The organism is Microbacterium sp. bgisy203 (assembly GCF_965345155.1).
Taxonomy (GTDB): domain Bacteria; phylum Actinomycetota; class Actinomycetes; order Actinomycetales; family Microbacteriaceae; genus Microbacterium.
On the sequence record NZ_CBDRLZ010000007.1, the window covers coordinates 56,335 to 111,552 of the forward strand.

Below are 55,218 nucleotides of genomic sequence, written 5' to 3' on the forward strand. Positions count from 1 at the left end.
TGCCGAGCTCGATGAACCAGTCCCAGCAGGCTTTCACCCAGTGCTCGAACCACTCCTGGGCCTCCTCCGGAGGCGTGAAGTACTCGATCTCCATCTGCTCGAACTCGCGCGTGCGGAAGATGAAGTTGCCGGGCGTGATCTCGTTGCGGAACGCCTTGCCCACCTGGCCGATGCCGAACGGCGGCTTCTTGCGCGACGCGGTGAGGACGTTCGAGAAGTTCACGAAGATGCCCTGTGCGGTCTCGGGGCGCAGGAAGTGCAGGCCCGACTCGTCATCGACGACGCCCAGATACGTCTTGACGAGACCCGAGAACGCCTTCGGCTCGGTGTACTGCCCCTTCGTACCGCAGTTCGGGCAGGGAATGTCGGCGAGGCCGTTCTCGGCGGCGCGACCCTTGCGCGCCTCGAAGTCCTCGATGAGGTTGTCGGCGCGGAAGCGCTTGTGGCAGTGCAGACACTCCACGAGCGGGTCGGTGAAGGTCGCGACATGGCCGGATGCCTCCCACACGCGCTTCGGGAGGATCACCGACGAGTCGAGGCCCACCATGTCGCCGCGACCACGGACGAAGGTCTGCCACCACTGCCGACGGATGTTCTCCTTGAGCTCGGTGCCGAGGGGACCGTAGTCCCAGGCGGAACGCGAGCCGCCGTAGATCTCACCGGCCTGGAACACGAACCCGCGGTGACGGGCGAGGGCGATGACTTTGTCGAGGCGGGAGGGCTCGGCCACAGGTGGCTCCAAATGGTCGTGTGCGCGAAAGCGCGAGAAGGCGGATGCCGGGGGCGCCGGGGGTGCACCGGCATCCCTCGATTCTACCGACGTCGGCGCCGCGCTCCGCGGCGGGTCCCAGATGACGGGGTGCCAGATCAGGGGATGCGGTGCCCCGCGGCGCGGAAGAGCTCGTACCACTCCGGGCGGGTGAGCGGGAGGTCCGACCCCGCGGCCGCTTCTGTGACCCGTTCGGGGGTCGTGGTTCCGAGCACCACCTGCATGCCCGCGGGATGCCGGGTGATCCAGGCGGTCGCGATCGCGAGGGGCGTCACGGCGTATTGCGCCGCCAGGCGGTCGATGACGGCGTTCAGGTCGGCGTAGGCCGGCGAACCGAGGAACACCCCGGCATCCGTCCCCGACTGCAGCGGCGACCACGCCTGGATCGTGATGCTGTTCACGCGGCAGTAGTCGACGATGCCGCCGCCGTCCTCGGTGACCGCCTGCGCGAACCCGGACATGTTCGCCGCTACGCCCTGCGCGATGATCGGCGAGTGCGGGATCGACAGCTGCAGCTGGTTCGCGACGATCGGCTGGCGCACCGCCGTCCGCAGCAGATCGATCTGGCGCGGCGTGTGGTTGGAGACGCCGAAGGCGCGTACCTTGCCGCTCTGTTCGAGGTCGTCGAACGCGCGCGCGACCTCGTCGGGCTCGATGAGCGGATCGGGCCGGTGCAGCAGCAGGATGTCGAGGTAGTCGGTGTCGAGCGCCTGAAGCGAGCCCTGGACGGAGCGCACGATGTGGTCGTACGAGAAGTCGTAGTACGGGCCGTCCTTGACGATGCCGGTCTTCGACTGGATCGTGATCTCGGCACGCTCGGACGGGCTCAGCCGCATTGCTTCGGCGAACCGGCGCTCGCACGCGTGCAGCTGCGGCCCGTAGATGTCGGCGTGGTCGAAGAAGTCGATGCCGGCGTCGCGCGCGGCGCCGACGAGCGTGCGCACCTCGTCGTCGCTCGACTCGGCGATGCGCATGAGCCCGAGGACGACGTTCGGGACGGTGGAGGCGGTGGGGCCGAGGGGGACGGTGGTGACGGCAGGCATCCGTCGACTCTAATCGCGCGCGCCGGTGCGGTCGAGGCCCCTCGCGGTCCGGGCGCCCCCGTGTCAGGGTGAAGGGCATGGATGCACGTGAGGTTCGCTGGCCCGCCGCCCCCGTCGCCGACTGGGAGGACACGCGCGACACGCTGCAGTTGTGGACGCAGATGGTCGGCAAGCTCCGACTGGAGCTCACCCCGAAGGTCAACCACTGGTGGAACGTGCCGCTGTACGTGGATGCCCGGGGTCTGACCACCTCGCTCATGCCGTGCGGCGCCCACGGGCTCGAGGTGCGCTTCGACTTCTCCGGTCGCACGGAGTCGGGCGGCCACGAGCTCGTCTTCGAGCGCACCGACGGCGCGACGCGCACCATCGCCCTGCGCCCCCGCACGGTCGCCGACTTCTACGGGGAGTTCGTGGAGGCGCTCGCCGCGCTCGAGGTGCCCGCGACCATCTACCCCGTGCCGGTCGAACTCGCCGTGGCGATCCCGTTCGCCGACGACGAGACCCACGCCTCCTACGATCCCGCGGCGGTGACGCGGTTCTGGCGGACGCTGATCACGGCATCCGAGGTCATGAACGACTTCCGCGCCGAGTGGGACGGCAAGGGCAGCCCCGTCCACTTCTTCTGGGGCGCGTTCGACCTCGCGGTCTCGCGCTTCAGCGGCCGCCCCGCGCCGCAGCACCCGGGCGGCGTCCCGAACTGCCCCGACTGGGTCATGTACGAGGCGTACGACGCCGAGGTCTCCAGCGCCGGCTACTGGCCGGGCGGCGCCGACGAGGGCGCGTTCTACTCGTACACCTACCCCGAGCCCGAGGGCTTCCGCGAGCGCGATCTCGGGGTCGAGGGAGCGTACTTCGACACCGCGCTCGGCGAGTTCGTCCTCCCCTATCGCGCGGTGCGCGAGGCGGACGACCCCGACGCGCTACTCCTGGCGTTCCTCGAGGCGACGTACCGGGCGGGCGCCGAGACGGCGGGCTGGCCGCAGGCGACGGATGCCGCGACAGGTGCCGAGGGGCCCGGCGTCAGCTGACGAACGTGATGGTCGCGGGGTAGCGGTACCACTCGCCCTTGTTGGCTTTCAGCGCCGCGATGATCGAGAAGACGATGTTGAGCACCCAGATCGCGGCGAGCAGGAAGAATCCGATGACGACGATCGTCAGGATGCCTGCCACGATGCTGGCGATGAGCAGCGTGAGCTGGAAGTTGAGCGCCGTCGCGGTGTGTGCGCGCACGAACGGACCGCGGTCCTTGAAGACGAGGTAGCCGATCAGCGCCGACCAGAAGCCGAGGAAGATGCCGCCGACGTGCACGAGTGTCGCCCACATCCGCTCGTCGGCGGGATTCATCGGCTGCGGCCCCGGGGCTGCGCCGTACGGAGGCTGCGGAGGATACGGCGGGTTGGTCATGGCACCCAGCCTACGGGGATGCGGGGGCACCGGCCGGGCGCGTGTCGGGGAACCTCGATAGGGTCGAAGGACAGCTCGATCCCCCTCGACACAGCTCGACCCCTCGACAAAGCTCGACCCCTCGACAAAGCTCGACCCCTCGACAAAGGAGCCCCGTGGACGTCTTCGCCGCCGGGGGCACCATCGTGATCGTCTCGATCGCCGTGGTCGCCGCCATCATCCTGCTGATCTTCCTGCTCATCATGGTGCGGGCCTGGTACAAGGTGGCCAAGGCCGACCAGGCGCTCGTCGTCGTCGGTCGCAACCAGAAGAACGCCTCGGGAGAGTCCTCGCGCATCTCCGTCATCACCGGGGGCGGCGCCCTCGTCAACCCGCTGACGCAGCGCGCCGAGATGATCTCGCTGCGCGCGCGGCAGATCAAGATGGAGCCGACGGCCCAGGCATCCAACGGCGTCACGGTGAACGTGTCGGGCGTCGCGCTCGTGAAGATCGGCTCCGACCCCGAGTTCGTCCGTCGCGCGGCCGAGCGCTTCCTGTCGCAGGACGGTGCGATCGAGCAGTTCACGACCGAACAGCTCGAGGGCGCGCTGCGCGGCGTCGTCGCGACCCTGACCGTCGAGCAGCTCATGAAGGACCGGCAGAAGCTGTCGGACCAGATCGCCGAGGGCATCAAGAGCGACCTGCTTGCGCAGGGCCTCATCCTCGACTCGTTCCAGATCCAGGGCATCACCGACAAGAACGGCTACATCGACGCGCTGGGCGCGACCGAGGTCGAGCGGGTGCGCCGCGAGGCCGACGTCGCCCGCATCAACGCGGCCCGCGAGGTGCGCGCCCGCCAGATCGCGACCGACGAGCAGAACCTCGTCGAGCAGACCGCGTTCGACAAGAACTCCGCCGCAGCCGCCGCCGAGGTCGGTCGCGCCCGCGCCGAGGCCGAGCAGGCCGAAGCGCTCGCCCGCGCCGAGCGCGAGCAGGCCGTTCTGCTCCAGGGCGCCGAGAACAAGCAGGCTCAGCTCGACGCCGACATCAAGAAGGTCGCCGACGCGTCGCTCTACGAGCGGCAGCGGGCGGCGGATGCCGCGGCCTACAGCGAGGTCAAGGCGGCCGAGGCGCGCGCCCAGATCGCGGCGCAGGAGGCCGAGGCCACCCGCCTGCGCGCGCAGGCCGAAGCCGAGTCGGTGCGCCTCGTCGGTGAGGCGCGGGCCGCGGCGATCGAGGCCGAGGCCGAGGCGCTCTCGCGCAACCAGGAAGCTCTCCTCGCGCAGCGCGCGCTCGAGGCGCTCGTGCCGATGATGACCGAGTTCGCGCGTGGCTTCGACAAGGTCGGCTCGATCACCGTCCTCGGCGGCGAGGGCGCGTCGTCGCACATGGCGGCCGAGTCGGCGTCGAGCATGCGCGCGTCGTTCGACGCGATCGAGGCGGCGACGGGCATCGACCTGCGCCAGGTCATCCAGGGTCAGGCGACGGGGCGCGGAATCGCGCAGGGCATCCGCGAGGATGCCGCCGGCTCCGCGGCGCGAGGCGATGCGGGTGACGCGCAGGCGACCGACGCCGCCGACGCGTTCGCGGCGGCAGCCGAGCGACCGACCACTCCGCCGCCGAGCGCCTGACGACACCTCACCCGTACCCGCACCACGCCGTCACCCACGTCAGCAACCGGGCCTTCAGGTCGGGCGGTGCCGCGAGCGTCACCTGACCTGGCGTCCCGTCGACGGTGACGTCGAGGGTGAAGACGGTGCCGCGCTTGTCCTCTGCACGGCGTGCGGATCGCACCGCGCCGGCACGAGCGGCAGCGTGACCGTGGCCGCCGGGCGGGCATCGCCGGCGATGTCGATATCGAGCGCCAGGAGCCCGGCATCCACCCCGATGAAGCTCAAGAGGTTCGTCTCGCGGATGCCGGTGACCTCGAGCGCGCCCTCCTCTGATCGGGGGACGACGGAGAGCTGGAGCTCGGCGGGCTGACCCGCGGCAGACGGGGTGAAGGCGCCGAACCCGACGTCCGCCATCTCAGCGACCCGGGCCGCGGCACAGTCTCGCGCGTGGAGCGCATCGAGGAACGGGAACACCTCCGCGGCCGGGGCCGATGCCGTGCCCGCGCGCCCATCGATTTCGTAGTCGACCGTGACGGTCGAGCGCGGGGCGTTGGTCGCCGAGGCATCGCTGTCGCTCCCGCACGCGGCATCCGGCAGCTGCACCCGCACGTTCAGGGTCGCGCCCGCCGCGACGGTCGACGTGCGCTCGATGACGCGCGTCGCCGACCCCGCGAACCGCGGGTCGTCAAGGCGCACCGCGCCGATGCGGATTGTGCCGTCGGTGCCGTTCCGGATCTGGACCTGCGCCTGCCGCTCCGCGACGTCCGACCGGAGCTGGGTCACCGCGACGGTGATGCCCTGCGGCAGCGCGCCGTCGGCGGCGGTCGGCACCGGCGCGGGCGCGTCCGCAGCGCACCCTGCGAGCATCATCGCGACGAGCGCCACCCCGAGTGCGCGAGCCGTCTTCAGTCCCCCGGGACGTAGCACCCCCGATATCGGCGGTTGTCGGCCTGCACGCTGTCTCCCGGACTGAATACGCAACACCAGCTCGCCGGCACCGCCCGCGGTGGGACACAATTCAGGCAGAGTCGCCCGCCCGAGCCCCCGAAACGGCGGACGACGCCGTTCTGCCTGAGTTGTGTTCCGCTCCGCTCGCCAGACCGGCATGTGCACCGCCGCTCAGCCCCGCTCAGCGCCGCTCAGCGGCGCAGCTCGACGCGCGCGACGGTCGCATCATCGAGCGCGACGGGGTCGATCTCGACGCCGATGCCGGGCCCGGTCGGCACCCGCACGTGCCCGTCCTCGAGGACGATCGGCTCGGTCACGACGTCGCGCGTGTAGAACCTGTTCGACGCCGACACGTCGCCCGGCAGCGTGAACCCCGGGAGCGCGGCGAGTGCCGCGTTCGCCGCGCGGCCGATACCGGTCTCGAGCATTCCGCCGCACCAGACCGGTACACCGGCGTCGCGGCACAGATCATGGACGCGCACGGCCTCGAGGTAGCCGCCGACCCGGCCGGCTTTGATGTTGATCACGGATGCCGCGCGAAGCGCCAGGGCGTCGGCGGCCGCCTTCGCCGACACGATCGACTCGTCCAGACACACGGGCGTGTGCAGGCGCGCCGCGAGGGTCGCGTGGTCGACGATGTCGTCCTCTTGGAGCGGCTGCTCGATGAGAAGGAGGTCGAACCGGTCGAGCTCGGCGAGGATCTCGACGTCGGCGAGGGAGTACGCGGAATTGGCATCGACCTGCAGGGGAATCGCGCCGAAGGCATCCCGCACCGCCGCCGTGTCGACGACGTCCCGCCCGGGTTTGATCTTGATCTTGATGCGGACGTACCCCTCCTCCAGGTAGCGGCCGACCGCCTCGACGAGCGCCGCCGGATCGCGCTGGATGCCGACCGACACGCCGCTCGGGATGCGGTCACGTACGACGCCGAGATACTCCCCGAGCGGCCGCCCCTCGGCGCGGAGCGCGGCGTCGAGCACGGCGAGCTCGAGTCCGGCCTTGACCATCCGGTGCCCGACGAAGGGCTCCAGGATGCCGGAGACGTCCTCCGGCGCGAGGGTCCCGGCATCCGGACTCCCGGCATTCAGCAGCGCCGGCACGAGAAAGCGCTGCGCGACGTCCCACGCGCCCTGCGTGTACTCGCTCGAGTACAGCGGTGCCTGCTGGGTGACGATCTCGCCCCAGCCGTCGCCGCCCGCCGTTCGCGCGCGGACGACGATCACCTCGCGCTCGGTCTCGGTGCCGAACGATGTCGTGAACGGCGAGACGAGCGGAAGGTGCAGGACGCGCAACTCGACCGCCTCGAGGCGGACCGGGGCGGCGGGGCGGGCGATCGGCATGGGGTCAGGCTACGCCGGGAGTCGCGGCGTTACGACGCTCGTCAGTCGTCGACGACGGTGACCGTGACGTCGATGTTGCCGCGCGTCGCGTTCGAGTAGGGGCACACCTGGTGCGCCGCGTCGGCGAGCTGCTGCGCGACGGCGGGGTCGACCTCGGGGATGTTGACCTCGAGCTCCACGGCGAGCCCGAATCCGCCCTGACCGTTCGACCCGATGCCGACGCGCGAACCGACGGTCGATCCGTCGATGGCGACCTTCTGCGCGCGGGCGACGGCCTGGAGTGCGCTGTGGAAGCACGCGGCGTAGCCGGCGGCGAACAGCAGCTCCGGGTTCGGGGCGCCCCCGGCGCCGCCCATCTCCTTGGGTACGCGCACGTCCGTGTCGAGGATGCCGTCCGCCGTGCGGACGTGGCCGTTGCGGCCGTCTCCGGTGGCGAGTGCTTCGGCGGTGTAGACGATGTCCATGGGGATGATTCCTTTCGATGGGGGACTTTCGACGGCGACCTGGCCGCCCGCGGTGTGCGGCAGCAGGATGCCGCGGCTCAGGCGGCCGTGCGCAGCTGCGCGGCGAGCGCGCGCATGTTCTCGGTGATGGCGCCGAGACGCTCGAGCAGGTCGCGGGGGTGGCCCGTTCCGTCGAGAAAGGCGCGCACGAGGCATCCGGCGGCCTCGCGCACGGCGGCGAGCGTCGCACGACCCTCACTCGTAAGCGCGACCCGGACGACGCGCTCGTCGACAGTGTCGCGGCGGCGGGAAGCGAATCCGCGCGCCTCGAGGCGGCGCAACAGCGGCGAGAGCGTCCCGGAGTCGAGGTGCATCTCGTCGCCGAGATCCGACACGGTGCGACCGCCGGCATCGTCCGCGGCCAAGACGACCATCGCGAGGTACTGCGGGTAGGTGAGGCCCCACGGCTTCAGCACCTCGCGGTACGCCTGCGTCGTCGCGTGCGAGGCGGTATACATCGCGAAGCAGACGTAATCGTCGATCTCCGAGGTCATGACTTCATGGTTGCACGCAATTGAATTGCGCACAACCTTTCCGATGCGCGTCTCAGAGTGCGTACGCGTCGGGGTCGTCGGGCCGGGGCGCGCGCAGCGCCGCCGGAAGCGGCCACGGCAGCGTGACCCGCTCGGTCGGACGGCTGACGTCGCCGAAATCCTCGGCCTTGACGACGATGCGCTCGGGTGTCACCTCGAGCAGCCGCACGCGGAGGGGCACCGCGCCCTCGCGCTCGAGCACCCACGGGTCGGCGAGGTACGCGAGACCGCGGCGCTCGATCGCGTCTTCGGCATCCAGCCATTCGGCATCCGCCACGACCTCGCGTCCGAGCAGGTCGAGCGCCCGCCACCGCTCGCCGTCGGGCAGGATCCAGCCGACGAGCTCACCGTCTCCCCGCCGGTGCGGCGTCGCGCCGTCGAGGGTCCCACCCGCCGCGCTCACGGCACCTGCGCGAACGCCCGCACCGGGAACGTCCCGAAGCCTTCGACGGCGGGCGGGGCGGCGGTGAACAGAGCGCCCGAGGCGGGCAGGTCGCCGAGCCGGGTGAGGTGCTCGACCACATGCACGCCGGCGCCGAGCAGCAGCGTGTGCGCGGGACGTTCGCCGCCCGACTCGGTGTCGTCGATGTTCACGGAGTCGATGCCCACGAGCGTCGCGCCGTCATCGATCAGTCGCCGGGCGCCCTCGGCTGTGAGGAACGGCGCGCCGCGGCCGTACTCCGGGGCGCCGAAGTGTCGGTCCCACCCCGTGTGGATCAGCACAGCGGCGCCCTGGAGGTCGCGGTCCGCGAACGCCTCGGGCCCGATGCCGCGGCGCTCGGCGGTCCAGGCCTCGGTCAGGTGGAACACCTCCGCCCGCAGTCCGACGAGCGTCGAGAGGTCGAGCCCGGCGAGGTCGGGCCCGTCGAGGTAGCGGTGGAAGGGGGAGTCGAGGTACGTGCCGGTGTTGCCGATCATCGTGATGACGTCCATCGCGAACTCGGTGCCGGGCGCGTACGTCGCGCGAGAATTCTCGCGCGTGAGGAACGGCGTGATCTCGGGGGCCGGGAGCCCGGGGTACGTCACGAGCCCGGCGCGGATCGGGTGGCTGAGGTCGACGACGGAAAGAGGTGCGGTCACGGGGTCAGCCTAGGGTCGCGGCCGGCGCTCCGCGCTCAGCGCCTCCCGAAGAGGTACCCGCGCGCATCGTCGAACCCGACGACGGCGAACCCGTCCTCGTGCAGCCCGAGGAACGCATCGCGCACCCGGTAGCGCCACTCGAGCGCTTCTGCGGGGTCGGTCAGGCGCAGGGTCTCGATGTCGGGCGGCACGGCGACCGTGGTCACGACGTCCTCTTCGCGAGGTGAGCGCGCGGGGGCGGCGAGCGCCCACGAGACCATCAGCCGGTCGGTCTCATCGCCGCGATTGACGGCGTCGTCCATCGGTCCGTACTGATCGACCAGATACTCGGTGACGCGCGCGCCCAGCACCCGCAGATTGAAGTGCGCGTTGCGGGCGACGAGCGGATCGAACGTCCACGTGATGTGCCCCACCGACCGCGCGAACGCCCAGTCGCGCTGATGCTGCTTGAGCAGTCGCCCGAGTCCCTGCGAGCGGTGACCCGCCAGCACCCCGGTCACGTGCGAGTGCATGGACCGTTGGGCAGGTTCGGCGAAGAAGGCGACGGATGCCCCGATCATCCGCTCCTCGCCGCCCGCGGCATCGGCGGCGTAGAGGCCGACCGCGTAGTTGCCCGAGTGCGCGAGCGCGCGGATGAGGTTCGGCGGCATCCCACCCCGCTCGCCCCACACGTCGTCGAGGACCGCCGCAGCGGCGAAGACCTCCTCGACGGTCTCGAGGGGGCGGATCGTGACTCCGATCGGGGTCTGCACGTCGTCGTCGGCCATAGCGCCACCCTAGGCCCCGTCCATCCGCGGCGCCGAACACGCATGCCCGAGCGCGGGCGCGAGTACTCTCGTCGGCATGAGTTCCCGCAATCCCGTGGCACCCACCCCTGAATCCGAGGGCGACAGCGACACCCGATTCTTCGGGCAGCCCCGCGCACTCGCCAACATCTTCGGCGTCGAGATGTGGGAGCGCTTCAGCTTCTACGGCATGCAGGGGATCCTGCTCATCTACCTGTACTACTCGGTGACCGACGGCGGCCTCGGCATGGACCGCGGCATCGCCGGCGGCATCGTCGGCGCCTACGGCGGCGCGGTCTATCTTTCGACGATCCTCGGCGCATGGGTCGCCGACCGCATCCTCGGCCCCGAGAAGGTGCTGTTCTCCAGCGCGATCGTCATCATGTGCGGCCACATCGCGCTCGCCCTCCTCCCCGGATTTCTCGGCGTCGGCGTCGGTCTCGTCCTCGTCGCGGTGGGATCCGGTGGTCTCAAGGCCACGGCGACGAGCCTCGTCGGCATGCTCTATTCCGCCGACGATCCGCGCAGGGATGCCGGATTCTCGCTCTTCTACCTCGGCATCAACCTCGGCGCGTTCGCCGGCCCGCTTCTGACGGGCCTCCTGCAGTCGACCCTCGGGTTCCACTGGGGCTTCGGGCTCGCCGCGGTCGGCATGGCCCTCGGTCTCACCCAGTACGCGTTCGGACGGAAGAACCTGCCGGCCGAGGCATCCCACGTGCCCAACCCGCTCCCGAAGAGCCGCTATCCCCTGATGACCGGGGTCGCGGTGGCGGGGATCGCGGTCATCGTGCTGCTCATCGCGATCGGCGTCATCCGCGCCGACAACCTCGCGATCGTCGTCATCGTCGTCGTCATCGCCGCGGCGATCGCGTACTTCGTCGTCATCCTCTCGAGCCGCCGCATCACCGGCGTCGAGCGGAGCCGCGTCTGGGGCTTCCTGCCGCTGTTCATCACGTCGGTCGCCTTCTGGTCGCTGTATCAGCAGCAGTTCACGGTGCTCACCGTCTACTCCGACAAGCGCCTCGACCGGAACCTCTTCGGCTGGGAGATGCCGGTGTCGTGGGTGAACTCCATCAACCCGATCTTCATCATCATCCTCTCGGGCGTCTTCGCCGCGATCTGGACGAAGCTCGGCACTCGCCAGCCCTCGACGCCGGTGAAGTTCGGATTGGCGACGATCGTCATGGGCGTCGCGTTCCTCCTGTTCCTGCCCTTCGCCGGCGGCGGCGAGAACTCGACGCCGCTGATTGCGATCGTCGGCATCCTGTTCGTCTTCACCGTCGCCGAGCTGCTCCTCTCGCCGGTCGGGCTCTCGGTCACGACGAAGCTCGCGCCCGACGTCTTCCACACGCAGATGGTGGCGCTCTTCTTCCTCTCCGTGTCGCTCGGCACGGCGATCGCCGGAGAGCTGTCGAAGGTGTACGACCCCGACAACGAGGTGCCGTACTTCCTCACCCTCGGTGCCGTCGCGATCGTCATCGGCATCCTGCTGCTCGTGTCGGTGAAGCCGGTGCTGAAGCTCATGCGCGGCGTGCGCTGACCGTCGCGGAGCGTCATACGACGTGAGCCGCGAGGGGCGCGGTCGTAGGCTGAACGCGCCCGTCGCGTCCGTCCAAGTCGTGTCCGTCGAAGGAGAGTCATGCCCATCGCCACCACCACCTCGGGGAGCCTCCCGCGCACCCCCGCGCTCATCGAGGCGAACGCCGCACGGCCCGTCGCCGACGACGGCTTCACGCTGCTGTCGACCCCCGGGGTGGACGCGCTGACGACGACCGCGGTGGCCGATGTCGTACAGCGGCAGCGGGATGCCGGGATCACCCTCGTCGGCGACGGCGAGTTCGGCAAGGCGATGTCGAACCCGGTCGACTACGGCGCCTGGTGGGGCTACTCGTTCCAGCGGGTCGGCGGGCTCTCGCTCACCGAGGTCAACGCGTTCACAGAGCCGCCCGTGGCGTCCTCTCCCGGCGACGTGCGCCTGACGAGCTTCCTCGACCGCCGCGACCGACAACGCTTCCCCGCCGTCTATGCCGAGGCGGTCGAGACCGGCACGGGGGCGACCGCGTTTCCGACGACGACCGGCCCGCTCGTGTACCGCGGGCAGGATGCCGTGGCCTCCGACATCCGCAACCTGCAGGCTGCGCTGAAGCCGGGAGAGCAGGGCTTCCTCACCGCGATCGCCCCGGGTTCCGCCTCGCGTGTGCGCAACGACTACTACGCGAGCGACGAGGAGCACATCTTCGCGTGGGCCGACGCGCTCCGCGAAGAGTACCGGGCGATCGTCGAGGCGGGACTCATCCTGCAGCTCGACGACCCGTCGCTCGCCGAGAACTTCGACCAGATCAGCCCCGAGCCCTCGATCGCCGACTACCAGGCGTTCACCAAGATCCGGGTCGACGCGATCAACCACGCGATCGCAGGACTGCCGAAGGATCAGATCCGCCTGCACGTGTGCTGGGGATCGTGGCACGGCCCGCACACGACCGATGTGGCGCTCGCCGACATCCTGCCGGTCGTGCTGACCGCGAATGTCGGGGCGATCTCGTTCGAAGCGGGAAACGTCCGTCACGAACACGAAGCGGGGGCGTGGGCGGATGCCGCGGCCTCCGGCATCCTGCCCGACGACGTCGTCCTGGTGCCCGGTGTCGTCAGCCACGCGACCAACGTCGTCGAGCATCCCGAGCTGGTCGCTCAGCGTCTGCGCCGCTACGTCGACATCGTCGGAGCGGACCGCGTGGTCGGCTCGACCGACTGCGGCCTCGGCGGGCGCATCCACCCCGACATCGCGTGGGCGAAGCTCGAGGCCCTGGGCGAGGGCGCCCGCCGCGTCTGACGCGCGCTCTGTCCGCCCTCCCCCTTTCTCACCTCCCCTCAACCTCGCCCCCACCACGCCTCAACCTCCCCTCGCCACCCCGCGAAAGGTCGTAACCGGCGGACGGCGGATGCCGTGACCGGGCGCGCGCTGGGGCAGAATCGAAGGATGACCCCGGTCCATCACCCTCAGCTTCCCGCCGACCACGCGTGCCTCATCGTGCACGGCAGCGACAAGCCCGGGATCGTCGCCGCCGTCTCGGCGATGATCACCCGCATCGGCGGAAACATCGTGGCGTTCGACCAGTTCTCCGACGACCACCGCGGCGGCGCGTACTTCCAGCGCGTCGTGTTCCACCGCCCCGACTTCGCCGCGGACCGGCCGAGCATCGAGGCGGAGATCGGGCGGACGCTCGCCGACTTCGAGCTCGAGTGGGAGCTCACCGACCAGTCGGTGCCCAAGCGCATGGCGATCCTCGCGTCGAAGCAGGACCACTGCCTGCTCGACCTCCTCTGGCGGCACCGCCGCGGCGATCTGCCCGTGACGATCCCGATGGTGATCTCGAACCACACCACCACCGCCGAGGACGTGCGGAGCTTCGGCGTCCCGTTCTTCCACGTGCCGTCGGTCGCGGGGCCCGACAAGTCGGCATCCGAGGAGGAGATCCTGAAGCTGCTCGTCGGCAACGTCGACTTCGTGGTGCTGGCGCGCTACATGCAGATCCTCTCGCCCGAGTTCCTCGACCGCCTCGGGGTTCCGGTCATCAACATCCACCACTCGTTCCTGCCCGCGTTCATCGGCGCCGAGCCGTACAAGAAGGCGAAGGAGCGCGGGGTGAAGCTCATCGGTGCGACCTCGCACTACGTCACCGGCGACCTCGACGAGGGGCCGATCATCGAGCAGGACACCGTGCGCGTCACCCACGCCGAGTCCGCCGCCGAGCTCGCCCGCCGCGGCGCCGACGTCGAGCGCCAGGTGCTCTCGCGGGCCGTGCTGTGGCACGCCGAAGACCGCGTCATCCGCCACGGCAACCACACCATCGTCTTCTAAGCGCCCGTCTTCTCAGCGCCGCCGGGTCGCGCGCCGCATCCCCCCGCGAGACCGCGCGTTCTCGACGAAACCCGCCCAAACGACACCCGGTCTCGTCGAGAAGACAGGGTCTCGGGGGATGGCTGACGGCGCGCCACGCCGCGGGCGCGCGCGGGGGGGCGCGGGCGCGGTCGCGCGCGCGGGCGCGCGGCGGCGGGTCAGAACACGTACTCCATGAGGTCCGAGCCCAGGGCGCGGAAGGCATCGTGCGCGCGCAGACGGTGCGCGATCGACAGGTCGTCGAAGCCGACGAGCAGGGCGTAGGCAGCGCCGCCGCGCGGGCCGGCGAGCACGCCCGCCTCGGCACGGATGCCGTCGGCGCGGCCGGTCTTGTTGACGAAGAGCATCCGGTGCCGGTCGTCTTCGTGCGCGAACGGATCGAGTGCGGTCGCAGCGCCGACGAGGGCGAGGTCCTGGTTGAGGTTCAACCACTCGCCGACCTGCGCGCTCACGGCGGGAGACACGACCCGCGCGTTCACGAGCGCGGCGAAGAGCGCGGCGAGTTCCCCCGCCGACGAGATCGCGACCTGCGGGGCGTCGTCGGGCCCGCGCACATCGCGGAACCGGTCGAGCATCGCCGTCTTCTCGAGCCCGATGTCATCCATCCGCGAACGCACGGCGTCGAGCCCGACGCGGCGCACGAGCGCGTTCGCGGCCGCGGCGTCGGACGCCGCAGCCGCCAGCACCGCCAGGTCCACCACCGGAAGCGCCGGAGCCTTCAGATGCTGCCACAGTCCCCCGACCGCGACCGGCTCGACCGACCCCCGGTCGAGGATCTCGAACGGGTCGAGCTGGCCGAACTCGATCTGCGCGGCGACCTCGATGAGCAGCGGCACGACGCCGATGCCGCCGACCGGCAGCGTCAGGTGCTCGTCGCCGCTCAGCACCTCTTCGCCACTGTCGAGGTCGGTGACCTGCACCGACACCTGCGCACCGGCCGCCGACAGCACATCGAGCGCCTTCAGCGTGCCGATGAACGAGCGCTGACGTAGCGATGCCCGCCGCGGCAGTGTCCGCTCGCCGGCTGCCGCTCGGCGCGTCGTGGGGGCGGATGCCGCCGACGCGGCCGCCTCGCGCGCCGCGCGCCGCGGCGAACCATCCGCCGCCGCAGCTGCCGAACCACCCGACGCCGCACCACCAGAACCACCCGACGCCGCACCACCGGCGGGATCGCGCTGCTCCCCCGCCGCGCCGCGACGGGTCCGAGGACTCTCGGTCACCAGATCGTCACACGCTGATCGGCGTCGAGCCAGAGCGCGTCGCCTTCACCGACCTCGAACGCGTCGTAGAACTCGTCGATGTTGCGCACGATCTGGTTGCAGCGGAACTCGTTCGGCGAGTGCGGGTCGATCGTGAGGAGGCGGATGGTCTCGGCATCCCGTCCCTTCTGCTGCCAGATCTGCGCCCAGCTCAGCAGCAGGCGCTGGATGCCGGTGAACCCGTCGATCACGGGCCCGTCGCCCTCCTCACCCGTCGCGGCGAGGTGCAGGCGGTAGGCCTTGATCGCGATGCCGAGCCCGCCGAGGTCGCCGATGTTCTCGCCGATCGTGAGGGCACCGTTGACGTGGTGGTCCTCCGACAGGCCCTGGGGGACGAGCGCGTCGTACTGCGCGATGAGGGCGCTCGTGCGCTCCTCGAACGCGGCGCGGTCATCGTCGGTCCACCAGTCGCGAAGCGCCCCGGTGCCGTCGAAGGCCGACCCCTGATCGTCGAACCCGTGGCCGATCTCGTGGCCGATGACGGCGCCGATGCCGCCGTAGTTCGCGGCGGCATCGCGCTCGGTCTCGAAGAACGGGTACTGCAGGATCGCCGCGGGGAAGACGATCTCGTTCATGAGCGGGTTGTAGTACGCGTTGACGGTCTGCGGCGTCATGTACCACTCGTCGCGGTCGATCGGGCCGCCGAGCTTGGCGAGCTGGCGGTCGTGCTCCCACGCGTTCGCGCGCAGGACGTTGCCGATGAGGTCGGCGGCGTCGACCTCGAGCGCCGAGTAGTCCTTCCAAGTCGTCGGAAAACCGACCTTCGGGGTGAACGCCGCGAGCTTCTCGAGGGCGCGCTCGCGGGTCTCGGGGGTCATCCACTCGAGCGTGGAGATCGACTGCCGGTAGGCCTCGATGAGATTGGCGACGAGCTCGTCCATCTCGTCCTTCGCGGCGGGCGGGAAGTGCTGCTCGACGTAGACCTTGCCGACGGCCTCGCCCATCGCCGCCTCGACGAAACTCACCCCGCGCTTCCACCGCTCGCGGTTGACGGGCACGCCGGAGAGCTCCGTGCCGTAGAACGCGAAGTTCGCGTCGACGAAGTCGCTCGACAGGAACGCCGCCGACGCGCGAGTGAGGTGCAGCCGCAGCCACGCCTTCCAGTCGTCGAGGCGCTCATCGACGAGAAGCCCGCCGAGGCCGGCGAGCGCGCTCGGCTGGTTGACGTTGATCTCGGCGAATCCCGTCTGGTGGCCGGGCGCGACGGCATCCAACCACGGGTCGAGATCGACCCCGACGAGGGCTTCGACATCGTCCCACGTCATGAGGTTGTAGGTCGCGACGGCGTCGCGGGTGCGGACGTTGTCCCAGTGATGGCTGGCGATCTCGGTCTCGAGAGCGAGGATCCTGTCGGCCTGCGCCGCGGGCTCCGCGACCCCGGCGAGGCCGAGCACGGTGGTCGCGTACTCGCGGAACGCGGTGCGGGTGGCGTCGAAGTTCTCCAGCCGGTAGTAGCTCTCGTCGGGCAGCGACAGGCCCGACTGCACGAAGAAGACGACGTACCGCTCCGGGTTGCCGGGATCGGGCTCGATGTAGGTGCCGATCATGCCGCCGACGCCCTCGCGCTCCAGCTCGCCGACGGTGCGCAGGAGCGTCGGGATCGAGTCGATCGCGTCGACCCGCGCCAGCTGGTCGCGCAGCGGCGCCGCCCCGAGCGCCTCGATCCGCTCCGTGTCCATGAAGCTCGTGTAGAGGTCGCCGATCTTCCGCGCCTCGGTGCCGGGCTCCGCGGTCGTCGACTCCTCGACGATCGCGCGGACATCCTTCTCGGCCTGCTCGGCGATGAGGTGGAACGACCCCCACCGCGCTTTGTCCTCGGGGATCTCGGTGCGCTCCAGCCAGGCACCGTTGACGTGCCGGAAGAGGTCGTCCTGGGGGCGGATCTGGGCGCTCAACTCGGACAGCTCGATACCCGAGCGGGGAGGGTTCTCGGTCATGCATCCACCATAATCCGCGGCCGCTCGGGCGTCGTCCGGATCGGCGCCGTCACCCTCGACGCGCGTGCGCGGCGGTGCCATCATTGTCCTGCAATGTCCGCCCGGGGGAGCGGAGGGGCGTGGGCGGACCTCGCGGGACTGTCCGCGCGCGAGCGCGATGTCGTGGAGCACGTTTTGCGCGGGATGACGACCCAGCAGATCGCCGCGCAGCTCCGCCTCTCTCCCTACACGGTTCAGGATCATCTGAAAGCCGTCTTCCGCAAGACCGGTCTCCCCTCCCGCCGGCAGCTCGTCGCCGCGCTGAGCCACGCGTCCACCGAAGCGCCTTCGCTCCCCGCGTGAGGGAGCCACGTCGAACCGTCGCGAAGAAATCCCCCTGATCTGGGATACCGGACGTCCGCCCCGGCGGGGATCCTTGACTCGCACGCTGCGACGACAGACGGAGGAACCCCCATGAGTGGTGTCGACATCACGATCGACGTGAAGAAGGTCGGCCACCTGATCGGACCGCTCCGAGAGACGTGGCGCATCGACTTCCAGCGGCTTCGCATCGTCAAAGCTCAGGAGAGTTCGGGCGACGAGCCGTACTTCGCCACGATCGGCTTCCGCTCCCGGCTCATGACGAGAGGGTCGACGAGGGTGGCCTGGTCGCGAATCATCGACGGCTCGTGGGCGGAGAACTCCAAAAGCTCCACCGAGCGCTCGATCCCGCCTCGTCAGGGGTGCGTTCGCTTTCCGGATGTGGTCCGGGTACGCACGCTCGCAGACGGGCTGCCTGAGATCATCGGGGTCGTCTTCGTCAGCCTCGAACAGGATGCCACCCCCTCCGGCGACATGAAGATGTTGCTCGATCGGGTGGCAGCTCAGCTCGAGACCGAAGTCGCCGCACTCGTCGAGAACATCACGGTGGGCGCCGACCCGGAAGAACTCAAGAAGAAGGTGGCGGAGGCCGTCGCCCGCGTATCGGCGGCCGTGATTCCCAGCGTGAGCGAGAAGGTGGGGATCCTTCTCTCCTCCTGGGGCGACGTGGACGATCTGACCGGTCTTTCCGTGCACGTCTACGCCGCTGTCGGCGAGGGCATCGGGGGGACGGGATTCCCGCGCCTCGCCGACGGATCGCTCATCGAAAGGCACAGGCAGGACTCGCAGGACTATCTCATCGAGGGGTACGTCAGCCGTGAAGGCAGAGCCGGTTGGGAGAGCCTGGACAGGACGACGACGAGCGCACCCTCCGTCTGCTCATGGGGAGCGGGACGTCTCGACGTCTTTTCGCGCGGGAAGGATGGGGCGCTGCAGCATCGCGCGAAAGACGGCGCGCAGTGGCACCGGTGGGAGAACCTCGGTGAACGCCTCGCGTCAGAACCGGCCGCCGCTTCGTGGGGCCCGGGACGGATCGACATCGTCGCGCTCGGCGAGGATCGATCCGTGCGTCACCTGTGGTTCGAGAACCAGTGGCAGCCGTGGGAGTCGCTCGGCGGGGCGACCGGCAACGCTCCGGCGCTGTGCAGTTGGGGACCGGGCCGACTCGACGTGTTCATCCGCACCGATGCCGGCACCCTCGGGCAGAAGTACTTCGACGGAGGGTGGAGCGGGTGGGGCGAACTCGACAGCACCCAGATCTATGACCCCACCGCGGCGTCCACGAGGTTCGGCAGGATCGACCTCGTGGCCCGCACTCTGCAAGGCACCCTCGTGCACAAGTGGTTCGACAGTGGGTGGAGCGCATGGACGCGTATCGACCACACGGCGACGCGGTTCGCGCTGTTCGCGGCGGGACCGAGCGATCTGCGACTGCTCCTGCTCGACAGCGACGAGAACCTCTCCATCGCATCCTTCGACGGCCGGACATGGACGGGGTCGCAAAGACTCGGATCCGGTCTGTATTGGGGCGCCGCGGGCACACGCTGCGGGCGAGACCTCCACGTCGTCTCCGGGACCGTCGCCAACGATCTGGTCCACGCGACCGCGAAATCCCGCTTCGGACTCGGCCGACGCAGTGGGACACACTGCGCGCCGGCGCCGTGACGGTCGATCGCGCCTGAGTGCTCACGGACGACCCGCGTGCTCGCGGACAGAGAGGACCCTGCCATGATGCGATACATCGCGCTCGCCGTGTCGAGCACCTCCTACCTCCGTTGCACGGGCGGGTCGATCGCCGATTTCGACGGTGAGGGGATCGGGCGCGAGACCATCTGGCTGAGAGAGGTCGTCGACGACCATCGCGTCCGTCTGCGGAACCTCGCGCACGGGGGCTACCTGGGATCGCCCGCCGACCCGTCCCGATGGTCGAGCAGTTGCCGCATGCTGCGACACGACGACCCGGCGACCATCTGGACGGAGGTGGCGCCCACCGGCGAGCACTTCAGCTACGAGACGGCCGGGGGTCGGTTTCTCACCGCGTCTCCGTGGATCGGCTACGGCAAGTCGGATGGGCAGTCGGGCGTCTACGCCACGACCCGATCGACAGAGTTGATCGGAGTGGACAGGACGGCGGACGGCAGGGTCTCCGCAGGCGACGCGACCTCGATGTTCCTGTCCTACGTGCCGCCGGACGCACTGCTGCCGTGGCCGGGGAACGGGCGCGGGTCGGTCGAAGAGTACATCGCGCGCCACTCGGGCGGAGTGCGGGGACTCCTGTACAGCGCGCTCGACCGAGCGGGGCGTGAGAAGCTCGCCCGCGAGATGCAGCTGACGATCGAACCCGACGTCACACTCTCCCCCGAGGCGCTGAAGAACCTGACGTCGCTGAAGAAGCGTCCCCCGACGACGCAGGCTCGGCCCACCTTCCCGCCGCAGTGAGCGCGTCCCGCCTCAGCGCGGCACGTCGGTCGTGGAGCACCGCGGGGCGGATGCCTCGTACTCGCCCGCGAACCGGGCCTTCGTCCACTCGATCGCGTCCTTCACCATCGGCGAGTAGTTCTCCATCACCTCCGCGTGCTCGTACCCCGCGTAGCGGCGGTAATCGATGCGCTGTCCCGCGTCGCAGACGCGCTGTGCGTAGGCATCCTGCGTCGCGATCGGGATGATCGAGTCGCCCCCACCCTGCCCGAGGAACAGCGGCGGGCCGATCGTGGTGGGCGCGACGTTCTCGCGCAGATGCGTGCCGAGGGGTCCGTACGAGGGGTCGGTGGAGAAGAGCTCGGGGTCGATGCTCGTCCCCACCACGGCGAGGATCGACAGCGCCATGTCGGGATCGGTGAGGCACCGTTCGGACATCGCCCGCATGACGGGTTGCAGGCCGGGACGGATGTACCGGGCGTAGGTGATGTCGGGGTAGATGTCGGAGAACGCCTCGAACGCGTACGACGCGAAGACGAGCCCGCCCGTCACGTCCGAGACGTGGTCGACGAGCGCCGGCGGGTCGCTCGCCGCGGCGAAGGCCGCAACGCCGCGGATCCACACATCGGGGGCGTACTCACGCGCGAGGGCCCCCGTCCACAGCGCCGCGCCGCCGCCCTGCGAGTGCCCCCAGACGACGGTGCTCGGGCCGAGGTTCGCCTCGTCGAGCTGCCGCGCCGCGCGGACCGCGTCGAGCGAGGCGTACGCGCTCGCGGGGCCCAACAGGTACGGGTGCGGACCCTCGGTGCCGAGGCCGATGTAGTCGGTCGCGACGATCGCCCACCCCTCGGCGATGAGCTTCTTGACGGGGTACAGGCCTCCCGACCAGAACGGGCGCTCCTGCGCCGACGGCGCGCAGTGGCGGGCGTAGCCCGTCGTCCCGTGGTCCCAGTCGATCACCGGCCACGGGCGGTCGGGGTCGCCGCCGGTCGGGACGACGACGAGACCGCTCGCGACGCGGATCTTCCCGTCGAGACCCGTCGTCGTGTAGAGGATGCGCCAGCCCTCGGCATCCTGCGGCACTTCGCGGGTGAACGGCTCGGCACGCAGCAGCTGCCCCGGTTCATTCGGCACCGAGCGCGGCGCCGTGTAGAACTCGCCGACCGACGTCACGCTCTCGCGCAGCGGCGCCGTGACGATCACCGCGGCGACGGCGACCGCGACCGACAGGCCGGCGCCGACGAGCCGCCCCCAGCGCACGCGGTGAGGACGGTCTTCGCGCTCGTCGTCGCTCGTCGCGCCGCGGCGCATCAGAGCGCGGACACTCTTCCACAGCTCGGTGAGGCCGCGGATGATCAGCCACGCCCCGAAGACGATTGCGACGACGAGGAGCGTGATGTCCGGCCAGCCCAGGGCGAGGATGCCGAAGATGATGCCGGTGAGGCCGAATGCGGCATCCGACACGCGTTCGTCCCACGCGCGGTTCGGGAGCAGGGCCGATCCGAGCCCCGCGGCGCCGTTGACGATCAGAAGGATGCCGGTGATCACAGCGAGCGCGCGGACCGTCAGGCCCGGCCACGCGAAGACGACGATGCCGAGCACGATCCAGCCGACCGGTAACGCGAGGCGCGCGATGCGGCGCGGCTTCGAGAGCCCCGAGATGTCGGGCATCTCGATGAGGTCGATGATCCCGGTGAGCACCATGCCGGCACCGACGAGGATGGCGAGCGCGTCGAGCGCCGTCGTCGGACGCAGGAACACGACCGCACCGAGGGCGATCGACGCGACGGCGAACGCGATGCGCAGCCACACGGGCGTCTTCCGCAGGAAGCGCGCGACCGCGAGGCGACTCACGATGCCGGTGCGTGCCATCGTCACAGCGTACGAGACCCTCCGGTGGGAGAGCGGTGAACGCGGAGGGGGTTGCGCTCCGCACCATCCCCCGATCATGTTCCCAGTCGTGTCTGCGGGAGGTCGTAGGCTCGAGGGCGTGCCCGCCCCGACCCTCAACCGCGAGATCCTGCGGCTGGCGGTCCCCGCGCTCGGGGCGCTCATCGCCGAGCCGATGTTCCTCATCGTCGACGCGGCCCTCGTCGGGCACCTCGGGGTCGTCCCGCTCGCGGGCCTCGGCATCGCGTCGGCGATCCTGCAGACGATCGTCGGCCTCATGGTCTTCCTCGCCTACTCGACGACCCCCGCCGTCGCACGGCGGTTCGGTGCGGGGCAGCACTCCGACGCCGTCCGCGCCGGGATCGACGGCCTCTGGCTCGCGCTCGGCCTCGGGGTGGTCCTCGCCGTCCTCGGATCGGCGCTCACGCCCGCGCTCGTGGGGGCGTTCGGCGCGACCGAGGCCGTCTCGGAGCAGGCGGTCATCTACCTGCAGCTGTCGATGTGGGGCCTGCCCGCGATGCTCATCGTCTTCGCGGCGACGGGCCTTCTCCGCGGCATGCAGAACACCGTCACGCCGCTGTGGATCGCGGGGCTCGGCTTCACCCTCAACGCGCTCCTCAACGCCCTGTTCATCTACGGGTTCGGCTGGGGCATCGCCGGGTCGGCCGCGGGGACCGTCGTCGCGCAGTGGGCGATGGTGGGCGCCTACGCGGTCGTGGTGGGGCGCCTGGCGCAGCGGCATGCGGCATCCCTGCGCCCGCAGCGCGAGGGACTGCGCGGCTCGGCCCGTTCGGGGGGCTGGCTGTTCCTGCGCACGCTGTCGCTGCGCATCGCGTTCCTCGCGACCGTCTTCGTCGCGACCGGTCTCGGCACCGACGAGCTGGCCGGCTGGCAGGTCGCGTTCACGATCTTCTCCACCGCCGCCTTCGCGCTGGATGCCTTGGCCATCGCCGCCCAGGCGCTCATCGGCCGAGGGCTCGGCGCCGACGACGAGCCGTTCGTGCGGCGCGTGCTCGGACGCACCATCGCGTGGGGCCTGTGGTTCGGCGTCGTCGTCGGCGCGGTGATCGCCGCACTGTCGGGGGTGATCGGGCTCCTCTTCACGGGCTCGGCGGACCTCGCGGCGCTCATCCAGCCCGCTCTCCTCGTGCTCGCCGTCGCGCAGCCGGTGTGCGGCGTCGTGTTCGTTCTCGACGGGGTGCTCATGGGCGCGGGCGACGTCCGCTACCTCGCGCTCGCGGGCGCGCTGAACCTCGTGCCGTACTTCCCGGCGCTCGTCCTCGTGGCGGTGCTCCACCCGACGGGAGCCGCGGGCCTCGCGTGGCTGTCGGTCTGCTTCTTCGGCGTCTACATGCTCGCCCGGCTCGCGACGCTCGGCTGGCGCGTCCGGCGGCCGGAGTGGGTCACGGCGGGGGCGTAGGGTCGTCGCCCGGAGCCACGTGCCCGAGGCGGTGCGCGAGGATGACGGCGTGGACGCGATCGCGCGCTCCCAGCTTCGCGAGCACTCGCCCGACGTGGGTTTTCACCGTCGATTCGGCGAGGAAGAGCTCCGCCGCGATCTCGGCGTTGCTGAGCCCGCGGGCGACGGCGAGGTAGACGTCGCGTTCCCGCTCGGTCAGCCCCGAGGCGGGGTCGGTCCGAGGCGCGACCGGGCTCGCTGCCCCCGGGGCGGGGACTTCCGGGGCGGGTAGCGCGACGTGCTCGAGCAGGCGCCGGGTGACCCGGGGCGAGAGCACCGCATCGCCCCGGCGGACGGCGCGGATCGCGGCCGTCAGCTCGGCGCGCTGCGCGTCCTTCAGCAGGAACCCGCTGGCGCCCGCCTGGATCGCGCCGAACGCGTACTCGTCGAGATCGAACGTCGTGAGGACGAGCACCCTCGTCTCCGGCGCCGTGCGCACGATCTCCGCGGTCGCCCCGATGCCGTCGAGGCGCGGCATCCGCACGTCCATCACGACGACATCGGGGGCGGTGCGCCGCACCTCGTCGACCGCTTCGAGGCCGTCGGATGCCTCGCCCACCAAGATCATGTCGGGCTCGGCCTCGATGACGAGACGGAAGCCGACGCGGATGAGCGCCTGGTCGTCGGCGAGCAGCACCCGAATGGGCGCCGGTCCGGCAATCGGCTCAGCGGCCTCCGGCATCCGCCGCCTCCTCCCGCACGCCGGCGACCCGCCGTCCGGGTGCCGCATCCCGCCTGCCCGGATCCGCCGCCGGCAGCGCGCCGTCGGTGCGCGGAATCGGCAGTCGCGCGCGCAGCACCCACCTCCCGGCTCCGTCGGGCGCCGAGACCACGGTGCCGCCCACGTGCGCGGCGCGCTCCGCGATCCCGCGCAACCCGAATCCGCCGCCGTGTGCCGGCGACGCGGGCGAGGCGTCGTTGACGATCTCGACGGCGACCGCGTCGTCGTCCGTGCCGATCCGGACCGTCGCAGCGATCGCGTGAGGCGCGTGCCGCATCGCGTTCGTCAGTCCCTCCTGCACGATGCGGCCCACGGCGAAGGCGACCGGTCCGGGCGGGACCGGCGGCCCCGTCGTCGCGAGGGTCACCGGGTAGCCTGCCCGCTGCGCCGAGGCGACCGTCTCCACCGGGTCGGCGGGCGTCGTCGGTGCCAGCGGCGCGTCCGGATCGTCGCCGCGCAGCACGCCGAGCATCCCGCGCATCTCGGTCAGCGCGCCCCGGGCGACCTCGGCGGCCGCCGACGACGCCTCACGCGCCCGGTCGCCGTCGCCGGTCGCCGCCGCTCCTTCAGTGAGCGCGACGACGACGGTCAGAGAGTGCGCGACGACGTCGTGCATCTCTCGCGCAATGCGCTCGCGTTCGGACGCCGCAGCGAGCTGCGCCTGCTGGTCGCGTTCGAGCAGCAGCTGACGCGATCGCGCGATGATGGCCTCGACGTAGCGTTTGCGGTTGCCGACGTTGACGCCGACGAGTGCGCCGATGAGTCCCATCACGGCGTCGGCGAACAGCACGTTGAGGGCGATGCGGAGGTCGGTGGGGCCGAGCGCCGCCAGCGTCGTCCCGAAGACGGCGAGCGCGCCGATCCCGCTGGCGAGCGCGATCGTGCAGGCGCGCGCCGAGCGGTACACCGCCACCGTGTAGGCGGCGACCATGACGAGCACGCCGGTGACCGGACTCTGTGCCACCATCGCCGCGGCGGAGGCGACGATGGTCGCCGCGAAGACGGCGAGCGGCCACCGACGCCGCCACACGAACAGCACGCAGGTCGCGACCACGAGCCACGGCCACGCGACCCACGGCGCACCCGACACGGACGAGCCGCCGCCGTTCACCCCGGAGCCGCCGGATCCTCCCGTGGAGGCGACCGGAACAGTCGACAGAAGAAGGCACACGATCGCGATGAGGATGTCGCTCAGCAGCGGATGCCGCGCCCAGAAGCGGCGGAAGACCCCCGGCGCGCGCGGCAGCAGCAGGTCGTCCTCGGCCGGGGCCGGGACGGGCCTGCTGCTGCGGCGGGACGACATGAAAGGGACTCTATGCCGAGACGCCGCTCAGGCGTCACGGCTTCGGAACACGCCCCAGGCGAGCAGGAGGCCGCCGGCGGCCCAGGCGGCGAGCGCGGCCGCCGCCGGAGCTGCAGGGGCGGGGTCGGAAGACACCGTGATCGTCGCGAAGATCACCGTGCTCGAGGCGTACATCGGGAGGTAGTGTGCGACTTCCGCGACCCACGCCCAGTCGGGATCCGGCGTTGCGAAGAGGCTCACGACGATCGGGAGGACGAACAGCACACCGACGGTCGCCGCGATCGCCCCGGCGCCGCTGCGGAGCAGGAAGCCGAACGACAGCCCGATCAGCGCGAAGACCGACATCGACAGCGACGCGGCGATCAGCGGCATCCACGTGTCTCCGAAGGACGCCCAGTCGATCGCGGTGTCGTCGCTGAGCAGCGGGGTCACCGCGACGGCCGCGGCTACGAAGATCGCGAGCGAGGCGAGGAACATCGCCGACGCGACCACGATCGCCTTCGCGAGCAGCACGGCACCGCGCACCGGCACCGCGGTCAGGGTCGAGCGGATCATCCCCGTGCCGTACTCGCCGGTCACGGTGATCGCGCCGAGAATGCCGGCCAGGAGCATCGTGAACTGCACAGGCGAGACGACCGTGTGGATGCCGGTGAACCCCGGCACGTTCATCGAGCCGGCGATCAGTGCCCCCACCCCGATCGTCACGAGCGCGGTGAGTCCGATCGACCACCACGTCGAGCGCAGCGTCGAGAACTTGATCGCCTCGCTGCGGACGGCCCGCCCGAAAGTGAGGCGCTCGTCGTCGGCGGGGGTTGCGAGCGAGGGGCGGGTGAGGGCGGCGGTGGTCATGAGAGCTTCTCGATTCGTGTGTCGTCGTGGTGTGCGCCGGTCGCGGGCAGCGCCGGGGAGCGGTACTCGACTGCCTCGCCGGTGAGCGCGAGGTAGGCGTCTTCCAGCGACCCGGCGGTCGGAGTCAGTTCGTGAAGCGGGATGCCGGCCGCGGCCGCGGCATCGCCGATGCGCTGGGGCGTCGCGCCCGACACCTCGACGAGGCCCGGGCCCGAGGAGGCGATGGAGACCTCAGGACCGGCGATCAGCGAGACGAGCTCGGACAGACGCGGGCTCCGCACGGTCACGCGTGTCGAGGTCCACGCCTGAACGAGCTCGCTCAGCGCGGCATCCGCCAAGACCTTCCCGCGGCCGAGCACGATGACGTGATCGGCGGTCTGCGCCATCTCGCTCATGAGGTGGCTCGACAGCAGCACGGTGCGCCCTTCGGCGGCGAGGTGCCGCACGAAGCCGCGCACCCAGCGCACGCCCTCGGGATCGAGCCCGTTCACCGGCTCGTCGAGGATGAGCGTCTGCGGGTCGCCGAGCAGCGCCGAGGCGATGCCGAGACGCTGGCCCATGCCGAGCGAGAAAGAGCCGGCGCGCTTGTTCGCGACGGTCGTGAGCCCGGTGAGCTCGATCACCTCGTCGACGCGGGACGAGGGGATGCCGTGGGTCGCGGCCATCGCCCGAAGGTGATTGCGCGCGGTCCGGCCGGAGTGGACGGCCTTCGCGTCGAGGAGGACGCCGACCGACCGCAGCGGCGCCGGGAGGCGACGGTACTCGGCGCCGTCGACCTGCGCGCGTCCCGCCGAGGGGCGGTCGAGGCCGACGATCATCCGCATCGTCGTCGACTTGCCGGCGCCGTTGGGTCCAAGAAACCCCGTGACGATGCCGGGGCGCACGGTGAAAGAGACGTCGTCGACGGCCGTGTGGGCGCCGTATCGCTTGGTGAGGTGCTCCGCAGTGATCATGCCCTCGACGCTACGGACGGCCTCGCGCGCGCACATCCGCCGCGGGTGCCGTTCTGGGCGACGAAGATGGCACCTTCGGAGGATTCAGGTGCCCAGCCGTCGCCGCCGGTGCGCGGGGCTCACGCCCAGCGGCGGCACCACTCATACATGACGACCGCGGCGGCGGCGCTCGCGTTGATCGAGCGGGTCGAGCCGTACTGGGTGATCTCGACCGCGCTGTCCGCAGCGGCGAGCGCCTCCGGCGAGAGTCCCGGCCCTTCCTGACCGAACAGCAGCGCGCACCGCTCGGGGAGCTCGGCTCGGTCGACCGGCACCGACCCGGCGACGTTGTCGACCGCGACGATCGGGATGCCGGCATCCTGCGCCCACGCGGCGAACGACGCGACGTCGGGGTGATGGCGCACGTGCTGGTAGCGGTCGGTGACCATCGCGCCGCGCCGGTTCCAGCGACGCCGGCCGATGATGTGGACCTCGGCGGCGGCGAACGCGTTGGCGCTACGCACGATCGAGCCGATGTTCATGTCGTGCTGCCAGTTCTCGATCGCGACGTGGAAGGCGTGCCGGCGGGCGTCGAGATCGGCGACGATCGCGTCCATGGTCCAGTACCGGTAGCGGTCGATGACGTTCCGGCGGTCGCCGTCGGCGAGGAGGGCCCGGTCGTAGCGCGGGTCGTCGGGCCACGCCTCGGGGCCGCCGGGCCACGGGCCGACGCCGACGGGGAGCTGCGGCTCGACCGCGGGTTCGGCCCCCGCTGCGGCGTCGGCTTCGGCCTCGGCGGGCCCCGTCTCATCCACCCGACCAGGCTAGCCCGGCCCGCGTGCGGTGATCTCGGTACTCCCGCGCTCCGCGCGGACACTCGATCAGCGAGGTGCAGGGCCCGGCCCACGCGGACACTCGATCAGCGGGGTGTGCGCCGGCGCGACACAACTCAGGCAAAACCGCCCTTTCACGCCCCGGCACGCGCCCGGCGCGGCGTTCTGCCTGAGTTATGTGATCACACGACTCGAGACCATCAATTTTTCGGCGTCCCGAAATCTCCTGCTATCTTTTCGGCATGTCGAAAACTGCGCGCGATCCGGAGGCCACACAGGTCCCCGCCCGCCCGGCACGCCCGGGCCGGGCGGCGTGGCTCCTCGGCCCCGCGCTCGTCGCGGGCGTCGCGTACCTCGACCCCGGCAACGTCGCGAGCAACATGACCGCGGGCGCGCGGTTCGGCTACCTGCTCGTCTGGGTCGTGGTGCTCGGCAACGCGATGGCCTGGCTCATCCAGTACCTCTCCGCGAAGCTCGGGATCGTGACGGGCCGGAGCCTCGCCGAGACCCTCGGCGACCGCATCCGCAACCCGTGGGCACGACGCCTGTACTGGCTGCAGGCCGAGCTCGTCGCGATGGCGACCGACATCGCCGAGGTGATCGGCGGCGCCGTCGCCCTCTGGCTCCTGTTCGGCGTGCCGCTGCCGATCGGCGGTCTCGCGACCGGAGCGGTCTCGATCGGGCTCCTCTTCGTCCAGCAGCGCCGCGGCGCGCGGAGCTTCGAGTTCGTCATCATCGGCCTGCTCGCCCTCATCGCGCTCGGCTTCACGTACGGCGTGTTCGCCGCCCCACCGGATGCCGGGGGCGTCGTGTCGGGGCTCGTCCCGCGCTTCGAGGGCACAGAGTCGGTGCTCCTGGCCGCCTCGATCCTCGGGGCCACGATCATGCCGCACGCGATCTACGCGCACTCCGCCCTCGCGCGCGACCGCTTCACGGCGCCGGGCGCACGCCCCGAGGACCGCGCCGCGGGGGTCACCCGCGTCCTCCGCGCGACGCGCTGGGATGTGACGATCGCCCTCGTCATCGCCGGGACGGTCAACCTCTGCATCCTGCTGCTCGCCGCCGCGAACCTCGCGGGCGTCCCGGGCACCGACAGCCTCGAAGGCGCATACGCGGCCCTGAAGACCGGGCTCGGCGTCGGCGTCGCGACGCTCTTCGCGGTCGGCCTCCTCGCCAGCGGACTCGCGAGCACCGCGGTCGGCGCGTACGCGGGCGCCGAGATCATGCAGGGCCTCCTCCGGGTTCGGGTGCCGCTCCTCGTCCGCCGCCTCGTGACGCTCGTGCCCGCGATCGTGATCCTCGCCGCCGGCGTCGACCCCACGTGGGCCCTCGTCCTCAGCCAGGTCGTCCTGAGCTTCGGCATCCCGTTCGCGCTCATCCCCCTCGTGCGGCTCACCGCGCGCCGCGACGTGCTGGGCGCGCACCGCAATCGCTGGTGGACGACCGTCGCCGGAGCGATCGCCGCCGTCCTGCTCGTCGCGCTGAACGCGCTCCTGCTCTGGCTCGTGCTGACCGGCGTCTGACCCGGCGCCGGACCGTGCAGGGATCCGGCCGGATACCCTGGAGCGTGCCCACCTCCGCCGCGATCGACGACTACCTGAAGACGATCTACCACCACACCGAGTGGCAGAGCGCTCCGGTCACCCCGTCGCAGCTGGCGGGCGAGCTCGGACTCGCGCCGTCGACGGTGACCGAGATGGTGCAGAAGCTCGCCGCGCAGGGACTCGTGTCGCATCGGCCCTACGGGCCGGTGTCGCTGACGGATGCCGGAGAGCTCCGCGCCGCCGCGATCATCCGCCGCCACCGCCTCATCGAGACCTGGCTCGTGCGCGAGTTCGGCTACGCGTGGGACGAGGTGCACGACGAGGCCGAGGTCCTCGAGCACGCGATCAGCGACCGGCTTCTCGAGGGGATCTCGGCGCGGCTCGGGCATCCGACGCGCGACCCGCACGGCGACGCGATCCCCGATGCGGACGGCCGCGTCGACCGGGAGCCGTTCGTCCTCCTCGCCGAGGCGCACCTCGGCCACACCGGCCGCGTGCTGCGGGTGAGCGACCGCGATCCGGCGCTGCTGCGCGCGCTCGAGAGCGCCGGTGTCGACGTCGGCCATACCGTGACGGTCACCGGGCGCGGCGCGGTACAGGTCGACGCGGGAGAGACGATCGAGCTGCCGGATGCCGCGGCATCCGCCGTCTGGCTCACCGCCTGAGCCCCCGAAGCGCGCCGCGGTTCTTCGGAGATCCGCTGTTCTTCGGTCGTTTCGGCGAGTTCCCTCCGAAGAAGCCGCGATCTCCGAAGAACGCGCGACCCGAAGAGCGACCTCAGAACAGCGCGAGGCCCGCGACGTAGCTGACGGCCATCGTCCCGACGCCGACGAAGAGGCTTCGCGCGAGCACCTTGACGACGCTCAGGTGCCCTGCCTGCGCCGCAACGACCGAGGTCACCGTGAGTGAGACGACGACCGCGATCACGATGACCGTGTCTTCGATCTGCCCGGGCACGAGCCACGTGACCAGCAGCGGAATCGCCGCACCGACGACGAACGCGAGCGCGGCGGCGATCCCCGACCAGATCGGCGCCGCAGCGGCCATGAGCTCGTCAATGCCGTACTCCGCATCGAGCTGCGCGCCGAGCGCGTCGTGCGCCGTGAGCTCTTCGGCGACCTTCCGCGCCGTCTCGGGGGTGAGTCCGCGTTCCTCCCAGAGCGCCGCAAGCTCGTCGATCTCCCCGACCGGGTCGAGGGCGAGCTCGCGCGACTCCTCGTCGACGATCCGTTGCTCGGCCTCGCGCTCCGCGGCCTCCTCCGCCCATTTGGCGCCGCCCGTCGACAGCGCTCCCGCGATCGTCGCGGCCGTCGCGGCGAACAGCAGCAGCCGGTCGCCGGCGCCGGCGCCCGCGAAGCCCTGGAGCACACTCGCGGTCGCGACGATCCCGTCATTGGCATCGATGAGCCAGCCGCGGAAGCTCCCGGCATCCGTCAGCGCCGTGCGCAGCCGGTGCCAGCGCGAGGGAAGGGCGACGGCACCGGCGGCCGCATCGGCGGGGTGCGCGGGTTCGGTCATCGCGCGCGCCTCCGCGCGGAGAGGTACTTCCACTGCACCCCGGTCGCGTGCTCGGCGTAGTTCCACAAGCGGGCGCCGACCGTCTCGTCGCGGGCGATCGCCGCGGGAGTCGCGAGCCGCGGCGCCCCGCTCACGACGCGCGACGGACCCCAGAACTGGCCACCCTCGACCTCGGGATCGACGAGCGCGCGCACGAGCGGGCGCGCGCCGTGCTCCTTCGACTGGGTGATCGGCGCCTGCAGGTTGTCGAAGAAGCGTTTCGTGCGCGAGGGCTCGTTGACGCCCAGGATGCCCCGGGTCCGCCCGCTGATCGCATATCCCGGGTGCGCCACGACGCTCGCGACGGGGACGTTCGCCGCCCGGAGGCGCCGGTCGGCCTCGAGGCCGAGCGCCGTCGTCGCGACCTTCGACTGCACGTATGCGCGCCACGGCGTATAGCCGTTCTCGAGCTCGGGGTCGATCGGGTCGTAGCGCCAGAGCGACGTCGACATCGATCCCACCCACACCATGCGTCCGCGCCCCGCGGCGAGCGGCAGCAGCAGCTCGCCGGCGAGCGCGTAGTGCCCGAGGGCGTTCGTCGCGAAGACGATCTCGTGCCCGTCGGGTGTCGTGTCGCGCCGGGGCGGTGGGTGCACGATACCGGCGTTCAGCAGCAGCCCGTGCAGCCCCGCGCGACCCCGGACGGTGGCGGCGGCGGCCCGCACCGAACCCAGGTTGCTCGTGTCGAGCAGGAGGGTGGAGATGTCGGCATCCGGTACCTGGCGGGTCACCGCGGAGCGCGCCGCCCGGAGCCGGTTCGGGTTCCGCCCCGTCATGATGACGTGCGCTCCCGCCTCGGCGAGCTGCATCGACGAAAAGAAGCCGAGCCCGGCGGTCGAACCGGTCACCAGGTAACGCCGCCCCGCGAGGTCGGGAAGGCGCTCAGGATCCCAGTCGTCTCGTCCCCGCGGATCCTTGGCCACGGGATGAGACTACGACGATCGCCGCCACTAGGCTGGCCGCATGCGGACACGGGCCGATATCGAATGCTGGCTGACCGACATGGACGGGGTCCTCGTCCACGAGAACGTGCCGATCCCGGGGGCCGCAGAACTGCTCACGCAGTGGCGCGACACCGGCACTCCGTTCCTGGTCCTCACGAACAATCCCTTCTACACGCCGCGCGATCTGAGCGCACGGTTGAAGATCTCGGGTCTCGACGTGCCCGAGGACCGCATCTGGACCTCCGCCCTGGCGACCGCCGAGTTCCTGCGCTCGCAGCACCCCGGGGGCACGGCGTTCGTCATCGGCGAGGCGGGGCTCACGACCGCCCTCCACGAGGCCGGCTACATCATGACCGAGAGCAGGCCCGACTACGTCGTCGTCGGCGAGACCCGCAACTACTCGTTCGGCCGCATCACGCAGGCGATCCGCTTCATCAACGCGGGCGCCCGGTTCATCATCACGAATCCGGATGCCACGGGCCCGACCGCCGACGGCGTCGTGCCGGCGACCGGGTCTTTCGCGGCGCTCATCACCCACGCGACGGGCAAGGACCCGTACGTCGTCGGCAAACCGAACCCGATGATGTTCCGCTCCGCGATGAACCGCATCGGCGCGCACTCCGAGAACACGGGGATGATCGGCGACCGGATGGACACCGACGTCGTCGCGGGAATCGAGGCGGGCCTGCACACGGTGCTCGTCCGGACGGGCATCTCCGACGACGCCGAGATCGAGCGCTACCCCTTCCGGCCCGATGAGGTCCTCGACTCGGTTGCCGACCTGGTCTCGACGACCCCGATCGAGTCGGAGAACCCCGAAGGGCTGGACACACCGCTGTGAACGAGTTCGAGCAGAACCTGCTGTTCGCGACGACGACCGTCATCCTGCTGGGGACATTGGTCGTGTTCGTCGTGCAGTTCCTGCGGAACCGCGGAAAGGACGACTGATGGCGATCGTCCTCATCGTCACGGCGTTCGCCCTGCTGATCATGGCGCTCGTCCTGTTCCTCCGCGGGCGGAAGGATGCCCCGCAGGGCACGCCCCTGCCGAACGGTCGCGGCATCATGCTCCTCACCTTCGCGGGACTCATCTTCGCGCTCGCCTCGCAGCTGCCGTTCTTCCAGAGCTGACGGGCCGCTCGTCCCGCTCGCACTGACGGGCCGCTCGTCCCGCTCGCGGTGGGCGGGATTCTCACGGCGCTGCCCTCGCCCGGCCGCCGCCGCGCGTCCTACGCTGGAGGCACATGCTGTTCCCGACGAAGGGATGGACCATGAACGACACGATCGTCGTCGGCGTGACCGGCGCACCCGTGACCCGCAGAGTCGTCGCCTGGGCTTCCGCCCGCGCGGCCGCCCGTGACCAGAGCATCGAGCTCGTCTCGGTCGTCGGCGGAGCGATCGGCGCCGTCGGCGAGGGGGATGTCATCGACCGGGCGCTGACCGCGGCGCAGCACCTCCTCGACGACGAGGCGGCCGAGATCCGGCGCACGGCCCCCGGCGTGAAGGTGACCACCCGAGTGGATGCCGGAAACCCCGTCGCCGTGCTGATCGAGGCATCCGCGAAGGCCGCTCTGCTGGTGATCGGCAGCGACTACCGGGGTCCCGGCTCGGGCCCCGCGCGCGGGGCGCACGGGGTCCGCATCGCGGCCGGCGCGCACTGCCCCGTCGTCGTCGTGCCCGACATCGACGACCTCGACGCGCCGGAGCGGTCGGGCGTCGTCGTCGGTATCGACGGCTCGGAGGTCAGCGAGGACGCACTGCGGTTCGCGGCGGCAGAGGCCGACCGACTCGGCGAGAAGCTCGTCGCGGTGAGCGTCTGGACGCCCCTGGAGGCGCCGCGGAACGGCCTCGCCGTGTACCCCGACCTGTACCTGACGAACATGCAGGCCTCGACCGAAGAGGTGCTCGCCCTCGCGCTCGCCGGCCTCGCGTCGGACTACCCCGACCTCGTCGTCGAGCGGGTCGTCGCACGCGGGTTCCCGTCGCAGGTGATCACCGAGTACGCGCGGACGGCGCGTCTCGCCGTCGTCGGCACCCACGGGCGCGGCGCGATCGCGCGCTTCCTGCTCGGCTCGATCAGCCAGGAGGTCCTCTCGCGCCTCGTGACCGTCACCGCCGTCGTCCGCTGACGCCTCGTCGGTGAGCGGCGCGTTTCGACTCGTCGCTGCGCTCCTCGCGCAGCGCGTCGAAACGGCGCGACCCCCTACTGGGGCGCGAGGCCCAGGTCGTCGAGGTCGATGATCGAGCGCCATTCGTAGCCGGCATCCTCGATCACGGCCTGCGCGCCCGTCTTGCGGTCGACGACCGTGACGACGGCGACGACCTCGGCGCCCGCCGCCGCGGCGACCTCGGCGGCCTTCAGCGGGGAGCCGCCCGTCGTCGAGGTGTCCTCCACGATCACGACCCGCTTGCCTGCGACCTCTGCGCCCTCGATCTGGCGTCCGCGGCCGTGGTCCTTCGGCTCCTTGCGGACGACGAAGGCATCCACCGGGGAACCCGCCGCGACCGACGCGTGCAGCACCGCGTTCGCGATCGGGTCGGCGCCGAGGGTCAGCCCGCCGACGGCGTCGACGTCGAGGTCGCGCACCGCGTCGAGCACGAGCCGCCCGATCGCGGGGGCGGCGCGGTGGTCGAGCGTGAGCTTGCGCATGTCGACGTAGTAGGTGGCCTTCTTGCCGCTCGACAGGGTGAAATCACCGTGGAAGACGGCCTCGTCGCCGATCAGGGCGATGAGCGCCTGACGGTCGGATTCGAGCGCGGGAGTGGAGGCAGCGGTCATGGGGATGAGTCTACGGAAACGATAAGAACGCCGACTTTTCACCGGCGTAGCGGCGAGGGAGCCCGAAACCCCGCCCCTATAGTCGGGGACGGAACACACGGGAGCAGGACCTACACGGGAGCACCACCATGTCGCGGATCGGTATCGTCGCCGAACAACCCGGGGAGAACCGCGTCGCGGCATCCCCCATGACCCTCACGAAGCTGCGCGGCCTCGGCTACGACGTCGTCGTCGAGCGCGGCGCGGGCATCCGCTCGTCGTTCCCCGACGACGCCTACGTCGACGCGGGCGCCGCCATCGTCACGCGCGAGGATGCCTGGGCCGCCGACATCGTCCTGAAGGTGAACGCGCCCACGGATGCCGAGATCGCCCTCCTCCACGAGGGTTCGGTGCTCATCGGCATCCTGAGCCCCGCGCTCCGGCCCGAGCTGCTCGAGCGCCTCGCCTCCCGCGGGGTGACGGCGCTCGCGATGGACGCGGTGCCGCGCATCTCGCGCGCGCAGTCGATGGACGTGCTCTCCTCGATGGCGAACATCTCGGGCTACCGCGCGGTCGTCGAGGCGGCGAACGAGTTCGGTCGCTTCTTCACCGGTCAGGTCACCGCCGCCGGCAAGGTGCCCCCGGCGAAGGTCCTCGTCGCCGGCGCGGGCGTCGCGGGGCTCGCCGCGATCGGCGCCGCGTCGAGCCTCGGCGCGATCGTGCGGGCAACCGACCCTCGCCCCGAGGTCGCCGACCAGGTCGCCTCGATCGGCGGCACCTACCTCGAGGTCGTCGTGCCCGACGAGGCCAAGGAGGTCTCCTCCGACGGGTACGCGAAGGCGACCTCCGCCGCGTACGACGCGGCCGCCGCGCAGCTCTACAGCGACCAGGCGGCCGACGTCGACATCATCATCACGACGGCGCTCATCCCGGGCCGCGCGGCCCCGCGCCTCATCACGGCGGCCGACGTCGCCTCGATGCGCCCCGGCAGCGTCGTCGTCGACATGGCCGCCGGCCAGGGCGGGAATGTCGAGGGGTCGGTCGCGGGCGAGCGCGTCGTGACCGAGAACGGCGTCGTGATCCTGGGCTACACCGATCTCGCCGGACGCCTCCCCCAGCAGGCATCCCAGCTGTACGGAACCAACCTGCTGAACCTCCTCACCCTCATGACCCCCGGCAAGGACGGCGCCCTCACGATCGACGAGACCGACGTCGTGCAGCGCGCCGTGACCGTGACCGAGGCGGGGAGCGTGACGTGGCCGCCGCCGCCCGTGCAGGTATCGGCGGCGCCGGCGAAGCCCCAGGCCGCGCCCGCGCACGCTCCGGAGCCGAAGAAGGGCCTGTCGCGCTCGGCGAAGACCGGACTCACGATCGCGGGCATCGCGGCGCTCTTCCTCGTGTGCGCCGTCTCGCCCCCGCCGCTGCCGCAGCACTTCCTCGTGCTCACGTTGTCGGTCGTCATCGGGTTCTACGTCATCGGCAAGGTCGCGCACTCGCTGCACACTCCGCTCATGAGCATCACGAATGCCATCAGCGGCATCATCATCGTCGGTGCGATGACGCAGATCATCACGCCGATCCCGCTCGTACAGGTCCTCGCAGCGATCGCCGTGCTCGTGGCCTCCATCAACATCTTCGGCGGATTCGCCGTTACCCGCCGCATGCTCGCCATGTTCCAGAAGGGCGACCAGAAGTGACCGATTCACTCGTCGGCGACGCCGCCGGCCTCCTCCTCGCGCAGTCCATCGCGGTTGCGGCATATATCGTCGCCGCGCTCCTGTTCATCCTCGCGCTCGCCGGTCTCAGCAAGCAGGAGAGCGCCCGTCGCGGCGTCGTCTACGGCATCACGGGCATGGCGATCGCGCTCGTGGCGACCTTCCTCCTCGTGCTCGCGAGCGGCGTGGCGCTGGGGAACCAGGGCGCGCTGTACCTCGGCATCGGTCTGATGATCGTCGCGATCGCGATCGGCGCGGCGATCGGACTCTGGCGCGCCCGCGTCGTCGAGATGACGGGGATGCCGGAGCTCATCGCGCTCCTCCACTCCTTCGTCGGCCTGGCCGCTGTCCTCGTCGGCTGGAACGGGCACCTGTACGCCGCGGGCATCGCGCCGGAGCTCGTCGGCATACACCACGCCGAAGTGTTCATCGGGGTCTTCATCGGCGCGGTCACCTTCACCGGGTCGATCGTGGCGTTCCTGAAGCTGTCGGGGCGCATGTCGTCGAAGCCGCTCATGCTGCCGGGGAAGAACTACCTCAACGTCGGCGCACTCGTCCTCTTCGTCATCCTGACGGTGCTGTACGTCATCACCCCGTCGATCTGGCTGCTCGTCGCCGTCACCGCACTCGCGCTCGCGCTCGGCTGGCACCTCGTCGCCTCGATCGGCGGCGGTGACATGCCGGTCGTCGTGTCGATGCTCAACAGCTACTCCGGGTGGGCGGCGGCCGCGGCCGGTTTCCTGCTGAACAATGACCTCCTCATCGTCACGGGCGCCCTCGTCGGATCGTCGGGTGCGTACCTCTCGTACATCATGTGCAAAGCGATGAACCGCTCGTTCCTGTCGGTCATCGCGGGCGGCTTCGGCATCGAGGCTCCGCGCGCCGACGCCGAAGAGGAGGGAGAGGCGCACGAGACGGATCCCGGTTCGGTCGCCGATCTGCTGCGCGAGGCATCCTCGGTCATCATCACCCCGGGCTACGGCATGGCCGTCGCACAGGCCCAGTACCCCGTCGCGGAGCTCACCGAGAAGCTGCGCGCCCGGGGTGTGGACGTGCGCTTCGGCATCCATCCCGTCGCGGGGCGCCTGCCGGGCCACATGAACGTGCTGCTGGCCGAAGCGAAGGTGCCCTACGACATCGTGCTCGAGCTCGACGAGATCAACGACGACTTCGCGCAGACCGACGTCGTTCTCGTCATCGGCGCGAACGACACCGTCAACCCCGCCGCGGCCGAGGACCCGGGCTCGCCCATCGCCGGCATGCCGGTGCTGCACGTCTGGGAGGCGAAGGAGGTCGTCGTCTTCAAGCGCTCGATGGCCTCGGGCTACGCGGGCGTCCAGAACCCCCTCTTCTTCCGCGACAACACCCAGATGCTCTTCGGCGACGCGAAGGACCGCGTCGTCGACATCATCTCCGACCTCTGACCCCGCCGGCTGACCCCCTCTCCACCCCCCTCCCGGCTCGCGAATCACCACCGGTTTCGCGAATCACCGCTTGTTTCGCGTGAATGCGGCGGTGATTCGCGCAGAGAGCGGTGATTCGCGAGCGCGGGGTGGGGCGCAGGAGGGGGCAGGAGGGAGGGGCGGGGGTGTCGGCGGGCGAAAGTAGGGTGGATGCCATGCGCATCGCCACCTGGAACGTCAACTCGATCCGCGCCCGCGTCGTCCGCACGGTCGAGTTCTGCGTCCGCGACGACGTCGACGTGCTGCTCATGCAGGAGATCAAGTGCAAGCCCGAGCAGTTCCCCTACGGACCGTTCGAAGACGCCGGCTACACCGTCGAGGCGCACGGCCTGAACCAGTGGAACGGGGTCGCGATCGCGAGCAGGCATCCCATCGAAGATCTGCAGATCGGCTTCCCCGGCATGCCCGGTTTCGCGAAGGGCCATGACGGACCGGATGCCCCGCAGGAGGCGCGCGCGATCGGCGCCACCATCAACGGCGTCGAGCTGTGGAGCCTCTACGTCCCGAATGGGCGGGCGCTCGACGACCCGCATTACGCCTACAAGCTCGCGTGGCTCGAAGCGCTCCGCGGCTACACGGCCGACGCCCTGCGCGCGAACCCCGACCTCCCCCTCGCCCTCACCGGCGACTTCAACATCGCCCCCACCCCCGACGACAACGGCGACCCGACGGTCGTCGAGGGCCGCTCGACGCACGTGTCACCGCCCGAGCGCGAAGCGTTCCAGGCGCTGCTGGATGCCGGACTCTCCGACACCGTGCGCCCACTCATCCCCTCGGGCTACACCTATTGGGACTACCAGCAGCTGCGCTTCCCGCGGAACGAGGGCATGCGCATCGACTTCGTCCTCGGATCGCACGCGTTCGCCGACGCCGTGGTGGGCGCCGGCATCCACCGCGACGAGCGGAAGGGTGAGATCCCGAGCGACCACGTCCCCGTCTCGGTCGATCTCGACCTCGACGGCCCGGACGACGACGACCGTCCGATGATCTTCTAGCCGGTCGCCCGTCAGCTCTCGTAGCGGGCGATGTGGGTGTGGAAGGCGCGGAGGAACGTCAGCAGGAACTCGCGCGTCCCTTCGTTCGCGACGGCGCCGTCCTCGGTGAAGAAGTCGGGGCCGGTGCGGATGTACGCCTCAGGTCGGCCGAGGAGCGCCGCGCCCTGCGACGACAGGATCGCCTTCAGGTGGTTCTGCGCGACCGCGGTCGACACCGCGCTGCCGCTCGCGCCGATGACCGCGACGGGCCGGTCGGCGATCGCGCTGGTGCCGAACGGGCGGGTCGCCCAGTCGATCGCGTTCTTCAGGACGCCGGGGATCGAGCGGTTGTATTCCGGCGTCACGAACAGGAGAGCGTCGACGCCGCCGAGCGCCTCCTTGAACGCGGTGCCGACGGGCGGGAAGTCCTTGTCGTACTGCGAGCCGTAGAACGGCAGCTCGCCGATCGCGATGTCGGTGAAGGTCAGCTCGGCCTCGGGTGCCAGCTTTCCGAGCGCCTCGGCGAAGCGACGATTGAGCGACGGGACGGAGACGGAGCCGACGATGACGCCGACGGTGTACGCGGTCATGGATCCTCCTCGGGGTCGTTCCTCCATCCTCGCGCACCGATGCGATCCGTCGCAGGGGGGATGCCGCGGCATCCGCTCCCCCGTACGTTGGATCCCATGCGCGTCTCCCTCCGCTCCCGGGCTGCACGGCTCCGACCGGCGCTCGTGCGCACGGTCACGTCCGACGAGCTCCGCGCCGATGTGTGGCTCGCCGCGGCGCTGTTCGTCGCGGCGATCCTGAGCGCCTGGCTCGGCCAGGTCGCCGGCATCTACGGCACGGACGGGCCGGCGTTCAGCTGGGCTCTCGTGTTCGCCGCCGCGCTGACGATCCCCCTCGCGTTCCGGCGCCGCTTCCCCGAGCTCACGGTCGTACTCGTCGCCGTCGCGTTCTTCCTGGGTGTGACGTTCCGCATTCCCGAGGTCTACGTCGGAAACGTCGCGATGTTCATCGCGATGTACACCGTGGGCGCGTGGGTCGCGGATCGCCAGCGAGCGAACGGCGTGCGACTGGTGGTCGTGATCGGGATGTTCGTCTGGCTGATCGTCACGACGTTCCAGGCGGCGATCTCGCCCGATGACGATGGGCTCTCTCGGGCCGGGCTCTTCTCGCCGTTCGCGGCGTTCATGATCATCCAGTTCCTCGTGAACGTCGCCTACTTCGGCGGCGCGTGGTACTTCGGCGACCGCGCGTGGGCGCAAGCGCAGGCGCGCGCCGTGCTCGAGGAGCGCACCGCCGAGCTCGAACGCGAACGCGAGATCACGGCGGCCCAGGCGGTGGCCCTCGACCGCGTGCGCATCGCGCGCGAGCTGCACGACGTCGTCGCCCACCACGTCTCGGCGATGGGTGTGCAGGCGGGCGCCGCGCGAGCCGTGCTCGACCGCGACCCGGCGGCCGCCCGCGCGTCACTGGGGTCGGTCGAGGAGTCGGCGCGCAGCGCCCTGACCGAGCTGCGTCAGCTCCTGGACACACTGCGCACACCGGATGCCGGGGCCCCGAGCGACTCGACCCTGAGCCTCGCCGCCCTCCCCGATCTCGTCGCGCACGCGGAGCAGAACGGCCTGCCGACGACGTACGCCGTCATCGGCGCCGCGCATCCGGTGCCCGAGGTCGTGCAGGTGAACCTGTACCGCATCGCGCAGGAGGCACTGACGAACGCCCGCCGGCACGCGGGGCCGGATGCCTCCGCCGACGTGCGCCTCCGCTACGCCGGCGTGGGCGCGCCGGCCGTCGAACTCGAGGTGACCAACACGGGTCGCGTGCTCGCCGCCGCCCGTCCGGGCCTCGGGCTCGTCGGCATGCGCGAGCGCGCCACGGCTTCCGGCGGCACGATCGAGACCGGCCCGCGTCCGCGCGGCGGCTTCCTCGTGCGCGTGTCGGTCCCTCTCGACATCGCCGCGACGGAGGGCACCCGATGAGCGCCCCGATCCGCGTGCTCCTCGTCGACGACCACGCCGTCATGCGCGCGGGGTTCCGGATGATCCTCGAGGCCCAGGACGACATCATCGTCGTCGGCGAGGCCGGCGACGGCGAGGGCGCGGTGGCCCAGGCATCCGCCCTCTCGCCGGATGTCATCTGCATGGACGTGCAGATGCCCGGCATGGACGGCCTGGACGCGACCGCGCGGATCGTCGAAGAGTCGGGACCGGGTGGCCCCGCCGTCGTGGTCGTCACGACCTTCGACCGCGACGACTACCTGTTCCGGGCGCTCGCGGCGGGCGCGAGCGGCTTCCTCCTGAAGAACGCGGGGCCCGAAGACCTCGTCGCGGCGGTGCGGGTCGCGGCCGCCGGCGACGCGCTCCTCGCCCCCGAGGTGACCAAGCGCGTCATCGAGCGCTTCGCGGCCGCGCCCCCGAGCGGACCGGTCGCGACGCCGCGCGAGGGGTCGCGCGAGCCGGACCGGCGTGACGAGCCGCGCATCGCGGTCGACCTCACCGAGCGGGAGACCGAGGTGCTGCGCCTGCTCGCCGACGCGCGGAGCAACGCTGAGATCGCCGCGGCGCTCTACATCGGCGAGGCCACCGTGAAGACGCACGTGTCGAACGTGCTGCAGAAGCTCGGCGCCCGCGACCGCGTGGCCGCGGTCGTGTTCGCGCACCGGCACGGGCTGGCCTGAGTCGGGCACGCGGCGGTCATCAGTCGGATGCCGGAACGACCGCTGTCGCGGGAGCACCGACACCGACCGGCACGGGCACGCGCGCCGCGGCCGCACGCCACAGCCACACGACGCTCTCGACGAACAGGGCCACGACGATCAGGTTCCGCAGGAGGAGCACGAACGCCGGTACGGGCTGCGCATCGACGAGCGGCATGTAGAGGATCGGGAAGACGAGACTCGTGAGGACGCTCGCGACGGCCACCGCGATCGCGATGCGACGCCACCCGCGCGGGTCGACCATCACCCCCACCGCGACGATCGGCGCGATCCAGAGCATGTACTGCGGCGACCCGACCTTGTTGAAGACGATGAGGGTCGCGGCGAGCGCGAACGAGCCGCGCAGGACGAGCCGCTGCTCGAGCGCGGGCGTCAGCCGCCGTTCGCGCGCCGCGCGGGATCGCGCCATCCACAGGAGCGCGACGATCCCGAGGAACACGACCGGCATGAGCAGCGTCACGAACTCACCGGCCGCGTAGACGCCGGGGCCGGAGACCTCTCGTGTCGCCAGTTCGTAGTTCTGGCGGATCGCCGCACCCGGCACGCGCAGCACCGCTCCCCACACCCACGGTGTCGCGATGGGGGCCTCGAGCTGCAGCGCCCGGTCGGACTGAATGGTCGCGAAGCTGAACAGGTTCCGGATGCCGCCGCCCACCGCGACCGCGGCGACGACGCCTGCGGTCAGGGCCAGCCCTCCCGCGACGACCCGCCACCGCGTGCGCAGGACGGTGACCGCTGCGGCGGCGATCGCGATCGGCCAGACCTTGATCCACGTGGCGGCCGCGATGAGCGCACCCGCGACGGCGGGTCGCCGAGCGAGCAGCACCAGGCCGGCGATCGCGAGAGGTGCGGCGGCACCCTCAAGGCGCAGCATCGACACCGGCGCGAGCAGCACCTGGATGAGCAGCCAGTACCAAGCCGCCGGGTAGTCGGCGATCCGGCGGAATCCGCCGGTGAGCGCGGCGATCGCGGCGAAGTTCCCCGCGGCCATGAGGATCAGCCAGAGCGCCTGGAAGAGGTACGGGCCTGCGGCGATCGACAGCATGATCGGCGCGAGCGCCCCGGCGGGGTACACCCACGGGAAGTCGAACACCGGCCAGTAGCCGTGGATCGCCTGCTGCGCCCAGAGACGGTACAGCGGCAGATCCCCCTCGGTGCCGCCTGACACGATGACATGGACGATGCTCAGCGCGTAGACGACGTGGAGCACCGCGAACCCCGTCAGCAGACCCCTTCGGGTCATGCCGAGCTCTCGGAGACGCCCGACCGTCCCGCTCGGTGCGTTCATCCGCCGGACACGTTCCGCGAGACTCGTCACGTCCGGAGCCTATTGAGGCTCGGTGTCCGGTGGGTGGATGCGAGATTGCCATTCTCTGTGAATCGGCTGTATCGGCATCCCCGTCCTCCCTCGGCATCCCCGCCCTCCCTCCACGTCCCCCGCCCGTGGGATGCCGAAGTTCCCCCCGCCGGGGGAGGTGAGCGCAGCCGTCGCGCCGTAGCGTCGACATCATCCCCGAGAACCGGGGTATGACACGCCACCCCCGGGAGGACGCATGCTCGAACTGAGCGGGATCACCAAGAACTACGGCACGCATCGCGTGCTCGACGATGTGAGCTTCACCGTCGCTCCGGGCCGGCTCACCGGTTTCGTCGGCGGCAACGGCGCCGGCAAGACCACCACGATGCGGATCACCCTCGGGGTGCTCTCCCGCGACGCCGGCGAGGTGACGCTCGACGGCGCCCCCGTGACCGCCGCCGACCGCCGGAGCTTCGGCTACATGCCCGAAGAGCGAGGCCTCTACCCGAAGATGCGGGTCCTCGACCACATCGTCTACCTCGCGCGCCTGCACGGCTTCGACAAGGCCGAGGCGACGACCCGCGCCGAGGCGCTCCTCGTCGAGCTCGGTCTCGGCGAGCGCCTGCAGGACGACATCGAGACGCTCTCGCTCGGCAACCAGCAGCGTGCGCAGATCGCCGCGGCCCTCGTCCACGACCCGAAGGTGCTCATCCTCGACGAGCCGTTCTCGGGACTCGACCCGCTGGCGGTCGAGGTCGTCGCCGGCGTCCTCCAGACGCGCGCGGCCGCCGGCGCCGCGGTGCTGTTCTCGTCGCACCAGCTCGACGTCGTCGAGCGCCTGTGCGACGACCTCGTCATCATCGCCGGGGGCACGATCCGCGCCGCCGGCACCCGCGACGGGCTGCGCGAGCGGTTCGCCGGCCACCGCTTCGAACTCGTCTCCGCCGCGGATGCCGGATGGCTCCGCGAGGAGCAGGGCGTCGACGTCGTCGAGTTCGACGGCGGCTACGCCCTCTTCGACGTCGACGACGACGAGACCGCCCAGCGGGTGCTCCGCCGCGCGGTCGCCGTCGGCGACGTCGCGAGCTTCGCACCCCGGCATCCCTCCCTCGCCCAGATCTTCAAGGAGGTCATCCAGTGACCGCGCACACCCCCACCTTCGCCCAGAGCGTGTGGCTCGTCGCCGAGCGCGAGATCGGCTCGAAACTGCGCAGCAAGGCGTTCCTGATCTCCACCGGCATCCTCTTCCTCATCGCGCTCGTGAGCGTCGTCTGGGGCGGGTTCGCCGCGCAGTCGCAGAGCGCGACCCCCGTCGCCGTCACGTCGCAGACCGCCCCCGTCGTCGCCTCGCTCGGCGACAGCGTGGACGTGACGCAGGTGTCGGATGCCGACGAGGCGCGGGGCCTCGTCGCCGACGGCACCGTCGACGCGGCGATCGTCCCCGGCGGCGCCGAGCCGTTCGGCTACACGATCGTCGCCGATTCGTCGCCGCCGGCGGGGCTCATGCAGATGCTGAGCCTCACCCCGCCGGTCGAGCTCCTGAACGCCGACCCCACCGACGGGTTCGCCCGCTACATCGTCGCGCTCGGGTTCGGGCTGGTGTTCTTCATGGCGGCGCTCACCTTCGGATCGACGATCGCCCAGTCCGTCGTCGAGGAGAAGGCGACGCGCGTCGTCGAGCTGCTGATCTCGGCGATCCCGGTGCGGGCGCTCCTCGCGGGGAAGGTCGTCGGGAACACCATCCTCGCGATGGGGCAGATCATCGGACTCGCCGCAATCGCCGTGATCGGCCTCACGGTCACGGGACAATCGGCGCTGCTGTCGGGACTCGGCGCGCCGATCGCGTGGTTCGCGGTGTTCTTCCTCTTCGGCTTCGTGCTGCTGGCCGCACTCTTCGCGGCGGCGGGCGCGATGGTCTCGAGGCAGGAAGACATCGGATCGACCACGACGCCGCTGACCTTCCTCGTGATGGCGCCGTACTTCCTCGTGGTGTTCTTCAACGACAACGAGCTCGTGATGACGATCATGTCGTACGTGCCGTTCTCGGCGCCCGTCGCGATGCCCGTGCGCATCTTCCTCGGCACGGCGCAGTGGTGGGAGCCGCTCCTCTCGCTCGCGATCATGCTCGCCACGTGCGCCGCGGCGATCTGGGTCGGCGCGAAGATCTACGAGAACTCCATCCTCCGGATGGGCGCGCGAGTCAAGCTGTCGGAGGCCCTCGCCGGCTGACCGACACGACTCGAGGCGGCGGTGACCGAGGCTTCCGGTCGCCGCCGCAGCGTCAGCGCTCGACGAGCACCCCGTCGGCATCCGCCCACACGTGCGCGCCGGGACGGAAGACGACCCCCGCGATCTCGACGGGCACGTCGACCTCGCCGACGCCGTCCTTCGCGCTCTTGCGCGGGTTCGAGCCGAGCGCCTTGACGCCGAGCGGCAGCTCGCCGATCGCCTCGCGGTCGCGGATCGCCCCGTGCACGATGACGCCGGCCCAGCCGTTCTCGACGGCGGATGCCGCGATGAGGTCGCCCACCAGCGCCGACTCGAGCGACCCGCCGCCGTCGACGACGAGCACCGCGCCGTCTCCGGGGGCCGCGAGCGTCGCCTTCACGAGAGCGTTGTCGCGGTGGCAGCGGATCGTGCGGACCGGGCCGTCGAACGCGATGTTGCCGCCGATGTTCTGGAACTGCAGGGCGAGGGAATCGAGCTCCTCGCCGCGCTCGTCGTACAGGTCGGCCGTCGCGATCGTCGTCATGGGCCCACGTTATCGCCGGTCGGCGCGGCGACCCTCGGCATCCGTGCGGAAAGATCCCCCGACCTTCCGACGAGCGCAAACGTCCCCCGGTGTTCGTGGCGGTGTTCTCACGGCGTCATGTTCAGTGGGAACACATCCGCGGTGCATACGGTTGGATGGATCGGGCCGATGATGTCCCTCTGCACGCACCCCCAGACATCATCGGAGAGAACATGAGCCCCGCCGTCACCGAAGCCCCCATCCTCGACGTCCTCGCCGAGCGCTGGAGCACCCGCATCTTCGACAACGCCGCGCCGATCGACGAAGACGCGCTCGCGAGCGCGCTCGAGGCCGCCCGCTGGGCGCCGTCGGCCAACAACACGCAGCCGTGGCGCTTCGTCGTCGCGCGCCGCGGGTCGGAGGCGCACGCCGCGATCGTCGATGCGCTCATGGGCTTCAACCAGGCCTGGGCGGCGGATGCCGGTGCGCTCATCGTCTTCGCGACGGTCACCTCGCTCGACGGCGCACCCCTCGCCTGGGCCGCGTACGACACCGGCCAGGCCGCCGCGCACTTCACGGTGCAGGCGCACGCGTCGGGCCTGCACACCCACCAGATGGGCGGCTTCGACCGCGACCGCATCGGCGAGGCGTTCGGCTTCGGCGATGCGCTTGTCGCGATGACCGTGATGGCCGTCGGCGCGCTCGGCGACGTGGACGCCGCCCCGGCGTCTCTGCGCGACCGCGAGAGCACGCCTCGCACCCGCCGCCCGATCGCCGACTCGGTCGTCGTCGACGCCTGAGCGTCGCCTCGCTCGGCCTGACCCGCCGGACCCGCGCTCGCGCTACGCCGCGGGCGGGTTCAGGTCGGGGTGGAGCACGCTCACGAGAGAGTAGGCCTCGCCGTCCGCGTCGGGGCCGCGAGACGTGAACTCCTCGAAGAGCGCCCCGAGCCGCTCGCGCAGCTCGTCGAGGTGCACCGGGTTCAGGCGCAGTCCCATCCAGGTGACGTCGACATCCTCCGGATCGACGCCGACGAGCTGCTCGCGCATCGTGTCGAGGATGAGCACGGATGCCGCGGGAACGGGCGCATTCCACGACAGCCCGGTCGCGCGGTAGGGCACCTCGCGCGCTCCACGCGTCCCGCGGCGCACCGGGTCGGCCGCGAGGAGCCCCGCGTCGGCGAGAGTGCGGACGTGGTGCAGCATCGTGCCGGGGTTCACGTCGAGCAGCTCCGCGAGTTCCTTGTTCGTGCGCGCGTCGAAGGCGCACAGGCGCAGGATGCGCAGCCGGAGCGGCGAGCTCAGCGCACGCGCGACGGCCTCCGCATCGGCATCCCCCGCCCGCGCGTTCTCTGCCGCGTTCGCCGCTGCGCGGGCGCTCTCCGCCGCGCGGGCGTTCTCCGCTGCGTCGGCATTCCGTGCCGCGCTGGCCACATCTCGAGCGTGGGTCACACGCCGAGACTATGCGACTGATTGACAATTCTCAATCGCTACCGCACGCTATCCCCGTGCCTGAATCACCCGACCCCTCTCACCCCACCGACGCCGTGGCGTCGCCCCCGGGACGGTCGCTGTGGCACGACCGGAACTTCCTCACGATGTGGTCAGGGCAGGCGTTCAGCCAGTTCGGCGCGCAGATCTTCGAGCTCGCCCTGCCGGTGCTCGCGGTGCTCCTGCTGCACGCGACGGAGGCGCAGGTCGGCTATCTGACCGCCGCGGCCACGGCGGCGTTCCTCGTCGTGGGACTTCCCGCCGGCGCCTGGATCGATCGGATGCGCAAGCGCCGGGTGATGATCGTGGCCGACGGCATCCGCGCCCTCGCTCTCGCCGCCCTGCCGCTGCTCTACCTCGCCGGGCGCCTGGAGATGTGGCACCTGTACGTCGCGGCGCTCGTCGTCGGCATCGCGACCGTGTTCTTCGACGTGTCGTACCAGAGCATCATCCCCTCGCTCGTCGAGCCCGACCAGATCGCCGAGGCGAACGGCAAGCTCGAGTCGACGCATCAGCTCGCCTCGCTCGCCGGTCCCGCGGTCGGCGGCGGACTCGTCGCCCTGGTGTCGGCACCCGTCGCGATCGTCGTGACCGTCGCCACCTACCTCGCCTCGATGGTCGCGCTGATCTTCACTCGCGACCACGAGGTCCGGCGCGAGGCCACCGATCACGCGCCCCTCCACCGCGAGATCGCCGAGGGGCTGCGTTGGGTATTCGGCAACCCGTATCTGAAGCGCATCGTGGCGACCACGTCGATCTCGAACTTCTTCTCGACGATCGTCTTCACCCTCGTGCCGATCTTCTATCTGCGAATCCTCGGCTTCTCACCCGCGACGATGGGGCTGCTGCTGTCGCTCGGCGCCGTCGGAGGCCTGCTGGGCGCCATGCTCGCCGCGCGCATTTCACGCCGCATCGGCGAGGCGCGGGCGATTCCGGTGAGCGCGATCGCGTTCGCCGTCGCGATGGTGCCGCTACCGCTCGCCGCCGCGCTGCCGCAGGCATGGGCGTTCACGCTCCTCGTCGTGCAGACCTTCACGATGAGCATCGGCGTCGTCGTCTACAACATCACGCAGGTGACGTTCCGCCAGCGCATCACCCCGTCGCGCCTCCTCGGGCGCATGAACGCGTCGATCCGCTTCTGCGTGTGGGGCGTCATGCCCCTCGCGGCGCTCGCGGCGGGTTGGCTCGGCTCATGGCTCGGCACGATCCCGACCCTGTGGATCGGCGCGCTCGGCGGACTGCTCGCGACGCTCCCTCTCGCGTTCGGACCGTTCTGGCGCACGCGCGACCTCCCCGCTGCGCGCGCCTGACCCACCCGACCCCCGCCCCGCGAGACCGCCACCGGCCCGCGAGACCGCGCAAATGTCACGTTCCCGGCGCGGGATCGTGACATTTGCGCGGTCTCGCGGGGTGGTGTGCGTCAGTCCTCGAGCAGCTCCGCCTCGATGACGTCGTCATCGTCGGCGTCGCCCGGGGCGGCGCCGGATGCCGAAGCCCCCGGCGTCTCGACGGGCGAGGGGCCCGAGCTCGTCAGCACCAGCTGCGAACCGTCGGCCGCGAGGTCGACCTTGACGAGATCGCCGTCGTGCACGCCGCCGGAGAGGAGCGCCATCGCGAGGCGGTCCTGGATCTCCGACTGGATGAGGCGCCGCAGCGGACGCGCGCCGAAGATCGGGTCGTAGCCGCGCTCGGCGAGCCACGCGCGCGCGTCGGGGGTGACGGCGAGGGTGAGGCGCCGGTCGCGCAGGCGCCGCTGCAAGGCATCCACCGACAGCTCGACGATCTGGGCGAGGTCGGCCTCGGAGAGCGCCGTGAACATGACGATGTCGTCGAGCCGGTTGAGAAACTCGGGGCGGAACGCCGTGCGCACGAGGGCCATGACCTGCTCGCGCTTCTCCTCCACGGTGAGCGTCGGATCGATGAGGATCGGCGACCCGAGGTTCGAGGTGAGGATCAGGATGGTGTTCGTGAAGTCGACCGTCCGGCCCTGCCCGTCGGTGAGGCGGCCGTCGTCGAGCACCTGCAGCAGGATGTCGAAGACCTCGGGGTGCGCCTTTTCGACCTCGTCGAGGAGGACGACCGAGTACGGGCGGCGACGCACGGCCTCGGTGAGCTGGCCGCCCTCTTCGTAGCCGATGTATCCGGGAGGGGCGCCGACGAGCCGGGCGACCGAGTGCTTCTCGCCGTACTCCGACATGTCGATGCGCACGAGCGCGCGCTCGTCGTCGAAGAGGAACTCGGCGAGCGCCTTCGCGAGCTCGGTCTTGCCGACGCCGGTCGGACCGAGGAAGAGGAACGAGCCGACGGGGCGGTTCGGGTCGCTGATGCCGGCGCGCGAGCGGCGCACCGCGTCGGACACGGCCTTCACGGCATCCTTCTGCCCGATGAGCCGCTTGCCGAGCTCCGACTCGAGGTTCACGAGCTTCTCGCTCTCGCCCTGCAGCAGGCGCCCCACGGGGATGCCGGTCCAGGCGGCGATGACGCCGGCGATGTCCTCGTCGGTGACGTGGTCGTTGACCATGCGCGCGCCGCCCTCTTCGGCGTGCTCGGCTTCGGCGAGCTGCCGCTCGAGCGCGGGGATCTCGGCGTAGTACAGCCGCGACGCCTTCTCGAGGTTGCCCTCGCGCTGGGCGCGCTCGGCGTCGCTGCGCGCCTGGTCGAGCTTGGTCTTCAGGTCGCCGACGGCGTTGAGCGAGGCGCGCTCGCGCTCCCACCGGGCCTGCAGCTCGTCGAGCTTGCCCTGCTCGAGCTCCAGGGTCTCGCGGAGGGTCGCGAGCCGCTCCTTCGACGCGGCGTCCTTCTCGCGCTTGAGCGCCAGCTCTTCGAGCTTCAGCCGGTCGACGTGTCGGCGCAGCTCGTCGATCTCGAGCGGTGCCGAGTCGATCTCCATGCGCAGGCGCGACGCGGCCTCGTCGATCAGGTCGATCGCCTTGTCGGGCAGTTGGCGGCTCGGAATGTAGCGGTTGGACAAGGATGCCGCGGCCACGAGCGCGCCGTCGGCGATCGCGACCTTGTGGTGGGCCTCGTACCGCTCCTTGAGTCCGCGAAGGATCGCGACGGTGTCTTCGACCGACGGCTCGCCGACGTACACCTGCTGGAAGCGGCGCTCGAGCGCGGCATCCTTCTCGATGAACTCGCGGTACTCGTCGAGGGTCGTCGCGCCGATGAGGCGCAGCTCCCCGCGGGCGAGCATCGGCTTCAGCATGTTGGAGGCCGCGACCGATCCCTCGCCGCCGCCCGCGCCCATCAGGGTGTGCAACTCATCGATGAAGGTGATGACGCGACCATCCGACTCGGTGATCTCTTTGAGGACGCTCTTCAGGCGCTCCTCGAACTGGCCGCGATACATGGCTCCGGCGACGAGGGCGGAGATGTCGAGGGAGATGAGCTCCTTGTCCTTGAGCGACTCGGCGACGTCGCCGGCGACGATCCGCTGGGCGAGGCCCTCGACGACGGCGGTCTTGCCGACGCCGGGCTCGCCGATGAGCACCGGGTTGTTCTTCGTGCGGCGGGTGAGCACCTGGCTGACGCGACGGATCTCGGAGTCCCGCCCGATGACCGGGTCGAGCTTCCCCTGCCGTGCGCGCTCGGTGAGGTTGATCCCGAACTGCTCGAGCGGGCTCTGCTGCTCTTCTTGCCCGGGCTGGGGCTGCGCGTTCATGCGTTCTCCCTGAAATCGGCGATGTCCACAAAGTTGAGTTGTCTACGCTCAACTTTACTACGCGGCTTTACTACGCGGCGGCACGCGGCGGAAGCCGCACGGGCCACACGTTCACACCGTAGCGAAGCGCCGCGGCCCGGTCACTAGGTGGCGCACACAACGTGCTCCAGAGATTCCGACATCCGCGCTCCGATCAGGCGGCGGGCATGGCCTCGCCGCGCATCGCGCTCGCGTCACCCGGGCACGCGAACCGCGCCCGGTACGCCGTGGGGCTGAGGCCCAGCATCCGCGTGAAGTTCTGACGGAGGACCGCCGCCGACCCGAAGCCGGCTTCGAAGGCGATGGCGTCGAGGCCGAGGTCGGTCTGCTCGAGCAGACGCTGCGCGTGGATGAGGCGCTGGCGCGCAAGCCACGCTGCGGGCGTCGTGCCGTAGTCGGCCTTGAACCTCCGCGCGAACGTGCGCGGCGACATGTGCGCGCGGGCCGCGAGCTGATCGACCGACAGGTCGAGGCTGAGGTGTTCGAGCACCCAGTCGGTGACCGGCGCGAGCGACAGCGACGTCGACACGGGCAGCGGCGCTGCGATGAACTGCGCCTGCCCGCCGTCGCGCTGCGGCGGCACGACCATGCGGCGCGCGATCGTGTTGGTCATCTCGGCGCCGAGCTCGATCCGCAGCAGGTGCAGGCAGGCATCCAGCCCCGCCGCCGTGCCCGCGCTCGTGATGATCCGGCCGTCCTGGACGTAGAGGACGTTCGGGTCGACCTCGATGTCGGGGTACATCCGCGACATCGTGTCGGCGTAGCGCCAGTGGGTCGTCGCGCGCTTTCCGGACAGGACGCCGGATGCCGCGACGACGAACGACCCGCTGCAGACCGTCAGCACCCAGGCATTCCGATCGACCGCGCGCCGCACGACTTCGCAGACGCGCTCGTCGACGCTCTCCCACGCGCTGCGCGGGATCGGGGTGATGACGACGAGATCGGCCTCGTCGGCGAAGGAGAGGTCACTGTCGACGTTGATCGAGAAGCCCAGGTTGCTCGGCACGGCGCCCGGCTCAGGGGTGACGATGCGGAAGTCGAAGTTCGGGATGCCGTCGTCCGACCGGTCGAGGCCGAAGGCCTCGCACGCGAGGCCGAACTCGAACGGCGAGAATCCGGGCTGGACGACGCAGGCGACGGTCTTCATGGCAGAAATCATACACATGCCGTCCGTCCTGCCACTCGTGGCAGAAGGATGCCGGTCGTAGCGTTTCTGCCATGTTCACCGTCATCATCGTCTTCGGTCTCCTGTCCGTCATCGCCGCCTTCGGCACCGCCCGCGCGTTGCGCGACGACGGCTACCGCCGCGTCCCCACCGATCGGTCGCGCTTGCCGTGACGGGTGCGCCCCACAGAGCACCCGCGTCCCGCAGAGCACCCTCGCCGCGCAGAGCGCCCTCGCCCCGCAGAGCACCCTCGCCCCGAGAGTCCTCGTCCCCTTAGAGTGGGGCCACCCCCGCAATGAGGAGCGCGCCATGACCACGCCGAACCCGCAGCCGACCAACCCGCCGCCGGGCCAGCCCACGCCGTACGGCGCTGCCGCTCCGCCTCCGGCCGGCTATCCGGCCGCCTCCTACGCGCCTGCAGGCTGGAACCCGCCGCCGCCCGCCGCATCCTCCAGCACGTCGACGACCGGGCGGGGACTCGCGATCACGTCGATCATCCTCGGGTCCATCCCGCTCATCCTCAGCCTCTTCATGTTCTTCGTGTTCCGCGCAATCCGCCTGTCGGGGAGCTACGAGGCCTACCAGGTGGCGTACTGGATCTCGGACATCCTCTCCGCCGCGGTCGGCGTCGGCGCGATCGTCTGCGGCGCGTTGGCGCGTCGCGAGCAGCCGCTGCTCGGCGGAATCGGCATCGGGCTCGGGATCGCGGCCACCGTCTCGACGCTCATCTCGCTGATGTTCTCGGTGGTCGGCTACCTCTGACGCCGCGGCAGCGTCTCCAGCGCATCGAGCAGCGCACCCGCCGAGCGCGCCCAGGCGAACCGCGCGATGTGCTCCTCCCCCGCAGCGACGAGCGCGGCGCGGGCGTCGGGATCGTCGAGCGAGCGGATGCCGGCGGCGAATGCGGCGGCATCCTTTCCGGGGGCGTACAGGGCGCCGGGGCCCGCGACCTCGCGGAAGATCGGCATGTCGGTGACGACGGCGGGCACCCCGAGCTCGAGCGCCTCCGCGAGCGGAAGGCCGTACCCCTCGTCGAGCGAGGCCGAGACGAGCACCGCCCGATCGGCGAGGAGCGCGGCGTACTCGGCATCCGTCACCCCGCCGTGGAACACGACGCGCCCACCCGCGGGGTCGATCAGCGCCTCGAGCTCGGTGCGGCGCGCCGGTGAGATGCGCGACAGCAGGTGGAGGGTCCGCCCGGGCAGCTCGGCCACGGCGCGGATGAGCGTCTCGACGTTCTTGTAGGGCATGAACGACCCCATGTAGACGAGGTTCTCGGCTCCCGGGACGACACCGCCGGCGCCGTCCGCCTCCGGCAGCAGCGCCGCGAGCCGTTGCGGCGCGTTCGGCACGACGACGACGGGCCGCTTCGTCAGCTTCACCCGAGCGAAGTCGGCGGCGCTCGTCTCGCTCACCGTCGCGACGACGTCGGCGCCGTTCAGAGTCACGCGCTGCGGCACGTAGGAAAGGTGGAACAGGCGCCACCCGAGGCGGATCGGCGCAGGGAGGTCGCGCGGGGGTGTGCGGTGTCGGTAGTAGATCATGTCGTGGAGGGTCAGCACGAGCGCGTAGCGGCGCCCGAGCGAGCCGAGGGTCTGCATCGGCGAGAACACCGCGTCGGGCCGGTACCGGTTGAGGCGGAGGGCCGCGAACGGTTCGAGCACGGAGGTCGGTGCGTGGATGCGGAGAGCACGCGCACCCTCGGGCAGATGCGCCCTCTGCGCCTCGTCGTGGATGAGGAACACCACATCGACCCCGCGCGCCGGTGCCTCCGCCGCGACGGCGGCGGCGAGCTCGGTCGAGTAGCGACTGATGCCGTCGTGGAAGTCGGTGCGGATGTAGCGCGCGTCGAACAGCAGCCGCATGTGCGCGCTCACGGCTCGAGCGGTTCGCCGCGGTAGAGCTTCTCGAACGTGTCGAGCGTCTTCTCGATGTCGTGGATGTCGACGCCGTCGAGAGATGCCTGCTGCATGCGGAGGTACTCCTCGGGCGACGCGGTGAGGACGCGACGGAGCTTGTCGGCGAGGTCGTCGACATCGCCCGGCTCGAAGAGATAGCCGTTCACCCCGTCGTTCACGAGGTGCGGCAGCGCGACGGCGTTCGCGCCGACGACGGGCAGGCCCGACGCCATGGCCTCCATCGTCGCGATCGACTGAAGCTCGGCGATCGAGGCGATCGCGAAGACGTCGGCCCGGGTGTAGGCGGCGCGCAGCTCTTCTTCGGAGACGCGCCCGTGGAAGGTGACCCGGTCCTGGATGCCGAGGCGCTGCACGACCTGCTCGAGGCTCTTGCGCTGGTCGCCGCCGCCCACGATGTCGAACGTGATCGCCGGCAGCTCGGGCGCGAGCTTCGCGACGGCCGCGAGGGTCACCTCGACGTGCTTCTCGGTCGTGAGGCGGCCGACGAACAGCACGCGGTGATGCTCCCGCGGCGTGAGGTCGGGGGTGTAGTTGCCCTTGTCGATGCCGCAGCTGATCGGGATGACGCCGTCGATGTCGATCGTCTGCTCGAGGAACTCCGCCGCTTTCCGCGTCGGCGTCGTCACGGCGCGCGACATGTCGAAGGTGCGCTTCGCGTCGTCCCAGGCGAGCTTGACGACGACCTTGTCGAGCAGAGGCGGCAGGGTCGTGAAGTCGATGATGTTCTCGGCCATCACGTGGTTCGTGGCGACGACGGGAATGCCGCGCTGTCGGGCGATCCGGGTGAGTCCCCGCCCGATCACGATGTGCGACTGGCTGTGCACGACGTCGGGCTGGACGTCGGTGAGGATCTTCCGGGCGTAGTGCTTGGCGCGCCATGGCCACACGAAGCGCAGCCAGTCGTGCGGAGGCCAGCGGACGCCGGGCAGCCGGTGGACGGTGATGTCTTGACCTTCGATGTTCTCGGTGAACACGCCGTGGTTGCGGTGGCCCACGCTCGGGGTGACGACGTGGACATCGTGACCGCGGGCGGCGAGACCGGCGGAGAGCCGCTCGGCGAAACGGGCGGCGCCGTTGACGTCGGGGGCGAACGTGTCGGCCGCCATGACGATCGTCAGCGGCTCATGCGCGGGGGGAGTCACAGGTGGGTGGCTGCCTATCTGTGCGGCGTCGCCGACGGGTGCGTCGGACCGCCCCGAGTCTACCCGAGGGGTCGGCGACGACCCCGGAACGGGGGCGCTGTGCGCGGCATCCTTTTCACGGCATTTCCCCGGCCGCACTGTGTCCGCGGGCCGCCGCAGCAAGGTCTAGCCTGGCGACAGAGGGCGTCGGATCAGCACCGAGCCCCACCACCGAGAGGAACGCCATGAGCGCCTTCGAGTAC

The 55,218-nt window shown here is 70.8% G+C and carries 54 protein-coding genes (2 of these 54 cut by a window edge); 25 read left to right on the top strand and 29 right to left on the bottom strand.

Annotated elements, in window-relative coordinates:
* Together ACRVYW_RS11185 and ACRVYW_RS11190 are read right to left on the bottom strand one after the other, a co-directional pair.
* A protein-coding gene (locus ACRVYW_RS11185) for a glycine--tRNA ligase (RefSeq protein WP_431804608.1) crosses the window boundary here: on the bottom strand, window positions 1-730 show its 5' portion. 659 nt of this gene lie to the left of the window's left edge; the window shows 730 of its 1,389 coding nt (coding positions 1-730); the start codon lies at window positions 728-730; its stop codon lies off the left edge, out of view.
* 137 nt (window positions 731-867) lie between these two features.
* Window positions 868-1,812: an aldo/keto reductase gene (locus tag ACRVYW_RS11190; protein WP_431804610.1), complete on the bottom strand. Its 945-nt coding sequence runs from the start codon at window positions 1,810-1,812 to the stop codon at window positions 868-870.
* A gap of 77 nt (window positions 1,813-1,889) precedes the next feature.
* On the opposite strand from ACRVYW_RS11190, the gene ACRVYW_RS11195 reads away from it, so the two are divergent.
* Window positions 1,890-2,840 carry a DUF5996 family protein gene (locus ACRVYW_RS11195; protein WP_431804612.1) on the top strand — a complete coding sequence of 317 codons (951 nt, stop codon included), beginning with the start codon at window positions 1,890-1,892 and terminating at the stop codon, window positions 2,838-2,840.
* Here the strand turns inward: ACRVYW_RS11195 and ACRVYW_RS11200 are convergent.
* Window positions 2,833-3,216 carry a DUF4870 domain-containing protein gene (locus ACRVYW_RS11200; RefSeq protein WP_431804614.1) on the bottom strand — a complete coding sequence of 128 codons (384 nt, stop codon included), beginning with the start codon at window positions 3,214-3,216 and terminating at the stop codon, window positions 2,833-2,835. The two genes, ACRVYW_RS11195 and ACRVYW_RS11200, sit on opposite strands and share 8 nt — an antisense overlap.
* 155 nt (window positions 3,217-3,371) lie before the next feature.
* Here ACRVYW_RS11200 and ACRVYW_RS11205 point away from each other — a divergent pair, with 155 nt between their 5' ends.
* Window positions 3,372-4,826 (top strand): SPFH domain-containing protein, encoded by a 1,455-nt coding sequence (locus ACRVYW_RS11205; protein ID WP_431804615.1) that lies wholly within the window; start codon window positions 3,372-3,374, stop codon window positions 4,824-4,826.
* A 78-nt stretch (window positions 4,827-4,904) separates the two neighbouring features.
* On the opposite strand, the gene ACRVYW_RS11210 is transcribed toward ACRVYW_RS11205, so the two are convergent.
* The 7 genes from ACRVYW_RS11210 to ACRVYW_RS11240 all read right to left on the bottom strand — a co-directional run bounded on the left by ACRVYW_RS11210 (window position 4,905) and on the right by ACRVYW_RS11240 (window position 9,979).
* On the bottom strand, window positions 4,905-5,735 hold the full coding sequence (locus tag ACRVYW_RS11210) for a hypothetical protein (protein ID WP_431804616.1): 831 nt from the start codon (window positions 5,733-5,735) through the stop codon (window positions 4,905-4,907).
* Between the two features lie 212 nt (window positions 5,736-5,947).
* On the bottom strand, window positions 5,948-7,096 hold the full coding sequence (menC, locus tag ACRVYW_RS11215; RefSeq protein WP_431804618.1) for an o-succinylbenzoate synthase: 1,149 nt from the start codon (window positions 7,094-7,096) through the stop codon (window positions 5,948-5,950).
* Window positions 7,097-7,137: 41 nt separating this feature from the next.
* Window positions 7,138-7,560, bottom strand: a complete 423-nt coding sequence (locus ACRVYW_RS11220; protein WP_431804620.1) for an organic hydroperoxide resistance protein — start codon at window positions 7,558-7,560, stop codon at window positions 7,138-7,140.
* Window positions 7,561-7,637: 77 nt separating this feature from the next.
* Window positions 7,638-8,093, bottom strand: a complete 456-nt coding sequence (locus tag ACRVYW_RS11225; protein WP_431804622.1) for a MarR family winged helix-turn-helix transcriptional regulator — start codon at window positions 8,091-8,093, stop codon at window positions 7,638-7,640.
* Between the two features lie 52 nt (window positions 8,094-8,145).
* The gene (locus tag ACRVYW_RS11230) at window positions 8,146-8,535 is read right to left on the bottom strand and encodes a hypothetical protein (RefSeq protein WP_431804624.1); all 390 of its coding nucleotides are present in this window, start codon (window positions 8,533-8,535) and stop codon (window positions 8,146-8,148) included.
* A complete protein-coding gene (locus ACRVYW_RS11235) occupies window positions 8,532-9,212 on the bottom strand; it encodes a cyclase family protein (protein ID WP_431804625.1) in 681 nt (226 codons plus the stop codon). Before ACRVYW_RS11235 ends, ACRVYW_RS11230 begins: the two co-directional genes overlap by 4 nt.
* 35 nt (window positions 9,213-9,247) lie before the next feature.
* Window positions 9,248-9,979, bottom strand: a complete 732-nt coding sequence (locus ACRVYW_RS11240) for a GNAT family N-acetyltransferase (RefSeq protein WP_431804627.1) — start codon at window positions 9,977-9,979, stop codon at window positions 9,248-9,250.
* Between the two features lie 76 nt (window positions 9,980-10,055).
* Here ACRVYW_RS11240 and ACRVYW_RS11245 point away from each other — a divergent pair, with 76 nt between their 5' ends.
* The 3 genes from ACRVYW_RS11245 to purU all read left to right on the top strand — a co-directional run bounded on the left by ACRVYW_RS11245 (window position 10,056) and on the right by purU (window position 13,856).
* Window positions 10,056-11,537 (top strand): peptide MFS transporter, encoded by a 1,482-nt coding sequence (locus tag ACRVYW_RS11245; protein WP_431804629.1) that lies wholly within the window; start codon window positions 10,056-10,058, stop codon window positions 11,535-11,537.
* A 99-nt stretch (window positions 11,538-11,636) separates the two neighbouring features.
* A complete protein-coding gene (locus ACRVYW_RS11250; protein WP_431804631.1) occupies window positions 11,637-12,827 on the top strand; it encodes a cobalamin-independent methionine synthase II family protein in 1,191 nt (396 codons plus the stop codon).
* 147 nt (window positions 12,828-12,974) lie between these two features.
* Entirely contained in the window at window positions 12,975-13,856 is an 882-nt protein-coding gene (purU, locus tag ACRVYW_RS11255; protein ID WP_431804633.1) for a formyltetrahydrofolate deformylase, read from the top strand.
* Window positions 13,857-14,053: 197 nt separating this feature from the next.
* On the opposite strand, the gene ACRVYW_RS11260 is transcribed toward purU, so the two are convergent.
* Window positions 14,054-15,115, bottom strand: a complete 1,062-nt coding sequence (locus ACRVYW_RS11260; RefSeq protein WP_431804635.1) for a serine hydrolase — start codon at window positions 15,113-15,115, stop codon at window positions 14,054-14,056.
* Window positions 15,112-17,091 (bottom strand): M13 family metallopeptidase, encoded by a 1,980-nt coding sequence (locus ACRVYW_RS11265; RefSeq protein ID WP_431804637.1) that lies wholly within the window; start codon window positions 17,089-17,091, stop codon window positions 15,112-15,114. The genes ACRVYW_RS11260 and ACRVYW_RS11265 overlap by 4 nt, the downstream gene beginning before the upstream one ends.
* 93 nt (window positions 17,092-17,184) lie before the next feature.
* Between ACRVYW_RS11265 and ACRVYW_RS11270 the strand changes: the two genes are divergently transcribed.
* The 3 genes from ACRVYW_RS11270 to ACRVYW_RS11280 all read left to right on the top strand — a co-directional run bounded on the left by ACRVYW_RS11270 (window position 17,185) and on the right by ACRVYW_RS11280 (window position 19,890).
* Window positions 17,185-17,433 carry a response regulator transcription factor gene (locus tag ACRVYW_RS11270; RefSeq protein ID WP_431804639.1) on the top strand — a complete coding sequence of 83 codons (249 nt, stop codon included), beginning with the start codon at window positions 17,185-17,187 and terminating at the stop codon, window positions 17,431-17,433.
* Between the two features lie 111 nt (window positions 17,434-17,544).
* Window positions 17,545-19,116: a hypothetical protein gene (locus ACRVYW_RS11275; protein WP_431804641.1), complete on the top strand. Its 1,572-nt coding sequence runs from the start codon at window positions 17,545-17,547 to the stop codon at window positions 19,114-19,116.
* Between the two features lie 63 nt (window positions 19,117-19,179).
* Entirely contained in the window at window positions 19,180-19,890 is a 711-nt protein-coding gene (locus ACRVYW_RS11280) for a hypothetical protein (RefSeq protein WP_431804643.1), read from the top strand.
* A gap of 12 nt (window positions 19,891-19,902) precedes the next feature.
* On the opposite strand, the gene ACRVYW_RS11285 is transcribed toward ACRVYW_RS11280, so the two are convergent.
* Window positions 19,903-21,741 carry a lipase family protein gene (locus tag ACRVYW_RS11285; protein ID WP_431804645.1) on the bottom strand — a complete coding sequence of 613 codons (1,839 nt, stop codon included), beginning with the start codon at window positions 21,739-21,741 and terminating at the stop codon, window positions 19,903-19,905.
* A 118-nt stretch (window positions 21,742-21,859) separates the two neighbouring features.
* Here ACRVYW_RS11285 and ACRVYW_RS11290 point away from each other — a divergent pair, with 118 nt between their 5' ends.
* The gene (locus ACRVYW_RS11290; RefSeq protein ID WP_431804647.1) at window positions 21,860-23,179 is read left to right on the top strand and encodes an MATE family efflux transporter; all 1,320 of its coding nucleotides are present in this window, start codon (window positions 21,860-21,862) and stop codon (window positions 23,177-23,179) included.
* Here the strand turns inward: ACRVYW_RS11290 and ACRVYW_RS11295 are convergent.
* The 5 genes from ACRVYW_RS11295 to ACRVYW_RS11315 all read right to left on the bottom strand — a co-directional run bounded on the left by ACRVYW_RS11295 (window position 23,163) and on the right by ACRVYW_RS11315 (window position 27,838).
* Window positions 23,163-23,900, bottom strand: coding sequence for a response regulator (locus ACRVYW_RS11295; RefSeq protein WP_431804648.1), 738 nt, complete (start codon window positions 23,898-23,900; stop codon window positions 23,163-23,165). The two genes, ACRVYW_RS11290 and ACRVYW_RS11295, sit on opposite strands and share 17 nt — an antisense overlap.
* Entirely contained in the window at window positions 23,884-25,242 is a 1,359-nt protein-coding gene (locus ACRVYW_RS11300; protein ID WP_431804650.1) for a sensor histidine kinase, read from the bottom strand. The genes ACRVYW_RS11295 and ACRVYW_RS11300 overlap by 17 nt, the downstream gene beginning before the upstream one ends.
* A gap of 27 nt (window positions 25,243-25,269) precedes the next feature.
* On the bottom strand, window positions 25,270-26,091 hold the full coding sequence (locus ACRVYW_RS11305) for an ABC transporter permease (RefSeq protein WP_431804652.1): 822 nt from the start codon (window positions 26,089-26,091) through the stop codon (window positions 25,270-25,272).
* Window positions 26,088-27,044 carry an ABC transporter ATP-binding protein gene (locus tag ACRVYW_RS11310; protein WP_431804653.1) on the bottom strand — a complete coding sequence of 319 codons (957 nt, stop codon included), beginning with the start codon at window positions 27,042-27,044 and terminating at the stop codon, window positions 26,088-26,090. Before ACRVYW_RS11310 ends, ACRVYW_RS11305 begins: the two co-directional genes overlap by 4 nt.
* Window positions 27,045-27,163: 119 nt before the next feature.
* Window positions 27,164-27,838, bottom strand: a complete 675-nt coding sequence (locus ACRVYW_RS11315) for a TrmH family RNA methyltransferase (RefSeq protein ID WP_431804655.1) — start codon at window positions 27,836-27,838, stop codon at window positions 27,164-27,166.
* A 260-nt stretch (window positions 27,839-28,098) separates the two neighbouring features.
* On the opposite strand from ACRVYW_RS11315, the gene ACRVYW_RS11320 reads away from it, so the two are divergent.
* Together ACRVYW_RS11320 and ACRVYW_RS11325 are read left to right on the top strand one after the other, a co-directional pair.
* A complete protein-coding gene (locus tag ACRVYW_RS11320) occupies window positions 28,099-29,379 on the top strand; it encodes an Nramp family divalent metal transporter (protein WP_431804657.1) in 1,281 nt (426 codons plus the stop codon).
* Window positions 29,380-29,423: 44 nt separating this feature from the next.
* Window positions 29,424-30,065, top strand: a complete 642-nt coding sequence (locus ACRVYW_RS11325) for a metal-dependent transcriptional regulator (RefSeq protein WP_431804659.1) — start codon at window positions 29,424-29,426, stop codon at window positions 30,063-30,065.
* A gap of 112 nt (window positions 30,066-30,177) precedes the next feature.
* On the opposite strand, the gene ACRVYW_RS11330 is transcribed toward ACRVYW_RS11325, so the two are convergent.
* Together ACRVYW_RS11330 and ACRVYW_RS11335 are read right to left on the bottom strand one after the other, a co-directional pair.
* Window positions 30,178-30,918 (bottom strand): VIT1/CCC1 transporter family protein, encoded by a 741-nt coding sequence (locus tag ACRVYW_RS11330; protein ID WP_431804661.1) that lies wholly within the window; start codon window positions 30,916-30,918, stop codon window positions 30,178-30,180.
* Window positions 30,915-31,880 (bottom strand): SDR family NAD(P)-dependent oxidoreductase, encoded by a 966-nt coding sequence (locus tag ACRVYW_RS11335; RefSeq protein WP_431804662.1) that lies wholly within the window; start codon window positions 31,878-31,880, stop codon window positions 30,915-30,917. Before ACRVYW_RS11335 ends, ACRVYW_RS11330 begins: the two co-directional genes overlap by 4 nt.
* 40 nt (window positions 31,881-31,920) lie before the next feature.
* Between ACRVYW_RS11335 and ACRVYW_RS11340 the strand changes: the two genes are divergently transcribed.
* From ACRVYW_RS11340 to ACRVYW_RS11350, 3 genes are all read left to right on the top strand, one after another.
* A complete protein-coding gene (locus tag ACRVYW_RS11340; protein WP_431804664.1) occupies window positions 31,921-32,742 on the top strand; it encodes an HAD-IIA family hydrolase in 822 nt (273 codons plus the stop codon).
* 106 nt (window positions 32,743-32,848) lie between these two features.
* On the top strand, window positions 32,849-33,031 hold the full coding sequence (locus ACRVYW_RS11345) for a hypothetical protein (RefSeq protein ID WP_431804666.1): 183 nt from the start codon (window positions 32,849-32,851) through the stop codon (window positions 33,029-33,031).
* A 140-nt stretch (window positions 33,032-33,171) separates the two neighbouring features.
* Entirely contained in the window at window positions 33,172-34,029 is an 858-nt protein-coding gene (locus ACRVYW_RS11350; RefSeq protein ID WP_431804667.1) for a universal stress protein, read from the top strand.
* 74 nt (window positions 34,030-34,103) lie between these two features.
* On the opposite strand, the gene pyrE is transcribed toward ACRVYW_RS11350, so the two are convergent.
* Window positions 34,104-34,679 carry an orotate phosphoribosyltransferase gene (gene pyrE, locus ACRVYW_RS11355; protein WP_431804669.1) on the bottom strand — a complete coding sequence of 192 codons (576 nt, stop codon included), beginning with the start codon at window positions 34,677-34,679 and terminating at the stop codon, window positions 34,104-34,106.
* A 128-nt stretch (window positions 34,680-34,807) separates the two neighbouring features.
* Between pyrE and ACRVYW_RS11360 the strand changes: the two genes are divergently transcribed.
* The 3 genes from ACRVYW_RS11360 to ACRVYW_RS11370 all read left to right on the top strand — a co-directional run bounded on the left by ACRVYW_RS11360 (window position 34,808) and on the right by ACRVYW_RS11370 (window position 38,831).
* Window positions 34,808-36,355: a Re/Si-specific NAD(P)(+) transhydrogenase subunit alpha gene (locus ACRVYW_RS11360; protein WP_431804671.1), complete on the top strand. Its 1,548-nt coding sequence runs from the start codon at window positions 34,808-34,810 to the stop codon at window positions 36,353-36,355.
* Window positions 36,352-37,797 (top strand): Re/Si-specific NAD(P)(+) transhydrogenase subunit beta, encoded by a 1,446-nt coding sequence (gene pntB / locus ACRVYW_RS11365; RefSeq protein ID WP_431804673.1) that lies wholly within the window; start codon window positions 36,352-36,354, stop codon window positions 37,795-37,797. Before ACRVYW_RS11360 ends, pntB begins: the two co-directional genes overlap by 4 nt.
* 194 nt (window positions 37,798-37,991) lie before the next feature.
* Complete coding sequence (locus tag ACRVYW_RS11370; RefSeq protein WP_431804675.1) at window positions 37,992-38,831, top strand: exodeoxyribonuclease III; 840 nt, start codon at window positions 37,992-37,994, stop codon at window positions 38,829-38,831.
* A gap of 11 nt (window positions 38,832-38,842) precedes the next feature.
* Here ACRVYW_RS11370 and ACRVYW_RS11375 read toward each other — a convergent pair whose 3' ends face one another.
* Window positions 38,843-39,400 (bottom strand): NADPH-dependent FMN reductase, encoded by a 558-nt coding sequence (locus ACRVYW_RS11375; RefSeq protein WP_431804677.1) that lies wholly within the window; start codon window positions 39,398-39,400, stop codon window positions 38,843-38,845.
* Between the two features lie 96 nt (window positions 39,401-39,496).
* Here ACRVYW_RS11375 and ACRVYW_RS11380 point away from each other — a divergent pair, with 96 nt between their 5' ends.
* Window positions 39,497-40,795 (top strand): sensor histidine kinase, encoded by a 1,299-nt coding sequence (locus ACRVYW_RS11380; protein ID WP_431804679.1) that lies wholly within the window; start codon window positions 39,497-39,499, stop codon window positions 40,793-40,795.
* Entirely contained in the window at window positions 40,792-41,493 is a 702-nt protein-coding gene (locus ACRVYW_RS11385; protein WP_431804681.1) for a response regulator, read from the top strand. Before ACRVYW_RS11380 ends, ACRVYW_RS11385 begins: the two co-directional genes overlap by 4 nt.
* 19 nt (window positions 41,494-41,512) lie before the next feature.
* Here the strand turns inward: ACRVYW_RS11385 and ACRVYW_RS11390 are convergent, their stop codons facing one another.
* Window positions 41,513-42,850: a hypothetical protein gene (locus ACRVYW_RS11390; RefSeq protein WP_431804683.1), complete on the bottom strand. Its 1,338-nt coding sequence runs from the start codon at window positions 42,848-42,850 to the stop codon at window positions 41,513-41,515.
* 235 nt (window positions 42,851-43,085) lie between these two features.
* Between ACRVYW_RS11390 and ACRVYW_RS11395 the strand changes: the two genes are divergently transcribed.
* Together ACRVYW_RS11395 and ACRVYW_RS11400 are read left to right on the top strand one after the other, a co-directional pair.
* The gene (locus tag ACRVYW_RS11395) at window positions 43,086-43,970 is read left to right on the top strand and encodes an ABC transporter ATP-binding protein (protein ID WP_431804685.1); all 885 of its coding nucleotides are present in this window, start codon (window positions 43,086-43,088) and stop codon (window positions 43,968-43,970) included.
* Window positions 43,967-45,058, top strand: coding sequence for an ABC transporter permease (locus ACRVYW_RS11400; protein ID WP_431804687.1), 1,092 nt, complete (start codon window positions 43,967-43,969; stop codon window positions 45,056-45,058). The genes ACRVYW_RS11395 and ACRVYW_RS11400 overlap by 4 nt, the downstream gene beginning before the upstream one ends.
* A gap of 52 nt (window positions 45,059-45,110) precedes the next feature.
* Here the strand turns inward: ACRVYW_RS11400 and rraA are convergent, their stop codons facing one another.
* Window positions 45,111-45,581 (bottom strand): ribonuclease E activity regulator RraA, encoded by a 471-nt coding sequence (gene rraA / locus ACRVYW_RS11405; protein ID WP_431804689.1) that lies wholly within the window; start codon window positions 45,579-45,581, stop codon window positions 45,111-45,113.
* Window positions 45,582-45,793: 212 nt separating this feature from the next.
* Between rraA and ACRVYW_RS11410 the strand changes: the two genes are divergently transcribed.
* The gene (locus ACRVYW_RS11410; RefSeq protein WP_431804691.1) at window positions 45,794-46,360 is read left to right on the top strand and encodes a nitroreductase family protein; all 567 of its coding nucleotides are present in this window, start codon (window positions 45,794-45,796) and stop codon (window positions 46,358-46,360) included.
* Window positions 46,361-46,402: 42 nt separating this feature from the next.
* Here the strand turns inward: ACRVYW_RS11410 and ACRVYW_RS11415 are convergent, their stop codons facing one another.
* Window positions 46,403-47,011: an ArsR/SmtB family transcription factor gene (locus tag ACRVYW_RS11415; RefSeq protein WP_431804692.1), complete on the bottom strand. Its 609-nt coding sequence runs from the start codon at window positions 47,009-47,011 to the stop codon at window positions 46,403-46,405.
* A 56-nt stretch (window positions 47,012-47,067) separates the two neighbouring features.
* Here ACRVYW_RS11415 and ACRVYW_RS11420 point away from each other — a divergent pair, with 56 nt between their 5' ends.
* Window positions 47,068-48,360: an MFS transporter gene (locus ACRVYW_RS11420; protein WP_431804694.1), complete on the top strand. Its 1,293-nt coding sequence runs from the start codon at window positions 47,068-47,070 to the stop codon at window positions 48,358-48,360.
* A 110-nt stretch (window positions 48,361-48,470) separates the two neighbouring features.
* On the opposite strand, the gene ACRVYW_RS11425 is transcribed toward ACRVYW_RS11420, so the two are convergent.
* Window positions 48,471-50,711, bottom strand: coding sequence for an ATP-dependent Clp protease ATP-binding subunit (locus tag ACRVYW_RS11425; RefSeq protein WP_431804696.1), 2,241 nt, complete (start codon window positions 50,709-50,711; stop codon window positions 48,471-48,473).
* 193 nt (window positions 50,712-50,904) lie between these two features.
* Window positions 50,905-51,897, bottom strand: a complete 993-nt coding sequence (locus tag ACRVYW_RS11430) for a helix-turn-helix domain-containing protein (protein WP_431804698.1) — start codon at window positions 51,895-51,897, stop codon at window positions 50,905-50,907.
* Between the two features lie 327 nt (window positions 51,898-52,224).
* Between ACRVYW_RS11430 and ACRVYW_RS11435 the strand changes: the two genes are divergently transcribed.
* The gene (locus tag ACRVYW_RS11435) at window positions 52,225-52,677 is read left to right on the top strand and encodes a hypothetical protein (protein ID WP_431804700.1); all 453 of its coding nucleotides are present in this window, start codon (window positions 52,225-52,227) and stop codon (window positions 52,675-52,677) included.
* Here ACRVYW_RS11435 and ACRVYW_RS11440 read toward each other — a convergent pair.
* Window positions 52,668-53,780, bottom strand: a complete 1,113-nt coding sequence (locus tag ACRVYW_RS11440) for a glycosyltransferase family 4 protein (RefSeq protein WP_431804737.1) — start codon at window positions 53,778-53,780, stop codon at window positions 52,668-52,670. The genes ACRVYW_RS11435 and ACRVYW_RS11440 overlap by 10 nt on opposite strands.
* A gap of 8 nt (window positions 53,781-53,788) precedes the next feature.
* Window positions 53,789-54,940 (bottom strand): glycosyltransferase, encoded by a 1,152-nt coding sequence (locus ACRVYW_RS11445; protein ID WP_431804739.1) that lies wholly within the window; start codon window positions 54,938-54,940, stop codon window positions 53,789-53,791.
* Window positions 54,941-55,200: 260 nt separating this feature from the next.
* Between ACRVYW_RS11445 and ACRVYW_RS11450 the strand changes: the two genes are divergently transcribed.
* Window positions 55,201-55,218: the beginning of a DUF6325 family protein gene (locus tag ACRVYW_RS11450; RefSeq protein WP_431804702.1), read on the top strand. The gene runs 390 nt beyond the window's last position; only the first 18 of its 408 coding nucleotides appear in the window; the start codon lies at window positions 55,201-55,203; the stop codon falls past the right edge of the window.

Coding starts and splice junctions, on each gene's coding strand:
- ACRVYW_RS11190 (WP_431804610.1), bottom strand. CDS start 1,812: ATGCCTGCCGTCACCACCGTCCCCCTCGGCCCCACCGCCTCCACCGTC.
- ACRVYW_RS11195 (WP_431804612.1), top strand. CDS start 1,890: ATGGATGCACGTGAGGTTCGCTGGCCCGCCGCCCCCGTCGCCGACTGG.
- ACRVYW_RS11200 (WP_431804614.1), bottom strand. CDS start 3,216: ATGACCAACCCGCCGTATCCTCCGCAGCCTCCGTACGGCGCAGCCCCG.
- menC (WP_431804618.1), bottom strand. CDS start 7,096: ATGCCGATCGCCCGCCCCGCCGCCCCGGTCCGCCTCGAGGCGGTCGAG.
- ACRVYW_RS11220 (WP_431804620.1), bottom strand. CDS start 7,560: ATGGACATCGTCTACACCGCCGAAGCACTCGCCACCGGAGACGGCCGC.
- ACRVYW_RS11225 (WP_431804622.1), bottom strand. CDS start 8,093: ATGACCTCGGAGATCGACGATTACGTCTGCTTCGCGATGTATACCGCC.
- ACRVYW_RS11240 (WP_431804627.1), bottom strand. CDS start 9,979: ATGGCCGACGACGACGTGCAGACCCCGATCGGAGTCACGATCCGCCCC.
- ACRVYW_RS11245 (WP_431804629.1), top strand. CDS start 10,056: ATGAGTTCCCGCAATCCCGTGGCACCCACCCCTGAATCCGAGGGCGAC.
- ACRVYW_RS11250 (WP_431804631.1), top strand. CDS start 11,637: ATGCCCATCGCCACCACCACCTCGGGGAGCCTCCCGCGCACCCCCGCG.
- purU (WP_431804633.1), top strand. CDS start 12,975: ATGACCCCGGTCCATCACCCTCAGCTTCCCGCCGACCACGCGTGCCTC.
- ACRVYW_RS11265 (WP_431804637.1), bottom strand. CDS start 17,091: ATGACCGAGAACCCTCCCCGCTCGGGTATCGAGCTGTCCGAGTTGAGC.
- ACRVYW_RS11270 (WP_431804639.1), top strand. CDS start 17,185: ATGTCCGCCCGGGGGAGCGGAGGGGCGTGGGCGGACCTCGCGGGACTG.
- ACRVYW_RS11275 (WP_431804641.1), top strand. CDS start 17,545: ATGAGTGGTGTCGACATCACGATCGACGTGAAGAAGGTCGGCCACCTG.
- ACRVYW_RS11280 (WP_431804643.1), top strand. CDS start 19,180: ATGATGCGATACATCGCGCTCGCCGTGTCGAGCACCTCCTACCTCCGT.
- ACRVYW_RS11285 (WP_431804645.1), bottom strand. CDS start 21,741: ATGGCACGCACCGGCATCGTGAGTCGCCTCGCGGTCGCGCGCTTCCTG.
- ACRVYW_RS11295 (WP_431804648.1), bottom strand. CDS start 23,900: ATGCCGGAGGCCGCTGAGCCGATTGCCGGACCGGCGCCCATTCGGGTG.
- ACRVYW_RS11300 (WP_431804650.1), bottom strand. CDS start 25,242: ATGTCGTCCCGCCGCAGCAGCAGGCCCGTCCCGGCCCCGGCCGAGGAC.
- ACRVYW_RS11305 (WP_431804652.1), bottom strand. CDS start 26,091: ATGACCACCGCCGCCCTCACCCGCCCCTCGCTCGCAACCCCCGCCGAC.
- ACRVYW_RS11310 (WP_431804653.1), bottom strand. CDS start 27,044: ATGATCACTGCGGAGCACCTCACCAAGCGATACGGCGCCCACACGGCC.
- ACRVYW_RS11320 (WP_431804657.1), top strand. CDS start 28,099: ATGTCGAAAACTGCGCGCGATCCGGAGGCCACACAGGTCCCCGCCCGC.
- ACRVYW_RS11330 (WP_431804661.1), bottom strand. CDS start 30,918: ATGACCGAACCCGCGCACCCCGCCGATGCGGCCGCCGGTGCCGTCGCC.
- ACRVYW_RS11340 (WP_431804664.1), top strand. CDS start 31,921: ATGCGGACACGGGCCGATATCGAATGCTGGCTGACCGACATGGACGGG.
- ACRVYW_RS11345 (WP_431804666.1), top strand. CDS start 32,849: ATGGCGATCGTCCTCATCGTCACGGCGTTCGCCCTGCTGATCATGGCG.
- ACRVYW_RS11350 (WP_431804667.1), top strand. CDS start 33,172: ATGAACGACACGATCGTCGTCGGCGTGACCGGCGCACCCGTGACCCGC.
- pyrE (WP_431804669.1), bottom strand. CDS start 34,679: ATGACCGCTGCCTCCACTCCCGCGCTCGAATCCGACCGTCAGGCGCTC.
- ACRVYW_RS11360 (WP_431804671.1), top strand. CDS start 34,808: ATGTCGCGGATCGGTATCGTCGCCGAACAACCCGGGGAGAACCGCGTC.
- ACRVYW_RS11370 (WP_431804675.1), top strand. CDS start 37,992: ATGCGCATCGCCACCTGGAACGTCAACTCGATCCGCGCCCGCGTCGTC.
- ACRVYW_RS11375 (WP_431804677.1), bottom strand. CDS start 39,400: ATGACCGCGTACACCGTCGGCGTCATCGTCGGCTCCGTCTCCGTCCCG.
- ACRVYW_RS11380 (WP_431804679.1), top strand. CDS start 39,497: ATGCGCGTCTCCCTCCGCTCCCGGGCTGCACGGCTCCGACCGGCGCTC.
- ACRVYW_RS11385 (WP_431804681.1), top strand. CDS start 40,792: ATGAGCGCCCCGATCCGCGTGCTCCTCGTCGACGACCACGCCGTCATG.
- ACRVYW_RS11395 (WP_431804685.1), top strand. CDS start 43,086: ATGCTCGAACTGAGCGGGATCACCAAGAACTACGGCACGCATCGCGTG.
- rraA (WP_431804689.1), bottom strand. CDS start 45,581: ATGACGACGATCGCGACGGCCGACCTGTACGACGAGCGCGGCGAGGAG.
- ACRVYW_RS11410 (WP_431804691.1), top strand. CDS start 45,794: ATGAGCCCCGCCGTCACCGAAGCCCCCATCCTCGACGTCCTCGCCGAG.
- ACRVYW_RS11425 (WP_431804696.1), bottom strand. CDS start 50,711: ATGAACGCGCAGCCCCAGCCCGGGCAAGAAGAGCAGCAGAGCCCGCTC.
- ACRVYW_RS11430 (WP_431804698.1), bottom strand. CDS start 51,897: ATGAAGACCGTCGCCTGCGTCGTCCAGCCCGGATTCTCGCCGTTCGAG.
- ACRVYW_RS11435 (WP_431804700.1), top strand. CDS start 52,225: ATGACCACGCCGAACCCGCAGCCGACCAACCCGCCGCCGGGCCAGCCC.
- ACRVYW_RS11440 (WP_431804737.1), bottom strand. CDS start 53,780: ATGCGGCTGCTGTTCGACGCGCGCTACATCCGCACCGACTTCCACGAC.
- ACRVYW_RS11445 (WP_431804739.1), bottom strand. CDS start 54,940: ATGGCGGCCGACACGTTCGCCCCCGACGTCAACGGCGCCGCCCGTTTC.